50 protein-coding genes and 1 pseudogene (1 of these 51 running past the window's edge) are annotated in these 57,671 nt (G+C 43.4%); 18 read left to right on the top strand and 33 right to left on the bottom strand.

What is annotated here, in order from left to right; genetic code table 11:
• The 4 genes from V6C11_RS12090 to V6C11_RS12075 form a co-directional block, all read right to left on the bottom strand.
• A protein-coding gene (locus V6C11_RS12090; RefSeq protein WP_333531426.1) for a sensor domain-containing diguanylate cyclase crosses the window boundary here: on the bottom strand, window positions 1-141 show its 5' portion. Its footprint begins 1,332 nt before the window's first position; 141 of the gene's 1,473 nt are visible here — the first part of the coding sequence; it begins with the start codon at window positions 139-141; the stop codon falls past the left edge of the window.
• A 378-nt stretch (window positions 142-519) separates the two neighbouring features.
• A complete protein-coding gene (locus V6C11_RS12085) occupies window positions 520-1,791 on the bottom strand; it encodes a (Fe-S)-binding protein (protein ID WP_333531425.1) in 1,272 nt (423 codons plus the stop codon).
• A gap of 12 nt (window positions 1,792-1,803) precedes the next feature.
• Complete coding sequence (locus V6C11_RS12080; RefSeq protein ID WP_333531424.1) at window positions 1,804-3,183, bottom strand: FAD-binding oxidoreductase; 1,380 nt, start codon at window positions 3,181-3,183, stop codon at window positions 1,804-1,806.
• Window positions 3,184-3,351: 168 nt separating this feature from the next.
• The gene (locus V6C11_RS12075; RefSeq protein WP_333531423.1) at window positions 3,352-3,789 is read right to left on the bottom strand and encodes a YaiI/YqxD family protein; all 438 of its coding nucleotides are present in this window, start codon (window positions 3,787-3,789) and stop codon (window positions 3,352-3,354) included.
• Window positions 3,790-3,984: 195 nt separating this feature from the next.
• On the opposite strand from V6C11_RS12075, the gene V6C11_RS12070 reads away from it, so the two are divergent.
• Together V6C11_RS12070 and V6C11_RS12065 are read left to right on the top strand one after the other, a co-directional pair.
• The gene (locus V6C11_RS12070) at window positions 3,985-4,416 is read left to right on the top strand and encodes a universal stress protein (protein ID WP_333531422.1); all 432 of its coding nucleotides are present in this window, start codon (window positions 3,985-3,987) and stop codon (window positions 4,414-4,416) included.
• A 99-nt stretch (window positions 4,417-4,515) separates the two neighbouring features.
• Complete coding sequence (locus V6C11_RS12065) at window positions 4,516-5,865, top strand: nicotinate phosphoribosyltransferase (RefSeq protein WP_333531421.1); 1,350 nt, start codon at window positions 4,516-4,518, stop codon at window positions 5,863-5,865.
• Window positions 5,866-5,908: 43 nt separating this feature from the next.
• On the opposite strand, the gene glgP is transcribed toward V6C11_RS12065, so the two are convergent.
• From glgP to V6C11_RS12050, 3 genes and pseudogenes are all read right to left on the bottom strand, one after another.
• Window positions 5,909-8,461, bottom strand: a complete 2,553-nt coding sequence (gene glgP / locus V6C11_RS12060; protein ID WP_333531420.1) for an alpha-glucan family phosphorylase — start codon at window positions 8,459-8,461, stop codon at window positions 5,909-5,911.
• A 372-nt stretch (window positions 8,462-8,833) separates the two neighbouring features.
• Window positions 8,834-9,637: pseudogene (locus V6C11_RS18725) on the bottom strand (methyl-accepting chemotaxis protein); the annotation flags it as partial.
• 1,137 nt (window positions 9,638-10,774) lie between these two features.
• Window positions 10,775-11,740, bottom strand: a complete 966-nt coding sequence (locus V6C11_RS12050) for a PLP-dependent cysteine synthase family protein (protein WP_333531418.1) — start codon at window positions 11,738-11,740, stop codon at window positions 10,775-10,777.
• 173 nt (window positions 11,741-11,913) lie between these two features.
• Between V6C11_RS12050 and trpB the strand changes: the two genes are divergently transcribed.
• Window positions 11,914-13,089 carry a tryptophan synthase subunit beta gene (gene trpB, locus V6C11_RS12045; RefSeq protein WP_333531417.1) on the top strand — a complete coding sequence of 392 codons (1,176 nt, stop codon included), beginning with the start codon at window positions 11,914-11,916 and terminating at the stop codon, window positions 13,087-13,089.
• Between the two features lie 206 nt (window positions 13,090-13,295).
• Window positions 13,296-14,249 carry a TIGR01212 family radical SAM protein gene (locus V6C11_RS12040; protein WP_333531416.1) on the top strand — a complete coding sequence of 318 codons (954 nt, stop codon included), beginning with the start codon at window positions 13,296-13,298 and terminating at the stop codon, window positions 14,247-14,249.
• A gap of 150 nt (window positions 14,250-14,399) precedes the next feature.
• Here V6C11_RS12040 and V6C11_RS12035 read toward each other — a convergent pair whose 3' ends face one another.
• The 6 genes from V6C11_RS12035 to glpX form a co-directional block, all read right to left on the bottom strand.
• The gene (locus V6C11_RS12035) at window positions 14,400-15,251 is read right to left on the bottom strand and encodes an ABC transporter permease (protein ID WP_333531415.1); all 852 of its coding nucleotides are present in this window, start codon (window positions 15,249-15,251) and stop codon (window positions 14,400-14,402) included.
• A 1-nt stretch (window position 15,252) separates the two neighbouring features.
• Complete coding sequence (locus tag V6C11_RS12030; protein WP_333531414.1) at window positions 15,253-16,182, bottom strand: ABC transporter ATP-binding protein; 930 nt, start codon at window positions 16,180-16,182, stop codon at window positions 15,253-15,255.
• Window positions 16,179-18,533 carry a hypothetical protein gene (locus V6C11_RS12025; RefSeq protein ID WP_333531413.1) on the bottom strand — a complete coding sequence of 785 codons (2,355 nt, stop codon included), beginning with the start codon at window positions 18,531-18,533 and terminating at the stop codon, window positions 16,179-16,181. Before V6C11_RS12025 ends, V6C11_RS12030 begins: the two co-directional genes overlap by 4 nt.
• A gap of 21 nt (window positions 18,534-18,554) precedes the next feature.
• Window positions 18,555-19,982: a peptidase S9 gene (locus V6C11_RS12020; RefSeq protein ID WP_333531412.1), complete on the bottom strand. Its 1,428-nt coding sequence runs from the start codon at window positions 19,980-19,982 to the stop codon at window positions 18,555-18,557.
• Window positions 19,979-20,518: an RNA polymerase sigma factor gene (locus V6C11_RS12015; RefSeq protein WP_333531411.1), complete on the bottom strand. Its 540-nt coding sequence runs from the start codon at window positions 20,516-20,518 to the stop codon at window positions 19,979-19,981. Before V6C11_RS12015 ends, V6C11_RS12020 begins: the two co-directional genes overlap by 4 nt.
• Before the next feature lie 196 nt (window positions 20,519-20,714).
• A complete protein-coding gene (glpX, locus tag V6C11_RS12010; protein ID WP_333531410.1) occupies window positions 20,715-21,683 on the bottom strand; it encodes a class II fructose-bisphosphatase in 969 nt (322 codons plus the stop codon).
• A gap of 196 nt (window positions 21,684-21,879) precedes the next feature.
• Between glpX and V6C11_RS12005 the strand changes: the two genes are divergently transcribed.
• On the top strand, window positions 21,880-22,029 hold the full coding sequence (locus tag V6C11_RS12005) for a peptidase (RefSeq protein ID WP_333531409.1): 150 nt from the start codon (window positions 21,880-21,882) through the stop codon (window positions 22,027-22,029).
• 138 nt (window positions 22,030-22,167) lie between these two features.
• A complete protein-coding gene (locus V6C11_RS12000) occupies window positions 22,168-23,367 on the top strand; it encodes an MFS transporter (protein WP_333531408.1) in 1,200 nt (399 codons plus the stop codon).
• A gap of 78 nt (window positions 23,368-23,445) precedes the next feature.
• Here V6C11_RS12000 and V6C11_RS11995 read toward each other — a convergent pair whose 3' ends face one another.
• On the bottom strand, window positions 23,446-24,330 hold the full coding sequence (locus V6C11_RS11995; RefSeq protein WP_333531407.1) for an RluA family pseudouridine synthase: 885 nt from the start codon (window positions 24,328-24,330) through the stop codon (window positions 23,446-23,448).
• Between the two features lie 204 nt (window positions 24,331-24,534).
• Here V6C11_RS11995 and V6C11_RS11990 point away from each other — a divergent pair, with 204 nt between their 5' ends.
• The 3 genes from V6C11_RS11990 to V6C11_RS11980 all read left to right on the top strand — a co-directional run bounded on the left by V6C11_RS11990 (window position 24,535) and on the right by V6C11_RS11980 (window position 26,208).
• Window positions 24,535-25,074, top strand: a complete 540-nt coding sequence (locus V6C11_RS11990) for a YpiB family protein (protein ID WP_333531406.1) — start codon at window positions 24,535-24,537, stop codon at window positions 25,072-25,074.
• Between the two features lie 196 nt (window positions 25,075-25,270).
• Complete coding sequence (locus V6C11_RS11985; RefSeq protein WP_333531405.1) at window positions 25,271-25,549, top strand: autorepressor SdpR family transcription factor; 279 nt, start codon at window positions 25,271-25,273, stop codon at window positions 25,547-25,549.
• On the top strand, window positions 25,549-26,208 hold the full coding sequence (locus V6C11_RS11980; RefSeq protein ID WP_333531404.1) for an SdpI family protein: 660 nt from the start codon (window positions 25,549-25,551) through the stop codon (window positions 26,206-26,208). The genes V6C11_RS11985 and V6C11_RS11980 overlap by 1 nt, the downstream gene beginning before the upstream one ends.
• Before the next feature lie 26 nt (window positions 26,209-26,234).
• On the opposite strand, the gene V6C11_RS11975 is transcribed toward V6C11_RS11980, so the two are convergent.
• From V6C11_RS11975 to V6C11_RS11965, 3 genes are all read right to left on the bottom strand, one after another.
• Window positions 26,235-26,516 carry a Dabb family protein gene (locus V6C11_RS11975; RefSeq protein WP_333531403.1) on the bottom strand — a complete coding sequence of 94 codons (282 nt, stop codon included), beginning with the start codon at window positions 26,514-26,516 and terminating at the stop codon, window positions 26,235-26,237.
• A 90-nt stretch (window positions 26,517-26,606) separates the two neighbouring features.
• Complete coding sequence (locus V6C11_RS11970; protein ID WP_333531402.1) at window positions 26,607-27,296, bottom strand: response regulator; 690 nt, start codon at window positions 27,294-27,296, stop codon at window positions 26,607-26,609.
• Between the two features lie 15 nt (window positions 27,297-27,311).
• Window positions 27,312-28,895 (bottom strand): sensor histidine kinase, encoded by a 1,584-nt coding sequence (locus tag V6C11_RS11965; protein WP_333531401.1) that lies wholly within the window; start codon window positions 28,893-28,895, stop codon window positions 27,312-27,314.
• Between the two features lie 228 nt (window positions 28,896-29,123).
• Here V6C11_RS11965 and V6C11_RS11960 point away from each other — a divergent pair, with 228 nt between their 5' ends.
• The 6 genes from V6C11_RS11960 to V6C11_RS11935 all read left to right on the top strand — a co-directional run bounded on the left by V6C11_RS11960 (window position 29,124) and on the right by V6C11_RS11935 (window position 34,806).
• Window positions 29,124-29,858 (top strand): indolepyruvate ferredoxin oxidoreductase subunit alpha, encoded by a 735-nt coding sequence (locus V6C11_RS11960; RefSeq protein ID WP_333531400.1) that lies wholly within the window; start codon window positions 29,124-29,126, stop codon window positions 29,856-29,858.
• Window positions 29,859-29,876: 18 nt separating this feature from the next.
• Entirely contained in the window at window positions 29,877-30,509 is a 633-nt protein-coding gene (locus tag V6C11_RS11955) for a hypothetical protein (protein ID WP_333531399.1), read from the top strand.
• A gap of 115 nt (window positions 30,510-30,624) precedes the next feature.
• On the top strand, window positions 30,625-31,632 hold the full coding sequence (locus V6C11_RS11950; RefSeq protein WP_333531398.1) for a tripartite tricarboxylate transporter substrate binding protein: 1,008 nt from the start codon (window positions 30,625-30,627) through the stop codon (window positions 31,630-31,632).
• Window positions 31,633-31,686: 54 nt separating this feature from the next.
• Window positions 31,687-32,142 (top strand): tripartite tricarboxylate transporter TctB family protein, encoded by a 456-nt coding sequence (locus V6C11_RS11945; RefSeq protein WP_333531397.1) that lies wholly within the window; start codon window positions 31,687-31,689, stop codon window positions 32,140-32,142.
• 18 nt (window positions 32,143-32,160) lie between these two features.
• Window positions 32,161-33,666 (top strand): tripartite tricarboxylate transporter permease, encoded by a 1,506-nt coding sequence (locus tag V6C11_RS11940; protein ID WP_333531396.1) that lies wholly within the window; start codon window positions 32,161-32,163, stop codon window positions 33,664-33,666.
• 90 nt (window positions 33,667-33,756) lie between these two features.
• Window positions 33,757-34,806, top strand: coding sequence for an AbrB family transcriptional regulator (locus tag V6C11_RS11935; RefSeq protein WP_333531395.1), 1,050 nt, complete (start codon window positions 33,757-33,759; stop codon window positions 34,804-34,806).
• Between the two features lie 102 nt (window positions 34,807-34,908).
• Here V6C11_RS11935 and hslO read toward each other — a convergent pair whose 3' ends face one another.
• From hslO to V6C11_RS11910, 5 genes are all read right to left on the bottom strand, one after another.
• Window positions 34,909-35,802, bottom strand: coding sequence for an Hsp33 family molecular chaperone HslO (gene hslO / locus V6C11_RS11930; protein WP_333531394.1), 894 nt, complete (start codon window positions 35,800-35,802; stop codon window positions 34,909-34,911).
• A gap of 109 nt (window positions 35,803-35,911) precedes the next feature.
• Window positions 35,912-36,376, bottom strand: coding sequence for a CBO0543 family protein (locus V6C11_RS11925; RefSeq protein ID WP_333531393.1), 465 nt, complete (start codon window positions 36,374-36,376; stop codon window positions 35,912-35,914).
• 288 nt (window positions 36,377-36,664) lie between these two features.
• Window positions 36,665-37,060 (bottom strand): NifB/NifX family molybdenum-iron cluster-binding protein, encoded by a 396-nt coding sequence (locus V6C11_RS11920; protein WP_333531392.1) that lies wholly within the window; start codon window positions 37,058-37,060, stop codon window positions 36,665-36,667.
• Window positions 37,061-37,082: 22 nt separating this feature from the next.
• The gene (locus tag V6C11_RS11915; protein WP_333531391.1) at window positions 37,083-37,484 is read right to left on the bottom strand and encodes a DUF134 domain-containing protein; all 402 of its coding nucleotides are present in this window, start codon (window positions 37,482-37,484) and stop codon (window positions 37,083-37,085) included.
• Between the two features lie 171 nt (window positions 37,485-37,655).
• Window positions 37,656-37,844 carry a PspC domain-containing protein gene (locus V6C11_RS11910; protein ID WP_333531390.1) on the bottom strand — a complete coding sequence of 63 codons (189 nt, stop codon included), beginning with the start codon at window positions 37,842-37,844 and terminating at the stop codon, window positions 37,656-37,658.
• 117 nt (window positions 37,845-37,961) lie between these two features.
• Here V6C11_RS11910 and V6C11_RS11905 point away from each other — a divergent pair, with 117 nt between their 5' ends.
• Window positions 37,962-38,219 (top strand): DUF1294 domain-containing protein, encoded by a 258-nt coding sequence (locus V6C11_RS11905; RefSeq protein ID WP_333531389.1) that lies wholly within the window; start codon window positions 37,962-37,964, stop codon window positions 38,217-38,219.
• Between the two features lie 128 nt (window positions 38,220-38,347).
• On the opposite strand, the gene V6C11_RS11900 is transcribed toward V6C11_RS11905, so the two are convergent.
• Window positions 38,348-38,890: a cell wall hydrolase gene (locus V6C11_RS11900; protein WP_333531388.1), complete on the bottom strand. Its 543-nt coding sequence runs from the start codon at window positions 38,888-38,890 to the stop codon at window positions 38,348-38,350.
• 237 nt (window positions 38,891-39,127) lie between these two features.
• Here V6C11_RS11900 and V6C11_RS11895 point away from each other — a divergent pair, with 237 nt between their 5' ends.
• Entirely contained in the window at window positions 39,128-39,376 is a 249-nt protein-coding gene (locus V6C11_RS11895; protein WP_333531387.1) for a hypothetical protein, read from the top strand.
• 50 nt (window positions 39,377-39,426) lie between these two features.
• Here V6C11_RS11895 and V6C11_RS11890 read toward each other — a convergent pair whose 3' ends face one another.
• The 9 genes from V6C11_RS11890 to V6C11_RS11850 all read right to left on the bottom strand — a co-directional run bounded on the left by V6C11_RS11890 (window position 39,427) and on the right by V6C11_RS11850 (window position 55,975).
• Complete coding sequence (locus tag V6C11_RS11890; protein ID WP_333531386.1) at window positions 39,427-40,539, bottom strand: 4Fe-4S dicluster domain-containing protein; 1,113 nt, start codon at window positions 40,537-40,539, stop codon at window positions 39,427-39,429.
• A gap of 18 nt (window positions 40,540-40,557) precedes the next feature.
• Entirely contained in the window at window positions 40,558-41,010 is a 453-nt protein-coding gene (locus V6C11_RS11885) for a hydrogenase iron-sulfur subunit (RefSeq protein WP_333531385.1), read from the bottom strand.
• A 21-nt stretch (window positions 41,011-41,031) separates the two neighbouring features.
• A complete protein-coding gene (locus tag V6C11_RS11880) occupies window positions 41,032-44,055 on the bottom strand; it encodes an FAD-dependent oxidoreductase (protein ID WP_333531384.1) in 3,024 nt (1,007 codons plus the stop codon).
• 15 nt (window positions 44,056-44,070) lie between these two features.
• The gene (locus tag V6C11_RS11875; RefSeq protein WP_333531383.1) at window positions 44,071-48,522 is read right to left on the bottom strand and encodes an FAD-dependent oxidoreductase; all 4,452 of its coding nucleotides are present in this window, start codon (window positions 48,520-48,522) and stop codon (window positions 44,071-44,073) included.
• Between the two features lie 23 nt (window positions 48,523-48,545).
• Window positions 48,546-49,394 (bottom strand): CoB--CoM heterodisulfide reductase iron-sulfur subunit B family protein, encoded by an 849-nt coding sequence (locus V6C11_RS11870; RefSeq protein WP_333531382.1) that lies wholly within the window; start codon window positions 49,392-49,394, stop codon window positions 48,546-48,548.
• A gap of 31 nt (window positions 49,395-49,425) precedes the next feature.
• Window positions 49,426-49,998: a 4Fe-4S dicluster domain-containing protein gene (locus tag V6C11_RS11865; RefSeq protein ID WP_333531381.1), complete on the bottom strand. Its 573-nt coding sequence runs from the start codon at window positions 49,996-49,998 to the stop codon at window positions 49,426-49,428.
• Between the two features lie 507 nt (window positions 49,999-50,505).
• Complete coding sequence (locus V6C11_RS11860; protein WP_333531380.1) at window positions 50,506-50,649, bottom strand: hypothetical protein; 144 nt, start codon at window positions 50,647-50,649, stop codon at window positions 50,506-50,508.
• A 345-nt stretch (window positions 50,650-50,994) separates the two neighbouring features.
• Window positions 50,995-55,449, bottom strand: coding sequence for an FAD-dependent oxidoreductase (locus V6C11_RS11855; protein WP_333531379.1), 4,455 nt, complete (start codon window positions 55,447-55,449; stop codon window positions 50,995-50,997).
• 367 nt (window positions 55,450-55,816) lie between these two features.
• Window positions 55,817-55,975, bottom strand: a complete 159-nt coding sequence (locus tag V6C11_RS11850) for a small, acid-soluble spore protein, alpha/beta type (protein WP_333531378.1) — start codon at window positions 55,973-55,975, stop codon at window positions 55,817-55,819.
• 103 nt (window positions 55,976-56,078) lie between these two features.
• Here V6C11_RS11850 and V6C11_RS11845 point away from each other — a divergent pair, with 103 nt between their 5' ends.
• The gene (locus V6C11_RS11845; protein ID WP_333531377.1) at window positions 56,079-56,837 is read left to right on the top strand and encodes a tRNA lysidine(34) synthetase; all 759 of its coding nucleotides are present in this window, start codon (window positions 56,079-56,081) and stop codon (window positions 56,835-56,837) included.
• Window positions 56,838-56,858: 21 nt separating this feature from the next.
• Here the strand turns inward: V6C11_RS11845 and V6C11_RS11840 are convergent, their stop codons facing one another.
• Entirely contained in the window at window positions 56,859-57,344 is a 486-nt protein-coding gene (locus V6C11_RS11840) for a cell division protein SepF (protein ID WP_333531376.1), read from the bottom strand.
• Window positions 57,345-57,671 lie beyond the last annotated feature (327 nt).

Genomic DNA, 57,671 nt, shown 5'->3' with positions numbered 1-57,671 from the left:
ACCCTTTTGTGTGGTGTAATTGTTGGTAGCCTGAAAAACAAATAATAGTAGTAAGCCCATGATTAGGGCAGTAATGGTAAAAAAGATGCGCTTCCTGACATTGGGGATGATTTCCACGGCCATCACCTCATTTAGTGACAATTTACCATGTCCCTCATGTTCGTTAATATTTAAGAAGCTTTATTACCTTGGACATTAGCAGAGGAAAATAATTGGGTCAACTGTTTGCATTATATTTATAGAAAATACCTCTTATATTATATAGTTTAAGTCATGCAAATCCAATTACATAAAGATAATTAATTTATGACACAAAAAAAAACCCATCGACAATGGATGGGTCTTGCTAACATTCATGCTTACTATCATTGTCACCATTAGGCAAACTTTATATATATAAATAATGACTCCCTCGATAACTTAATAAACAGTTATTTGTCACATAATAATATTGAAATTCTCTTCTTAATTGGGAAGTATTTATTTTCAAAAAAAGTTTAAACCAATTTTTAAGAATACCTACTGACCATTTTGATAAGCTTGCTGTATCACCTCAATAACATGCAGTACTTTATGAGGCATGTTTTCCTGGGCCAGACCATCTTCTATTTGCATCCGGCAGGAGCCACAACCAGTGACCACAACTGAGCTAGCCGTACCCTGAACATCGGCCAGTTTCTTCTTAAGAATTTCATAGGATACAGGATAGTTAGTTAAACTAAAGGAACCAGCTCCACCACAGCAGCGATTCGGCTCTCTCATGGCTTTATAGGTAACACCGGGCAGCTTGGTCAGCATTTCTAGGGGTTGGCGTGTCAGACCCATACCCCGGCCAATATGGCAGGGCTCATGGTAAGTGAAGGTCATATCAACCATCCCTAACTTCGTGAAATCAACCTTTAAGTCATCTACCAGGTACTCAGAAATATCACAAATTTTTTCGGCAACGGCCTTAGCCCTGGCAGCATAAACGGGATCGTCCGCTAACAACTCAACATATTTTTCTTCAAAGGTACCACCGCAGGTGCCACAGACAGTAATAATGGCCTCCACGTCCAATTTACTAAAAATATCAACATGGGATTTAGCCATGGCCTTACCTGTTTCAATATCACCATTAATGGCAGCCGGAGCACCACAGCAATGCTGCTCCTTAGGGATAATGACATCCACACCGTTACGATTTAGTACATCCACCACAGCTTTACCAACATTGGTATAAATATAATTGGTTACACAGCCAGTAAAAAATGCAACCTTTCTACGAGAGTTCGGTGCCTTATTTACTTCCGGCAATTCCGAACGCAGGGGACGACTGGCCAAGTTGGGAACAACCCGGCGCATTTCTAAACCAATGGGGAACCTGGGACTCATACCGGTGGCATTTTTACGAAAAGCCAAGCCCTGAAAGGAGCTACCCAAACGAAGACCCAAATTAAATAAGACCGGTTTTTTAATTACATCGAAAGCTGCCTTTTTAGCAAAGGGCAGCAGCTTCTGCCTAGCCAGTTCGGCCCTGGCAGCCGTGATAATTTTATGGGCCTTGACACCACAGGGACAGTTGGCAGTACAAGCTTGACATTGTAAACACAGATCAAACTTTTTGTAAAGTTCATGGCTAAATCGAGCCTGTCCCTTTAAAATCCTTGCCGCCAATTGGATTTTCCCTCTGGCTACCCCGGATTCTGAGAGGATTTCTTTATATACTGGACACACGGCCTGGCAGTTGCCGCATTTCATACATTTAATAATCTCTTCTTCCATTTCCTTGATGTTATCATAGATAGCCATTAACTGCCCCCCTTAGCCCATCATTTTTCCTGGGTTTAATAAATTTTCAGGATCCAGTGCCCTTTTAACTTTACGCATGATCTCAACGCCCTGCTCACCAAATTCTAAAGGCAGGTATTTGGCCTTAGCCATACCGATACCATGCTCACCGCTGATGGTCCCGCCCAGTTCGAGGGCTATCTTAAAGATTTCATCAACGGCCTGATGAACTCTCTGCATTTCCTCGGCATCACGCTCATCCGTTAAAATGGTTGGATGGAGGTTACCGTCCCCAGCATGACCAAAGGTTCCAATATGCAAATTGTATTTTTTAGCAATGTTTTGTAAGGCCACCAGCATCTCGGTTAATTTGCTCCGAGGTACCGTGGCATCTTCTAAAACAGTGGTTGGTTTCATCTGTGCCAGAGCAGGTAATGCTGCACGACGGGCTGCCCAGAGACCATCACGCTCTTTGTCATCCTTGGCTACTTTAATTTTACCCCTGTTCTTTTCCACCACCCTGACAACAGTAGCTGCTTCCCGCTCAACCACCTCGGGAATACCATCAACTTCTATCAACAGTAGGGCTTCACAATCAGTTGGCAGACCAACCTTGGCAAAATTCTCCACCGTGCGAATGGTAACCTGGTCCATAATTTCCATCGTAGCAGGAATTACCTTACTACGTACAATTTCCGTAACCGTATTCCCCGCATCCTCTAACTTATCAAAATGTGCCATCATCGATTTCCTTGCTTCAGGTGCCGGAATCAATTTTACGGTAATTTCTGTAATCACACCCAGGGTGCCCTCGGCGCCGGTAAAAAGCTTTACCATGTCATAGGCAGTTACATTCTTAACGGTTTTGCCGCCGAATTTAGCAACCGTTCCGTCAATCATAACAACTTCCAGACCCATAACATAGTTTTTTGTCACACCGTATTTCAAACCCCTTAAACCCCCGGAGCATTCAGAAACACTACCACCCATGGTCGCGGTGGCTACCGTACCTGGGTCCGGCGGATAGATTAGACCAAAGGGAGCCACCGCAGTGTTTAATTCATTAATGATCACACCAGGCTGCACGACTGCCACCAGGTTGTCTGCATCTACCTCGATTATTTTATTCATCTTTTGCATTCTTAAAATAATACCACCCTTAAGGGGTATGGTATCGCCGCAGAGGTTGGTTCCGGAACCCCTGGGATATACAGGCACCTTGTACTGGTTGGCAATTTTTAAAATCTCCACCACATCTTTCGTACAGGTGGGTGTAACTACAACATCGGGCATTTGACTGGGCATGTCTGCAGTGGCATCAAAGGAATAACATTGTAATTCTTCATGTTCTGTTGTTACATTTTCTTTACCAAGAGCCTTAAATAATGCTTCAATTGCTTGTTCCTTAGACATTCACTTATCGCCTCCGTATGTTTATTGGTAGACCATATGCCTATTCGATGGTAGGCTGGTCTGACCTATATAAATGAAAAGACCTAATTTTTCAACATAACAAATTATTTCGACAAAATTAGATACTTCCCTGCTTTGTGAGAATATTATTTATCGAATGGATGGTTTTCAAGACATCTCATCAATAAGTCTTACTAACTCCCTACGAAACTGCAAATCATCCAAAAGCTTTCGTTTCTGGGGCCCTTTCGTCCGTCCTCCGGTTCTACGATGTTTGGCCTTTATTTCTCGCTCTTCCAATAAAAAATCAATGGTAGCTGCTTGAAAAATCCTTCCTGTTGGTGATATGGCCCCAGCTCCCTTGGCTAAAACCATGGCGGCCAAGCCCCAATCCTGTGTCACTACAATATCACCGGATTTAGTGATATTCATAATTTCAATATCTGCTTCCTGGGATGAGTTGCCTACGGTAATATGATGTTCTGATCTTATATTATGGTTAAAATTGGCCACCGTCCATAGTTCCAAGCCATACTCTAAACAAGTATTTTGGGCAATGGACAACACTCCCTTGGGACAGGCGTCCGCATCAATGATTACCTTCATTGTTTTATTTATACTCCTTTATCCTAGGAATGAGATTTAAAAACACAGGTAATTTATTATATACTAAGTTATCCGCTGCAAAAAGCAAAAAATTGTTTAGCTCACATTATGGCATCTATTGGCACTATTTTCTGCAAAATAGTAACGGATATATTATAATAGTATGAAAACTTTAACTTACTAGGGGGATCATGCATGTATAACTATTTGTTAGCCGTTGATGGTTCAGCTAACGCTAAACGAGCCGCGGCATACCTGGCTAACCTTACACAGCTAATAGCTGATTTGGATATTACCGTCATCCACGCCGTTAATATACGCAGGGAAATCAATCGGTTTTCTAATAATTCAACAGATATTTCCTTAATCGAACAAGAAGCGATTGACCGCGGCTGGCAAATTATCAATGAACAGGTAGCGGAATTTAACAAACTTGGTTTTGAGGTTAAAAAACAATTGATTAATGGTGACCCAGCAGCTAAAATAACAGAATTCGCCAAACTTAATAATTTCAGTCATATTGTTTTGGGTTCCAGAGGCTTGACAAATTTGCAGGGCATCGTACTAGGAAGTGTCAGCCATCGGATTCTTAACTTATCCCACTGCCCTATTACCTTGGTAAAATAAACTTTACCCCATGCATTTCATGTTATGCAAATTTTCTTACATAACATGTGTTAAAATAACAAAGGTTAGAAAATCTTACAAACTAGGTGATGATGCAAAATGACCTTATTCAATAATAAGCGATTAGACAAAAAATTATTTGCCATCGACGTCGAGAGAATGCAGCTTGGTTGGTATTCGGATGCTTATTTTATCAATATTTTTAATATACTTGAAACCCTAGCCAAAGAAAATTATACCTTTCAAGGAATTAGTGATATTAAAGAAATCAATGAAAAGTTAGTCAATACGGGTGATTTAAAGGTTGAAATGCAATTTTTTACCCGTAGAAAACCCTTTAGTTTAATAGCAGGTGTAGATGAATCCTTGGCTATTCTTGAGGATTGTACTGGCTATTTTGATGAAAACAACCAGTTCATAAATACCTATGAACAATTGGAGGTTGAAGCAATCCAAGATGGTACCTTTGCCTTTTATGCTGGTGATCCACAAAATGTACAGCCTGTTTTAAAGGTAAGAGGACGTTACCGGGATATTGCAAAATTAGAGACTCCCATTTTAGGGGCTCTCACAGAAGCCTCCCGGGTGGCAACCAATGTTTACAATGTGCTGGAAGCTACCCAAGGCAAAGATGTATTATTCTTCCCTGCTAGGTTTACCCACTATAAACTTCAAGCTTTACATGGCTATGCCTATTCACTGGCTGTACAAGCCTACAATCATAAGCATAACAAAAATTCTTCCACCTTTGTTTCAACGGATGATCAAGGGGATTGGTGGGGCGGCAAAGGCGGGGGAACCGTCGCTCACTCAGCCATTGCCTGTTTTTTAGGTGATACTGCTGAAACAATGGCTCAGTTTTCCAGGATTATCCCAATAGAAGTACCGAGAATTGCCTTGGTGGATTTTCATAATGACTGTGTTGGCGATACTTTGCTGGTTATGGAAAAAATGTTTGAAAAATACTGGCAGTATTACTCCGAAGGAAACCTTGAAGAAGCCAAAAAATATAAACTATTTGCCGTAAGGTCCGATACCTCTGGCAGTATGAGGGATATTTCTGTCGAACCCTTAGGTGCTGAAGAACTTGACCTTGGTGTCAACCCCAGACTGGTATGGAATATGCGCAAGGCCATTGATCATGCTTACCTCCGGTGGAACATACCAGCCCCAGCCAGAGACCTGGCTATAACATGGTGTAAGGATGTTAAAATTGTCGTTACCGGCGGTTTTAATGTGGAAAAAATTAAGAAGTTTGAAAAGCTTCAGGTGCCGGTAGACATCTATGGGGTTGGTTCCTCTCTTTTAGAAAACTGCAGTTATCATGGCAGCGGCAATGATTTTACTGCTGATATTGTGCGGGTTTTCATAGGTGATCAGTGGTATCCAATGGCTAAAGTAGGAAGGACCCACTGTAATAATCCGAATCTGGAGCTAATCAAGGGTTAGTATGCTAAAAGCCCGCCGTTGTGACGGCGGGCTTTCATGCTTGTTAAAAATTCCTGGTCCAACTGGCCAAGGGAAGCTCAAAATTTGTTGCAAAGAGGGGATGCTCTGGTCGAATTCTTACAGAAAACCCACAACTGCCTTGGTCTAGCTTAAAACCACCTTGATAATGGTAATTCCCATCTGTACCTTGGGCTTGAACCCTAAGGGGTGTTGTTTTTACATTTACCAGAGAACGTCCATTTTCACAGCCATGGACTATTTCTACTACTACATCCTCTGGTTTTATTGGACCAAGGTAAGCATCAACCGCAAGATCAAGCTCATCTCCGACCTTAAGTTGCCGCGAAATACCTTCGGCATCAACGGATTTAACTGCTACATGATGCCAGTTTTCTTTTATATAGCGTTTAAAATCTTGAACTTCAACTGCGGTTTGAAAATTACCGATTGAGAATTTTTCACCCCTACGGATAGCCTCATTATAAAAACGTTCCGTATACTCTTTAACCATTCTTTCCGTACTAAATTGTGGTGCAATGGTTTTAATGCACTCTTTCATTACCTTAATCCAGCCTTTAGGACAATCGTCTTGATCGTTATAATTATAATAGGTCGGTATGATTTTTTCCTCTAATAAAGCATATAGGTGATAAGCATCATCACCATCTTGTTCTTCCTCCGTCCGGTAACCGGTTTGTTTACCAATGGCATAGCCATTTTTCCCATTGTAAGCCTCAGGCCACCAGCCGTCTAATACACTGCAATTAACAACTCCGTTTATCGCTGCTTTCATGCCGCTGGTACCGCTGGCTTCCATCGGCCAGCGAGGAGTATTTAACCACATATCTACTCCTTGGACCATGTGCCTTGCTACATTTATATCATAGTTTTCTATAAATACAATTTTCCCTTTAAATGGCTCTTGCTGTGACATCTGGTAAATTTCTTTGATCAATTCTTGTCCTGGTCTGTCAGCAGGATGTGCCTTGCCGGCAAAAATAATTTGTACGGGACGTTCCGGATCACTCAATAGCTTAGCAAGTTTTTCTTTATCCCTAAACAATAGTGTAGCCCTCTTATAAGTGGCAAAACGTCTGGCAAAACCAATGGTAAAGGCATTTGGATTTAAATAATCATCCACTTCACCAATGTTCTCGGCTGCTTCCTGGTTTCGATATTTCTGGCACCTTAGAATATCCCGCACAAACTGAATGGCCTTTTTCTTTAAGCCTATATGCAAATCCCAAAGTTTTTGATCCGGAATGTTATCAATGGCCCGCCATAGGCTCTGGTCACAAATGTTATAATGCCATGTTGGATCAAGGTAGGCATTAAACAAAGTTTTTAGCTCAGGGGAAAGCCAAGTGGCGGAATGAATACCATTGGTTATAGAAAAAATTGGCACCTCTTCTTCGGGTATGCTTTCATAAAGATAATGAAACATTTTTCTCGTCACGTCACCATGCAACTTACTGACACCATTGCAATAAGATGCAAAATTCATAGCTAAAATCGTCATGTTAAAATTATTGCGTTTAGCATCCCAACCAAGGGACATAAAACCGCTATGATCGATGCCCAACAGCCCATAATATTGGTTTAAATAGTGATTAACCATGTCAGAATCAAAAACATCATGGCCAGCAGGTACCGGGGTATGCGTGGTGAAGATGGTGCTGGCTCGTACAACCTCCTTTGCTGTGGCAAAGGGTACTCCTCTCTCCACCAGTTCACGCAATCTTTCTATACATAAGAAGGCGGCATGCCCCTCATTGATATGCCAGGCCGCCGGATGAATGCCCAGCTGTCTCAGGGCCTTAACCCCACCGATGCCCAGCAGCATTTCCTGTGCTATCCGGGTATTCTTATCTCCCCCGTAAAGTTGAGCTGTTAACTGTCGATCCTCATCATGGTTCATGGTTATGTCGGCATCCATCAGGTAAATTTTAATACGGCCTACATCAATCTGCCATATTTTAAGGTAGACAATTCTTCCAGGTAGCTGTACCGGAATAATAATTTCTTTTCCTTCTTTATCTAAGGCAGGTTTAGCTGGCATCTGATGGTAATTTTGATAGGGATAGTGGGCTTCTTGCCAGCCTTCCCGATTTATTTTTTGGGTAAAATACCCATGTTTGTACAACAGTCCTACACCAACCAGTGGCAAGCCAATATCACTGGCAGCTTTACAATGATCCCCGGCCAGAATTCCAAGGCCACCGGAATAGATTGGTAAAGACTCATGCAGGCCAAACTCTGCTGAAAAATAGGCCACTGGCTTATTTAGCAAATCAGAATACTTCTTCTTATACCAAGATTCTCCTTTCATGTATTCATCAAAATCAGCGATTACTCTGTCATATAAAGCTAGAAAATCTTGATCCTTTGAAATTTTTTCCAAATCTTCCTGTTTAACTTCCAACAAGAACTTCACTGGATTGTGGTTTAGGTCATGCCATTTTTCTTCATCAATCTTCCTGAAAAGCTCCAATACCTCAGCATGCCAACTAAACCATAAGTTATAGGATAACTCTCTTAACCTTACAATTCTATCGGGAATTGTAGGGTTAACTGTTATGGTACGAAAAAAGTACATATTCTCCCTCACCATCCTAATTTTACATCGCTTTATTATGAACTTGCAGCCCAATGTGACTACTTCTTAGATTTATACTTTCCGTTATGGCAAAAAAAATTCCCGGTTAGCAGCCGGGAATTTCTATATGCCTAACGGAGAGGCTTCAACTCATTGCCTCTCCGTTAACTTATACAAAGGGTTTTCCGTTTTCAATCAATTCGTTAAGTGTGTGCCTGACATCCACTAAATTTTAAATTGCCTAACCATGCCTTCAAGTTCTTCTGCCATCTTAGCTAGTTGTTGAGAAGCACCGGCTTGCTGCTGAATCGTAGAGCTTACTTGCTCAGATGCCCCTGCCAGTTGCTGCGTTCCTTCACTAACCTGCTTGGAACCAATAGCAATCTGATTGATTGCTTCTACACTCATATCGATTTGCTCAATAATTTTGTTTAAGGCCTCCCCTGCTTGATTAGCAATCATTACCCCTTCCTCAACTGCTGAAACATTCTCATCCATCTTTCGATTAGCCTTATTTATTTCTTCTTGAATTTTTTTGATCGTATTGGCAATTTGCATCGTAGAATTGGCGGATTGTTCCGCCAGCTTACGAACTTCTTCAGCCACTACAGCAAAACCTCGCCCCTGCTCACCTGCCCGAGCAGCCTCTATGGCAGCATTTAACGCCAGTAGATTGGTCTGTTCAGCTATTCCTGAAATAACCTCAATAACTTGTCCGATATGTTGAGATTGATCACCCAGTTCTTTAATGGTTATTACCAGATCCCTGGTATCCTTCTCAATGTGTCCGATTTTTGCTACAGCATTTTTTACTGCCTCATTCCCTTCCTGTGCCACCAGTCTGACTTGTTCTGACCCTTCAGCGGCACTGTCTGCACTGGCAGTACTTTGCTCCGATACGGCCGCCACATTTTGCGTCGTACCGGATATTTCTTCAATGGTAGCACTGGCTTCTTCACCGGCTGCGGTTAGTTGTTCACTGTGGGCGGCCAGGGTATGGGCGATATCCCGAATCTTAATCATAGCCTGGTGCCTGGCTTTGGCCATTTCATTAATTGCCCTGGTCAGGTCTCCGATCTCATCCGTACGGTTCGTTTCCGGCACCCGGTATGTAAGATCACCCTTAGCCATAACTTCTGAACCATCTGTAAGGCTTTTGATTGGTTTTGTAATCATCCGTATGATAAAAAAGCTTACTAAAATACCTGCTAGAAAAGCAATGATGGCAATGGTCCCAACCATGCTTGCTACTTTTATACTATTTTGCCCCACCTGTTCCGCAAGAGCAACCAGTTCCTTCTCTCTTCTATCTGCATAACTATTAGCCTTTTCTGATAATTGGTTTGCTATGGGTACTCCCTTGGTAACCGCCTGTTCGGTGCCTTCTTTAATTTTCCCCTGTTTAAATAAATCCGCCGTACTATCAATAATATCATTATAGGCTGTACTAAGTCCTTTTATTTCCTCCGCTGCCTGACGGTTAACTTCGCTTCTGGACATGTCAATCAGTTCTTGCTCAAGTTTAATATTTTCTTGACCGTAACGCTGACATTCATCCATAAACTTCATATCAGAGTAGGCAAAATATCCTCTTATGTTAGCCGATTGCATGGCCGTATTATACTGGATCTTTTTGGCAATCACCAATCTTTTTAAGACAATCGGTACTTCATCGAAATCACGACTAACAGCATTAAGCTGAACAACTGCTATGGCAGAAACAATAGCAGTTAGCAATAAGACAATCGCGAAACCTGCCCTAATCTTTGCCCCCAATCTCAACTTCATAAAAACTTCTCCCCCTTATTCGTCATTTAATTAATTAAGCTATATATGCTTTTACTAACTATTTTGTGACAAACATGTGTCACTATAGCAAAAAACACATGTAAAAATTATACAAAGTTTCCCCATTTTCTACAATATATTATGTCGAAATATTCGAAATATGGTAAAATTGTCCCACTGGATCAACTGAAGATACTGAAAAAGTTATTTAAAGCAGCTCTGAGCGAAGAGCGGATCATTACAGCTGCAACCGTTACTACAGGCGAAAAAAATGACAGAAAACAATTTGAAACACTCATTGAAGCAAAAAATAGTAAGTTGAAACAGACACGGGTATGATATAGCGTCACCCTCGGAGCGAATAAGTCATCTTAAAAGTACAAGCTAACAATAAAAAAGCTGATTCTTCCTTCCACTATGTGGAATGAGGATCAGCTTTTTTAATGCTCTATACAGTTATTCAGAAAACCGGAAGATTTTCAATGCCCTCGATCAACTCAGCAGGGGCTGAAGGAAAAAAATTATCTATTCACTTACCTGATACAAATCCGTACTTAGATACTTCATCCCACTGTCACAAAGGATCGTAACAATCCTGGCACCTGGGTCACACCAGCCTGCCAGCCTGATAGCTGCAGAAGTATTGCCTCCGGCAGTGTAGCCACAAAAAAGTCCTTCCTCGGTGGCTAAGCGCCTTGCTGCACGAATAGCCTCGCCATCGGTCACTGAAATATACCCATCACACACGTGGGCATTCCAAAGGGCTGGCACCTTCGCATAGCTGGAGCCTTGGAGTACGTGTTGAGGATTCGTTACAGGCTTGCCAGCCAGTACCGACGCAGAGGCAGGCTCCACAGCCCAACATTGAATTTTGGGGTCCTTATCCTTTAGGGCACTAGCTATGCCTGTAAATGTACCAGAGGTGCCTACTACGTCTAAGAAATAATCAATTTTACCACCCATCTGCTCCCATATTTCTTGGGCAGTGGTATCATAATGGGCTTGGCAATTGCTAGGATTATGAAACTGATTTGCCCAGAAAGCCCTTAGTTCTGACGTTAATTCCTCCGCTCTTTTTTCCACCAGGGCCAAATCCTCACCTGTTACCTTGCCTGGTTTGCCGCCTTCTACCTGGGGTACCAGTTCAACCCTCGCCCCCATGGCTTGTAATATCTGCCGGCGTTCAGGGCTATTGCCCTCTGACATAACGGCAATAAATTTATAGCCCTTGATAGCACAGACCATTGCCAGACCAATACCGGTATTGCCACTGGTTTCTTCAACGATAATACTGCCAGGTTGAATTTTCCCCTCTCTTTCGGCATCTTCAATCATCCTTAGGGCTATACGATCCTTCATACTGCCAGTGGGATTCATAAACTCTGCTTTAGCATATATCTTGCCGGGTAATTCCCCGGCAATTCGGGATAATTCTATCATAGGTGTATTGCCAATAGCTTCTAATACGGAAGAACAAGTTTTGGAAAACAAAGCCGTTTCAACCTCCATTTTTTATTGTATTATATTATCACTTTTGAGGAAGTGCAATAAACCTCTTTAAATGTTAAATAATTGTTGTATCGATCGAATATCCATGATACTATAAGAGCAGTTTTATTTTTAGCCTAGCTGAGGATAGTTTTTAAATTAGAGGAGGAGACGAGATGAGTAATTTAACAGGTCTTTATGGTGAATTTGGCGGAGCCTATGTCCCGGATTCACTTAAAAAGGTATTGGATGATCTGGAAGCGGCTTTCTTGCGCTATAAAGATGATCCTGATTTTATTTCTGAGCTTAATTATTATAATCAGCAATATGTTGGACGGTCGAATCCCCTTTATTTTGCAGAAAGATTAACGAAAAAATTGGGTGGAGCTAAAATCTATCTCAAAAGAGAAGATCTTAACCATACTGGCTCACACAAGATTAACAATGTACTCGGTCAAGTTTTACTAGCCAAAAGAATGGGTGTAAAAAGAGTTATTGCAGAAACTGGAGCCGGCCAGCACGGCGTGGCCACAGCTACGGCCTGCGCCATGTTTGATATGGAATGTGTCGTTTATATGGGCGAAGAGGATACCAAACGTCAAGCCCTCAATGTTTTTCGCATGGAATTGCTTGGTGCTAAGGTCGTTAAAGTAACCACTGGCACGAAAACCCTTAAAGATGCAGTGGATGTGGCTTTACAGGATCTAGTGGCAAATTCGGATAATACCTATTATATGTTGGGTTCCGCCGTAGGCCCGCATCCTTACCCTCTGATAGTAAGACACTTTCAGTCAATCATCGGTATTGAAGCCAAAGCCCAAATACTAAAAAGTGAAGGGCGTTTACCAGACTATCTTATGGCCTGCGTAGGTGGCGGCAGCAATGCCATCGGTTTATTCTATCCCTTCGTGGAGGATAAAGAAGTTCATATGGTTGGCGTTGAGCCCGGCGGTAAAGGTTTGGCCACAGGCCAACATGCCGCACCATTATGTGCAGGTAAACCAGGGATTTTACATGGCTTTAAATGCTACGTCATGCAGGATGAAAATGGGGAACCTTTAATGACCCATTCAATATCTGCGGGATTAGATTACCCTGGTGTAGGACCCGAACACAGTTATTTAAAAGCCTCCGGCAGGGCTGAATATGTGGCCATTAGTGACGATGAGGCCCTGGCTGCCTTTCAGGTATTATCAAAAGCCGAAGGGATTATACCGGCCCTGGAAAGTGCCCACGCAGTGGCCCAGGCAATCAAAATGGCTCCTACCCTCAAACAAGACCAAATTATTATCGTTAACATCTCCGGTCGTGGTGATAAGGATGTTGAGCAGGTTTTTCATATGTTAAAATAGGCTGAGCAAAGGAGGACGGTTTTCTGTCTGTGACAGAAAACCGTCCTCCTTTGTCTTTAAAAAGTTGTTGTTGCCGAAGTTACCGTGATATACTAACTGACAGAGACAAGGTTTGGGGGTCAGGCTTGACTTATTGACTTATTTTTGGCAATGGGTCACGCCTGACCCTATTACTAAAGGCTACTCTATTATTCGAGGTAAATAAAATGATCGAAAAATCCACTCGCTATCGTCAATATTCAGACCACTTGGTTAAAAAATTTGGCCAAAAGGTATACAAATTACCCGTTAATCTGCCTGGTTCTTGCCCAAACCGTGATGGCATTGTGGGTCGCGGTGGTTGTATCTTCTGTGATGAGGAGGGTGCAGGCTTTGAATGTCTGCCCAACACCCTGAGTATTACACAGCAAATCCAGGAAAACAAAGACTTTTTCATTCGCCGTTTTAATGCTAAAAAGTTTATTGTATATTTTCAGGCCTTCACCAACACCTATCTGCCCCTGCCACAGTTTAAGGAAAACATACTGGCAGCGGCGGCTGAAGAAGATATCGTAGGCATATCCATTTCCACTCGCCCTGATTGTATTAATGACTCTTATTTGGATTTTTTACAAGAAATTAAACTTCAGCGGGGATTAGACATAAATATTGAATTGGGCCTGCAAACCGTGAATTATCACACCCTTACTAAGGTCAACAGGGGCCATACCCTGGCAGAATTTATTGATGCGGTACAGCGAATAAAGCAGAGAAACTTTGAAATCTGTGTACATATCATTCTCAACCTGCCCTGGGATAATCCTTTGGACGTCATTGAAAATGCCAAAATTCTTACTGCCCTTGGCATCCATTATGTAAAACTACACTCACTCTATGTGGTAAAGGGAACGGCTCTGGCCAGCATATATGAAAGAGGGGAATTTAAAATCATCCCCCTGGAGGAATATATCACCCGGGTTGTGACCTTTCTGGAGTATTTAGACCCAGAGGTAGTGATTCAACGTCTGGTAGGTAAAGGACCACAGGATAATCAGCTTTTTTCCAACTGGAGCACCAGTTGGTGGAAGATTAAACAAGCCATCGAACATACCCTGGCGGAAAAGGATACCTGGCAGGGCAAGAAATGTGATTATTTGAATGGCAAGGCACTGAAGTTCTAGCCGCTGGACCATGGGACGTGCGTTAGCTATTTGCTTAGCCTCCGTTCTACTAATGCCAGGTTAAGATTCGTATGGGCGGCAAAAATATCAAGATATCTTATAAATGGGACAGCCACTGGAAGGTTCTAAAACACTTCCAGTGGCTGTTTTTTATTTGCGAAATAGTTTTCGATACTGGTTGATGGGATTTAACTTCCAGCCACTCCACAGGATTAAAACGAGACCCAAAACGAGGTAGGTCAGGGCAAAGGTTCCCCAGTAGGGCAGCCACATTTCTCGTCCAGGACCGATGGTAGCACCTTCGCCTAATATTCTTAGCATGACGATCACAGGGTTGGTATCTTGCAGCAGCATAACAACCAAAGGGGTCTGCTCCAGTTGAATCATGGCCATTCGGGCTTGTTGTTGATACAGTTCCTGGATAAAGGCTGCTAAAAAACCTGTTCCTGCCACCAGGAAAAAGACAATACCATAGGTGGTAATGGTGCTTATGCCGGTTCTTTTAAAATAGGTTGAGCAAGCCACGCCAATGGCCGCAAACAAAAACATAGCCACCAAAAAGAAACTAAGCACACCCATGATCTGTATCGGTGCTAAGCCACCGAACATAAACACGAGGCTGTAGAGAGGCAAGGTTGATATTAACAGCAGTGCCGTAAAGGAACAGGCTGATATTAACTTGCTGACAACAATACCTAGGGGGCTTAATTCCGTTGTTAAAAGTACGTTTAAGGTCTGCCGTTCCCTTTCCCCGCTGATGACCCCGGCAGTTAAACCAGGGACCACAAAGGCCAAAAGACCAAGTTGAGCCATGCTGATGATTGTAAAAATTTCTTTACTGCTGCCTGGCTGGAAATAGGGGTTGTTTCTCCATTGTAAATAAATAATGCTCAAGGAAAAACCACCTAGTACCAATAGGTAAAGTACAACCACCAGTGGTGATCGATAGGTGCGGAAGCGTTGACGCAGTTCTTTTAATAGCACCGGGTTTAATTCTCTCATTTTATTCACCCTCCCCGGTCATGGCCATAAAGGCATCTTCTAGGTTTCCCTTTACCTCGGCATATTCATAGACATGCCAGCCCTGTTCCATGATTTCTCTCAAAAGCTGTCCTTGGGCAGCCTTATTACCCTGAAAGGTAACTCTAGCCCAACCAGCTTCACCATCAACACTAACTACCTCAGGCCTGCTGATCATAAACTCTAGCAATTCATTGAGTCTATCAGCCACGTCCACCTTTAGTATTTTTGCCCCCTGGCGGGCGGCGGTAACCTCTTCCACCGGACCGTAGGTCACCAGTTTACCCTGTTCCAGTATAGCAATACTGTCACACATCTCTGCCAACTCAGGGAGAATATGGGAGCTGATGAGAATGGTTTTGTTCATTCGCTTTAAGTGGCGAATAATTTCTTTCATTTCCGCCCTAGCCCTTGGATCTAGGCCGGAAGCAGGTTCATCCAGGATTAATACCTCTGGATTATGCACCAGGCAGCGTGACAGGGCCAGTCTTTGTTTCATGCCCCGGGATAATGAATCAACATAGCTATGGGACTTTTCAGTAAGGTTAACCAGTTCCAACAGGTCACTGATTAACCTGGCCCGTTCCGATACGGGAATGCGGTAGGCTGCGGCATAAAATTCCAGGTACTCTGTTGTTTTTAGATTATCATACACGCCAAAGAAATCTGGCATATAACCAATTAATCGACGTACCTTGGCTTGCTCACTCATGACATCATGACCGTTTACAGCGGCAGAGCCCGCATCCGGTGCCAGCAGTGTGGCTAGGATAGACATCGCTGTGGTTTTTCCTGCACCGTTGGGTCCAATTAAGCCGCAGACCTGACTCCTTGGTATATTTAGGGAGAAGTCCCGCAGTGCATAATTATTGCCATAAGCTTTGGTGAGACCCTTTATTTCCACTGCATTCATCGAGACTCCCCTCCTTTTACCGAAATTGCAGGCAGCTCCACACGGTCCGGCTGCCCTAGGCCAGATATTTTTTCTACCTGCACACGTACTTGACCAGAAGCAGTATAATGGGCAACTTGATCCGCTGTTAGCCTCAGCCCCTGGGATGGTACATCGACCCATTGATTATTCTGTTGATCATATATTTTGGTAACTAAGTTTTTATTGGTTTGTTCCGGCCAGACTATTTCCAGCACCTGTAGTTTCTGCTCATTTAAAGGCCAAACTAAGTCGATTCCCAGGACAATTTTTCCTTCATAGAGGGTAAAGCCCAGTGGGGTTTCGTTATAGGCGCCTCTGCTCTCAATCATTTTAGGTCTATACATACCCGCCGGCAGTTGAATATTTCCTTCCTCGGAGATATTTAATTTTAATTGCTGGGTGACCAATGTCAGGTGATAATCCTTGGCATTTTCCTTCTCGGTTACAATTTTAAACATCCCCAGAGATTCCTCACTCCAACCGTAAAACACGGGTTGATTATTGCTTCCGGCCGTTGAGAAGCCTGGAATGGCATCTACCATCTGTCTTTCCCTGATAAAATTATCTTCTTGGCCTGGTTTGCTAGGAGCCACCAGCAAATCTCTAAATTCATTGGGCCCCAAGCTATTGGGCCATTTGCTCAAAGATTGTTTTACTGTAACGAAACCACCGGCTGGAATGCTTTCCAAGGTTAGGGAGCGTCCTCCTAAGATAATTCTGCAATCCCTTAGATCCAGCCCGGTCTTATTTTCAATCTTCCCTGTAATATAGCCATTCTCTAAGGTTAGGTTGCCTTCAATGCTTCCCATGTCTTTTTTAAAGGCAGTGGCCTTAGCTTGACGCATGGACCAATATTCTACACCCGGAAAGGTGATTACCGGGGCCGCCTGCATATGGTAGCCAATGGAAGGTGACTTTTGGGAATTACCATAGAAATTGGTAGGCAGTATGACAGCTTCCTTGTTTCCTTCTACTTTCAAATCCCCCCCAAAGGGACTAACAAAGGATGCTGTGGCATTTATTTCTGCCCTTTGGTTATCTAATATTTCAACCAGTGACAAAGTTTGACTAATGGGGGCATTGATTCTCTGGGCTGGCGACATGAAATATACCACACTGGTTGTGACCAGGGCACAGATGGGTATGATCCACCACATCCAGTCCCGTCGATCACGGCGTTTCAAAATAAGATAAAGTACTGGTCCGATGATAATAACATATACTCCCCAGGCCAAGGCCACTTGGGGTACAGGCGGGGTTTTAATCTGGGGCAGATAGGTTGAAGCATGAACCAACATATCATTACCCATGTTTCTTTTTTCCCGTGCCATCTGCACCTTTACATCTACCCGATTCGAACCATCCGCCATATTAAAAATCAAAGGCCACACCCGGGCGGATTCCGAGGTTAGATTTTCCAGGGGAATGGCACTGTAGATAATACGGCCTTTCCCAAGGTCCCTGGACGCAACCAGGATGGTGTCCTTTACCTGGGCCAGAACTTCACCATTCATTAGCTTGCCGGTGGTTACGGTCATGTTTCCATTGACAACCTGTAAGCCACCTAGGTCAGAAGTTACTACTGCTTGTTTTTCAGCCCTGACAGGGGATATATCAGCCAATATTTCTCCGGCATACGTACCTGCTCCGTCAGAAATCAGCAGTATGCCACCCAGGGATACCCAATCCTTCAAGGTTGTTAATTGTTTTTCCGTCAGTTCCTTAACTGCAACATCGTCCACAATGATGATGTCTGCTTGCAGGAGTTCCATGGCATCATTGGGTAAATATGCCGGCTTCATATACTTGATGGCAGTTTGCCCGCCAAAGGTTTGATCCAACCAAGTAGCTAAACCGCCCCGCAAAGGTTTTTCCCCCAGGGTTAAGGCTAGAAAACCACCGTTAACTACCGTACCTTGGATAGGTGTAGCAGCCACAACCTTTTCATCAACCAGAAGGACAGCCACTGCTCCCCTATTCATAAATTCACTGGGAATCATCAGTGTGGTCTTTACCAAGCCCTTGGCGGGAATATCAATTGTCTTATGATACCTTAGTGACAAATCCCTCGCTCCCGGGGAATTTTTATCTGGCTCAATGACCAGCAAACCTTGGCATCCTTGACCTTGGTTGGCAACACTGATCGTAATACCTGTGGCAAAGCCATTTTTATAGATACCGCTTAAGCCAGGCTGTGCGGCCAAACGAAAGGGCCCCACTTCACTGGCCAAGGCTAAATTGGGCAGAAGCAGAAAAGTCAAAAGATTAACTATCACAAAGAGATAGGAGATCTTGTGGATTGTCCCTCGCCCCTTAGGTAGGTTCTTCATACCTTCGTTCCTCTCTTTCTCCTACTTTTTCTCAACATTAAGTTTTAGCAGAGCAACTGTATCGCCATCTCGGCGGGCGAAGAGCAACCATTGGTCCTCTGGCCCAAAAACCTGGCCCTCACATTTAAAGATTTCATTTAAAACCAGAGTCTTTGGTTCAAAGGAACCGCTCATTTCCTGCTGGCGCAACCAGTTAATTTCAATACCAGAAATTCGATTTTCCGGTGCCACCAATAAATGACTGTTGGTCAACCAACCTTCTCCTGCTGTTAATTTCTTAAGCATATGGGAGCCATCTTTACCCAAATAGGTTGAGCGCATCTCAGCCATTTGCTGACGAACTTTATATTGGGGTTCCCCATTAGGCTGGAAAGTTAGCACCCTTTCCTGAATGGCTTCTGTGCAAAAGGCCAGATAACCAGATTTACCCCAAACTGGGTTTTCCCCGGGACCCAGGATTTCTGCATCTCCACTTGCCACATTTACCAGCCAAAGATCATATATCTTAGCCCTGCCGGGACGTTGGACAACTAAAAATTTGCCATTTGGTGACCAGGTAGGTGCATCCCCATTGGTAATCTTTTTCTCTTGACCATCGCTGGACCGAACCCAAATCTCAGTTGGTTCCCCAAGCTTATTGACAACATAGGCTAAGTTTTGGCCATCCGGGGAATAGACCAGGTTTGAGTAATGAATATCCTTTTGCTGATCATCGGCCTTTGTTTCATTTAATGCTATACTGTCCTGGGACGCCATTGTTCTTTGGCCCAGGGTTTGAGGTTCCGAATTAGCCCTATTTATTTTGCCTGAGGCTGTTAACTCCTCCGCTGCAATCTGTTTGATTTCTTCACTGCCCTGATGACTCAGGACAAAGGATACCTGATTTCCATTGGGTGACCAGGCAGGTGATCGGAAGGTTGCTCCTGCCGGAGGCTCCAGAGAGGCCAGTTGGGTCCCAGTATTAGAAAGAAGAACCAAACCGCCGCCCCTTACCACGACTATTTTAGAGCCATCGGGACTAATGGCAGGTTGCAGTGGGACATCTTCCGTCCAAAAACGGGTGAGTTCCTGGGGAGTCCCGACCACTGCCAGATGATCCTGTCCCTTAGCAAATTGACCATACCCTAGGAAAAAAACAACCATTATAACTGCTAATGCGCCTACTATTACCGGTAACCTGGGACGCCAACGATACATCAAATGGTTTTTAGCTTTGCTGACTTCTGGCAGCGAGTTGCCCGCCGGGCCCTGGTTCATTAGTTCCCTTTGTCTTTCCAGGAGTTTTTTCCGAAGTTCAACCTGTAGCCGACGGTTAACCGGCACAGCTTGCCTTACTTGTCTCATATGGATTAACAATTGAGATATTTCGTTTGCGTCTTCTTTCGCCTTTAAAAAGTTATCAATGGGAAGAACTTTATTTTCCAGGTTATCATATCTTTCCTCTGTCATCTGGCATTCCCCCCTTCACAGACATACCTTTGCCTTAACTGTTTGAGAGCCCTGTGATGCAGCATCCTAACGGCTGATTCGGATTTCCCAAGGACTTCGGCTATTTGTGCAAATCTGAGTTCCGCAGCATAACGCAATGCCACAACATCACGATAATCAGGGGCCAACTCAATCAGTAGTTTACGAAGCCGGATAATTTCTTCCCCCTGCAGTACCGCCTGTTCAGGCCCATCATCTGACCCCACAGCGGATTCTAGAAAACCATCGTTGGTTACATATTCTCGTCGACCTCGTATGTAATCCACATAAACATTGTGGGCAATACGAAATAACCATGCAGAAAAAGGTCCTTCAGCCCGGTACTTGCTAAAATTTTCTAACGCCTTCATAAAAACCGTAGTTGTTAAATCATCCGCATCCCAAGTAGTATCAACTCGGTATCGTAGATATCTGTTTACTTGTTCAAAATAACGATCATACAGCTCTTCAAAAGGTAAGTCGCCATCTGGATGGCGATTTTGCGTTGCCGGAGTCATGCTTCTACCTCATTTCAAACCACATTTTGAGTACTCACTTTTAAAGACGTCATCCCTGCGCATTATGTAACGAAAAATAATAAACAAAAAGTCCGCCTCATCTATTGGGGCGGACTTTTTAGCTTTTAGTTTTTGGTCTTTAGCCTTTAGCTTATAACGTTTACCTTTGACAACTGGCTAATGGCTGACAATTAAACTACTCCATTACCAAATGAGGCTTATTGGGAATACAATGTAGGGCTTTAACCCAACGAACTGTCTTGGTGTGGGCCCTCATGACGAGGGAGTGGGTCTCTGCACGGTCATTGCCGACAAAGCGAACCCCACGCAGCAGTTCCCCATCGGTAACACCAGTGGCAGCAAAGATTGCATCTTCACCCCGTACCATGTCATCCATTAAAAGAATCTGTTTGGGGTTCTTTAGGCCCATTTTTACACAACGGTCATACTCTTCCTGATTATCAGGTACCAAACGTCCTTGCATTTCACCACCCAAGGCTTTAATGGCAGCGGCTGAGATAACCCCTTCTGGTGCACCACCGGTGCCGATATAAATATCAATACCTGTATCTTCAAAGCAGGTGGCTATGGCTGCTCCTACGTCACCGTCACTAAATAATCTTACCCTGGCACCCGTACGGCGAACAGCTTCGATGATTTGGGCATGTCTTTCTCTTTCCAGAATCATAACCGTACAATCTTGAATCCTCTTCCGATTAGCCCGGGCCACAATTTCCAAGGTCCTGGGTATTGGATCATCAATATGAATCAGACCCGCGGCCTTAGGGCCTACGGCAATCTTTTCCATATACATATCTGGTGCATGAAGCAGGTTTCCTCTGTCTGAAATTGCCACAACCGCCAAAGCATTGTTTAATCCCTTGGCCACAATATTGGTTCCCTCAAGGGGATCAACTGCCACATCCACTTCCGGACCATGCCCGCTGCCAACCTTTTCGCCAATATACAGCATGGGTGCTTCGTCCAGTTCACCTTCGCCTATTACAACGGTACCTTCTATATTAACTGAGTCAAACATTGCCCGCATGGCACTGGTGGCCGCCTGATCTGCCTCATTCTTTTTACCCCTCCCCATCCAACGGGCAGAGGCCAAAGCTGCCACTTCTGTTACCCTCACAATTTCCAGAGCAAGTTCTCTATCCAAACCAAAGACCTCCTTAAAAATAAACACTTACCTGCTACTATTATAGCACTCTGATTAGCTGTTGGATGACTTTTTTTCTCCTTGACACAATTACCCATATTTTTTAAACTTAATATACAAAATTAATATAAACTTAATAGGAATTTAATTTTTGTATGGTACAATAAATCAAGAAAAGAAAGGAGGAATTAATTCTATGTCTGAAAAGGAAAAAGCAATAAAGGCCTTGACCCAGATGATTGAGCAAAACGAAGCTCGATTTCAAAAACAAATTGAATTAAGGGATTGGTTTACTCGGTTAAACCAGGATTTGTACAAAGCAATCCAAACCTTACAACAGGCTTAAGAGGCCTTTTTTTATTGCCTTTTTAGACATAGATGTTTAGAATAAAAGAGTGGTCATCAGCCGTCAGCCTAAAGATGGCTGTAGTAAAGGGCCACTTCATTTTGGCCATGAGCCGTCTATTAAAGTGAGGTTTAAATTATGGACAAACACGAGGCCCGTCGGAAACGGGACTTTTTTCTTTTTATTTTGGCTGGTGCTTTTCTTGGTCTTTATTCGGGGCTGTATGACCCATCATTTAATAACTATTTAAATGATGTTTTTCATATTGGTGAAGTAGCCAGGGGGGGACTGGAGTTTCCCAGGGAATTACCTGGTTTCCTTGTTGTTTTTACTACAGGACTTCTAATCTTTCTCCCAGATGTGCGCATCGCCCTGGTAGCCAACCTTATTTTGGCAGCGGGGTTATTGGGCCTTGGGTTTGTTTCACCCAGTTTTAGCTGGGCCGTGCTCTGGATGATCATTTGGAGTGTTGGGGCCCACCTGTACATGCCGGTGGAATCAAGTATTGGTGTGTCCCTGGCCAAACCAGGTGAAGAGGGAAAAGCCCTAGGGAAGTTGGGAGCCATTAAAACCGCTGCATCCCTAATTGGGTTTTTAGTGGTTTATCTGGGTATACGTTATTTTGCCCTTAGTTATACTGCCATCTTTGCACTGGCTGGCTTCAGTGTAATTGCTGCCTCTGTTTGCCTGCTTCTGATGGAGCCTCGCAAAAGCAGCATCAAAAGGGAGAAACTGGTTTTTAAGAGAAAATATTTTTTGTTTTACTTTTTAAACATCCTTTATGGAGCCAGGAAGCAAGTCTTTTTAACCTTTGCTCCCTGGGTACTAATCAAAATATTTCAGCAACCGGTAACAACCTTTGCTATGCTTGGCCTTGTTGGTACCGTGGCGGGCATTCCTTTTAGGGCACTTCTGGGAAAGGCCATCGACACCTTTGGTGAAAGGTTTATAATTGCTTCAGAATCCGTTCTATTGATCGTGTTGTGTATTGGTTATGGGTTTGCTGTACATCTTGGGTTGGGTCATTATGCTATCTGGTTAGTATTCTTTTGTTATATAGGTGACCAACTTCTCATGGCCTGCAACATGGCCCGGGCCACCTATCTAAACAAAATCGTTGACACCCCCGCGGACTTAACACCCACTTTGTCCATGGGGTTATCCATAGACCACTTGGTTTCCATGACCATCCCTTTTTTTGGCGGTATACTGTGGATGAAGTTCGGCTACGAGTATGTTTTCCTTGCTGCAGCGGCCATTGCATTATTAAATCTTGTAACGGCCTTTCGGATTTCCACCGTTAAAGAATCTCCAACGAAGGCTTCCTTAAACAACTAACTACCGATCGCCTACTTGACTACAGTCGGCCTTAGGTCTTGGGCCATGACCCAAGGCCCTTTAGGTAAAGACTGACTGCTATTTCATTCCTAATAGCAGCTTAAAATCCGTTGGTATCGGACAAGTGATTTTAGTTGGATTTCCTTTTACAGGATGGATAAATGCCAGGTATGCGCAATGCAAGGCCTGGCGTTTTATTTTTGTGGTATCCCCGCCATAAAGGTAATCTCCCAGCAAGGGGTAACCTAAATGGGCTAGGTGTATCCTTACCTGGTGTGTTCGTCCGGTCTCCAGTTCTACCCAAACTAGACTTTCTTTATTGAGATAGCGAAGAACCCTGTAATGGCTAACGGCGTACTTTCCGCCGGGGGAAACAATTCTTTTTATAAAACTGCCCTCAGCCAGATCAATCGGTGCATCAATAACCCCTTGCCTGGGATCTACTTCCCCAGCCACTAAAGCCAGGTAACGACGAACAAATTTTCCTTGCTTCATCTGAAGTTGCAATTGTTGCGAAACATAGGAATTCTTGGCTACGAGAACAATCCCGGATGTGTCCCGATCCAAACGATGAACCGGTCTAAACAGGTCTGTGATACCCTGTTGCTGCCAGTGGTAGATCACTCCATTGGCTAGGGTTCCCATGGGTTCCGTGGTTAAGGGATGGACCAGCATACCGGGTGGTTTGTTGAGCGCTAACAAATGAGTATCTTCAAAAAGAATATCTAATTCAATTTTCTCCGGTAGTACTTTCGTTTCTTTTTGTCTCAAGCGCAGCTCTAGTAGCTGACCCGGCTTTACCGCAACATTGGTCTTTACGGGTAGGTTGTCTAATAAAATATCACCATTGCTCTTGGCAGAACGCAGCAGGGTACGGGAAATCCCCATTGATTGCCTTAATACCCTTTCTACGGTCCAACCCGCCATAAAATCCGGTATAACGAAAGGAATCGCTTTATCCATAATACCCTCCCTACTAAGGTTATATTGTTAAAATTGCCAAAATGCAAATAGTGTTATATTTAAGATTACATAAATATGATGTACAAAGAGCAACCCCTTGGGCATAAAAAACACATTTTTCCTCCGCCACAATAGCAGGATTTATTGGCCCCAAAGTCAAATATTTATTTTTTAAGTCAGAAAATTTAATAAGGGGGGACCGCCATGCTAGCCAATAATCTGGCCGAAAAAAGGGAATTGATCGTCTGGTTTCTGCGTACCAATCGGTTAAAAAAGCCTGAAGCAGCCCGAATTCTTGAATTTGTCAAGGATAATAAGAGTCTCCTGTCTAGAATTGAGTTTTCTAATAGGCTATCCAACAAAAAAGATGTTCTGCTAGTTTCTGCGGTATATACCAATACCTTCCCCTTGGACTTCCGTCTTAATAATATCACCTATGGTTCCGTTGATGAGGTTATTTATCAGTTAAAAAATAATCCTCCCGCCAGGCTTTTTATGTGGTTATCCTTTGCAACTCCACCTAACTGTAACCTTTGCTTCCAAAGTCATAAGAAGCAAGTTAAAGCATTACCCAGCCCCGCTTCCATTGCCCATAAAATGTTGGTTGAGGCAGTAAGAAATGTCAATCGAAAGGAAGCGAAAAGAAAAACGCTGTTATTAAAAATTGACCAATCCTTGGATCAAAAAAACGTACAGGAATTTAAACGTTTAACCGAGGAATTGCAGCGGTTAACGAGCGAATGAACTATTTACAAGGGGTGTCGCAACGAGGAGCGACACTCCTTTATTTTTTGTTCTGTTATTTCGACTGCAGGGGGCATATTCCTCGGCAACGGGTGCTGTATTCATTTTCCAAGGAATTTATTGTTGACTCTAACTCATACTAAAGTTAGTATTATAGGTAATTAGATAACTTTCTAAATATCTAAAGGTGGTTTATATGGCTGGTATTAATCGCACTTTTCAAGCTTTATCAGACCCTACCAGAAGGGAAATATTAAAAATGCTGCGCAAAAATGATCTCACTGCCGGGGAGATAGCAGAGCAGTTTAATATCTCAAAGCCCAGCATTTCTCATCATTTAAACATTCTAAAAAACGCCGATCTGGTATTGGATGAACGTAGGGGTCAGTTCATTTACTATTCTTTAAACACCTCGGTCTTAGAGGATGTCATGGGCTGGTTTGCAGATTTTATTAAAAAAGAGGGTGAAAGGTAATGGAAACAAAACGCAGCGTTAACTTTAGCTGGCTTACCATCATTATTCTGTTGGCCTATTGGGCGGTGTGTGCCTCTTTCTACCCAGCCTTACCGGAACAAGTGCCAACCCATTGGAACATTCGCGGGGAGGTGGATGGTTATTCCCATAAATCCGTGGCTGCGTTAATTATGCCGCTGCTTCCATTGGGTATCTACTTATTCATGACTTTTCTGCCAAAAATCGATCCTAAAAAACAAAACTATCGTAAATTTGCACCTAGCTATGAGAAAATGCGATTGGCTACGGTTGGTGTCATAATGGTGGTATCTGCTCTACCGATTTTATCCGCACTGGGCTATCATCTTAATGTTGAGTTTATCATCAAAGGGGCAGTTTCATTATTGATCATCGTGATGGGTAATTATATGGGTAAAATAAAATATAACTATTTGGTCGGCTTTCGCCTCCCCTGGACCTTAGCAAATGAAGATGTTTGGAATCAGACACACCGCTTCGGTGGCAAGCTTATGGTAATCGGTGGTTGTGTATCTCTTCTTTCCGTTTTCTTGTCAGGAACCCTGGGTTTTGTCATATTTATGCTTGGTATCTTCTTGCCCATGGTCCTTACAATGGTCTATTCTTATCTAGCCTTTGCAAAATTTAGAAAGGAGCAGTAACCTCCAAGAGGTTACTGCTCCTTTTATTAGGATTCAAAATCAACTGCAACTGCCGATTCCCTAACTGTTTGTATGTATTTGCCTACTTCCACGTGGTCAGGATGTACCTGATAGGCATTTAAATCATCTAAGCTATCAAATTTTGCCACCAAAGCTAGATCATAGGATCTTTCGGATCGAATTACATCAATACCTACTTCCAGGTGACGTAACTCGGAAATTTTGCCTTTTAAGGCCAATAATTTTTCCTTAGCAACCTGGGCATTGGCAGGATCTTTAAATTTGAAACATACCACATGTGTGATCATGCATGAACACTCCTTTGTTAATTAGACATGAACTAATCATACTATTATTTTCTGCTAAAAAAGGCTCCCCTATCCTTAATTACTCTTTACTCACAACGAAACGTAGTACTTTTTACTAGGCCTACCCACCGTGCCGTAGTCTAAATCCACCGAAACTTTATTGGACTCGGCTAAAAATTCCAGGTAACGCCAAACGGTTATTTTTGACATAGACAGACTATCAGCTATTTCTTGGCAAGTCAATGGCTTTTTTTCCTTCAGCAAAAAATTGACAATATGGTTAAGGGTCAGCAAATGCACCCCTTTGGGCAAGTTCTTTTCCTGTTTTTCAGAAACACCTGGGTTATTGTTAAATAAATCAAGCTCTGCCTGACTGAGCTCATCTTTTTTATCCATGATCGTCCTTAACTTGAGGAAATTCTTTAAAGCTATCTCCAAACGTTCAAGGTTAAATGGCTTAATAATATAGTCAATTGCACCATACCTGAGCGTTTTATAAATGGTTTCCGTGTCCTTTGCCGCCGTTATGAGTATTACGTCACAGGGGATTTCCTTTTGTCTTAAGAACTGTAAAAGACTAAGCCCGTTTCCCTTGGTTAGATAGACATCCAGTAAAACTAAATCAGGTTTTGTTTCTCCAATTTTTGCTAGCCCTTCTTGCTCGTTTGAGGCTAAGCCAACAACTTTAAAGGGTTTCACCTTTTCCACCATTCTTTTGTTTATATCCGCTACCATCGGATCATCTTCTACAATAAATACTTTGATGGGTTTTTGAGACATTGTTTTTCCCCCAATTTAGTTAACTACATTTGGTATAACCACAGTAAAAATGGTTCCTTTTTCACTGCTTTGAAAATCCACTGTTCCTTGAGCCAGGTTAACTCTATGATATACGTTATTTAGTCCAAACCCGTTCCCAGTTTCTTTCGTAGTGAATCCCTGTTCAAAAATCCTGTCTGCAATGCTTTTATCAATTCCCAATCCTGCATCTTCAACCCTAATGGTTATACTTTCCTTATCCTGAAAGATAAGGACTTCTGCACACCTTCTATTTACTGATAAATTTGCAACTGCCTGAAAAGCGTTTTCAATTAAATTGCCCAATACCACGGCAAAGGAGTTTTCACCAAAATGCTGGGGGAGAAAGTGCAGCACACTTCCCTCATTTACCACCATGTCTATATTCATTTCATGGGCTTCACTGGTCTTACCAAGTAAAATTCCTGCAGCGGCAGGGTTATGAATACTATTTAGGATAAAACTGATTTTCGATTGTTCCTGATTAGTCAAGTTGAGTATATACCGCTGGGCCTCCTCGTAAAATTCCAACTGTATTAATCCCGATACCACATGCATGTTATTCATAAACTCATGGGTCTTTGCCCTTAATGTATTGACAATTTTCTTTACACCAGTTAATTCCTCGGCTAATTGATTTAGCTCTGTAAGATCACGGAAGGTTGCTATGGCGCCGATTACTTTATTCTTAAATATCAACGGAATACGGTTGGTTAAAACTACCGTTTTGTCAAACATCATCGCTTGGTCGTATTCAGCAGTTCTATTTTTCATAATTAAAGGTAATCTTGAATCTGGTATCAACTCATATATGGAATTACCGCTTACTTCTGTGTCAATATTCAATAGTCGCTTGGCTTCATGATTTATTACGGTTACTTTTTCATTCCTGTCGATAGCTATAATACCTTCTTTAACGGACTGCAGCATTGTCTCTCTTTCCATTAATAAGGATGCTATGACCCGGGGTTCCAGGCCAAACATTGAGCGTTTTATACTTTCGGATAAAGCATATGATAATATCACCATCAGCAAAAAAACAATTGGTATCACGATATAAAATATACTAAAGACTTTTTCCATAGTCGTTTGGATGTCCGGCTGATAAAAGGCCACTCCCACTGCTCCTATTTGGTGATCATTAAAATCATACACCGGGACAAAGGCTCTAATTGAAGGTCCCGATACCCCCTCTGCCTGGGATGTATAAACCTTCCCTGCCAATACCTCTGCCTCATCATTACCAGTTATATGTTTCCCCAAAAGTCTTGGATCTGAGTGTGATAAGCGCAGGCCATTCATATTCAAATAAACAATCGAGGAGGCTTTCGTAGTGCTCCGGTAGATGTCAGCAATGGGCTGTAATTTATAATATTCCCTTTCTAAATATGCTTCCCTCGCTTGAAAATTAGCCGCAGCCAATTGAGCAATGTCCATAGCCTGGGCTGCAATTTGTTCTTCGACTGTTTTATGAAGCGATAAATAAAAAATAGACACGGCCACAAGCAGGGTAATAACTCCACCTATTAAAGTGAAAATAAATATTTTTATCTTTAAGGACATTTTTCTCCAAAATTTCACGAACAACTTCCTTTTTAAAGAAAAATTTTATGTAAATTAAGCATACCTAGTTTTTTTCAGCTAGACAAGCTTTTAATTTATGAAATTAATGAAAGAAATTATACTTTAATTAATCTTCTTAAAGAAAAAGAAATAATATAGGCAATTTTCTTTAAAATGGTGAATCCCTTTGTCATAAAAGATCAAGTAAACAACTTGTTCAATAAAACATTAGGGAGGGAGCAAAACATGACCGTAATTAACAAGGATTTATGCACAGGTTGTGGTATTTGCCAAAAATACTGTACGGTTGATGCCATTCACTTTGTGTCCGATGAGAAAAAATGCACTATTGATCAAAACAGGTGTACAGAATGTTATGTTTGTTTGCGCCAGAAAGTTTGTCCAAAGGGTGCAATTAGTCCCATTGAGTTGGATAACTTCTATCAGCAATTTCAACATGTAATCAGTGACCCGGTAGAAACACACGGGGTAACCGGTGTATCTGGACGTGGTACCGAGGAAGTTAAAACGAATGATGTCTCCGGCCGTGTCATCAAGGGTGAAGTTGGTGTTGCCATTGATATGGGAAGGCCTGGAATGGGGGTTTTCCTTAGAGACGCAGAAAAAGTAGCCATGGCTGTTGCCGCTGCCGGGGCTGAACTTGCACCTCAAGAGCATACTCCTTTAGCAGCTTTAATGCCAGATCTAAAGACCGGCAAATTAGAAGAAGAATGCCTGAATTATCATTTGTTATCAGTCATTGTTGAAGCCAAATGCAAAGAACAAGACTTAAAGCAAGTACTTCAAGCATTACAAAAGGTTGAAAAAGAAATAGATACTGTATTTTCCCTAGGACTAATTATACGAACTGATGAAGACGGACAGGCTCCCGCTCTTAATTGCCTGGAAGAACTCGGCATTCCTTACCCCTACCGGGGAAAAGTGAATGTAGGATTGGGTAAACCTTTATCTCTGGACTAATAAGGAGGAAATAAAAATATGACACACTCACTACACCGTTCTGGTCCCATCGAATCACAGAAAAACGACTTTTGCTGGTTTATGTATCAAACAAAAGGAAAAAACGATGTAAACATTAAACCCAAAGCTTTGGAATTTATCGCAGCCGCAGAAGCTGTCGGTTCCGAAAACTGGGGTGACGTCAAAACAGGTCCAAAAACCCAATACCCCATTGAAACAATTAAAGATCGTATTACGGATAAATCCCGTATTCGGGGTGTTTTCACCAAAAGAGATCAGGTCGTTGACTTCTTAAAACAGATTAAAGCAAAGGATTTAGGTATGTCGGTGGTTATCACGGGTGTTCTCTCAGAGGTATTACCAGCTTGCAAAGAATCCGGTGTAACACCACACTCAATCAACTATTCCCTGGGTGTCTGGGGTAAAAAGGATAATTTACCCGATGACACAACCTTGTCCATCACTACCATGTGCGGTCATCATATGATTCCTCCTAAATACGTTCAGCACATGATTGATCAAGTTAGAAAAGGGCGATTAACAGAGGAACAAGCAGCTACCAAGTTAGCAAACTTCTGTTATTGTGGGATATTTAACCAAGTACGCTGTGCCAATATTATTGAAGAAACAGCTAAAAAGGATAATGAGTAGCATTGTTTTAAATTAATTAAACAATTAGCTTGTGAATGTGAATATTTACATCTTTGGGATGAACCTAGGTAACTTTTGATAGGTAGTTCCCTCAATAAACTTGGAGGTGAAAGTTGTGAAAAGATTGAATAAGGTTTTTGCTCTTATGATTTCTGCTTCATTATTTGCTGCAACTTTAGTGGGCTGCTCTTCTGGCTCTAAGGAAACAGCTGGCAACGGCAGTGCTGGTTACCCGGAAAAAGCCATTGAGTTTGTTGTTCCCTTTAGTGCCGGTGGCGGTAGTGACATTATGAGTCGAACCATGGTAAAAATTATTAACGACAACGGCTGGGCCACTCAACCTATCAATGTCATTAACAAGCCCGGTGCAAGCGGTTCAGTAGGTTATAGCTATGTAGCTGAAAAGAAAGAAAACCCCTACTACATAGCTACAGTAAGTTCTAACTTCTATACTGCACCTCTTTTGGGCAACTCCCCAGTTTCCTACCAGCAGTTTGAACCTGTTTGCGGTCTGGCAATGGATACCTTGGCACTCTATGTTAAAGCAGACTCTGAGATTAAAGATGTAAAACAAATTGTTGAGATGTCCAAAGCTAACCCTGTCAGCCTTTCCATCGGTGGAACTGGCGGTACCTCTGATGATGCCCTGCTATATCACATGATGCAAAAACAAGGCGATATTAAGCTTAAATATGTGCCCTTTGATAGCGGCGGAGCTGCCATGACAGCATTGCTTGGCGGCCACGTAGATATGGTATGGTCAAACCCTGGTGAAGCCTTAAATCAGGTAGAAGCAGGAAAAGCCAAGGCCATTGCAGTTGCCAGTGCAGAAAGAATTCCTGGTCTTGAAAGTGTACCTACCTTAATAGAACAAGGAATGGATGCTGAACTATCTAACTTCAGAGGCATCGTAATGCCCAAGGGTTCGTCACCAGAAGCCATTAAGTACATGGAAGACTTGTTTAAAAAGGTACACGAAAGTGAAGCCTGGCAAAAGGATTATGTAGAAAAGAACTCTGTAACCCCTGTGTTTTTAAATCGCGAAGAATTTGGCAAGAAAATTATTGAAGTAAGTGACAACTACCTCGAGGTATTCAACGAAACAGGAGCAACTAAAAAATAAAAAAAGGGAGAGATTATCTCTCCCTTTTTAAATAAGCAAGGGCAGGTGAACACTATGCAAAAAATCGATCGTATTTCTGGTACTCTCTTGATAGCCTTTGCAGGCTATCTTACAAGTTCATCTATTCCGATGGGGTTATGGAAAGATGATGCTCCCGGGCCAGGCTTCCTTCCGTTATTGGTTGGCATCCTATTGGCAGTTTCAGCTTTAATTATGATCTTAGGTACCTTTAAAGATAAGGCTAGTGGGAAAAAAGGAGTTCTTAGTAAAGAGGGCTTTATCATACTTTCAAAAGTTACGGGGGCTACCATAATAACCTGTCTTTTAACCAACATCCTGGGTATGATTGTATCCATTGGTCTGCTGGCGGGTTTTCTACTGTTATTGTTTTCTGAACAGAGAAAACTTAAGACTACCATCGGGATGGTAATTACGCTACCGGTAGTTTTATATCTTATCTTTCAAGTGGGGTTGGATGTTGCATTTCCTGTTGGGATTTTCGGTTTTTGAAAAGGAGGGATATAATTTATGGAAGTCCTATCTAATTTGATTTATGGTTTTTCCGTGGCTATAACCCCAATAAATCTACTTTATTGTATAGTCGGTGTAGTTACAGGTACCATTATTGGGGCCCTTCCTGGACTAGGCCCTTCGGCTGGCTTAGCTGTTTTGTTACCTTTAACCTTTGGGGCTGATCCCGTGGCAGGAATTATTATGTTGGCAGGAATTTATTACGGTGCCATGTATGGTGGTTCCATTACTTCGATTTTGATCAATACGCCAGGTGACTCAGCGGCTGTTATGACAACAATGGATGGTTATCCGTTGGCCCAGCAAGGCCGGGCAGGAGCCGCTATGGGAATGGCTGCTTTCAGTTCCTTCATCGGTGGGTCGGCTAGTGTTATCGCTTTTATGTTCTTAGCCCCGGTTTTAGCGAAAGCTGCTTTAAGTTTTGGCCCCCCTGAATACTTTGCCTTGATGGTGTTAGGTTTAACTACACTGGCTGGCATGACGGGCAACTCTCCTGTTAAAGGTTTTATCAGTGCATTGTTGGGCTTGTTTTTTGCCATTGTTGGTTTAGATCTAGTGACCGGCTTACCCCGCTATACCTATGGTCAACTGGAGTTATTTAGTGGGATTGATTTCATTCCGGTTGCTATGGGTGTCTTTGGTATTGCTGAAATTTTGGTTACCGCAGAGAAAAAAGTAGACTTTCAGGCACTAAAAAGTGTTGATTTAAGCTGGCGCAAGTTGTTCCCCACCCTAAAGGATTGGGCTTTATCTAAATGGGCCATTATCAGGGGAACTGTGGTTGGTTTTCTCATTGGCATGCTTCCTGGTGCCGGGGCAACCATTGCCTCCTTTATTTCCTACGGCATGGCGAAAAAGTCATCCAAACATCCAGAAAAGTTTGGACAAGGTGCAATTGAGGGTGTTGCGGCACCCGAGACAGCAAATAATGCCGCTTCAGTGGGTGCCTTTGTACCTCTTCTAACCCTGGGTGTACCTGGTTCTGCCAGTACAGCCATTTTAATGGGTGCACTAATGATGTTTGATCTCAGACCAGGCCCTCTGCTTTTTGAACGGAACCCTGACTTTGTTTGGGGACTTATTGCTAGTATGTATGTAGGCAATTTGGTTCTTCTAGCCATGATTATGATCTTCATCCCCGTTTTTGTTCGCATACTACAGGTACCTAGGGCCTCTTTGAACGCTGTCGTTATGGCTTTTATTCTTGTAGGTGCCTATAGTTTAAATAACAGCATGTTTGATGTTTATCTTACCCTGGGTTTCGGTGTTCTCGGTTACTTTATGAAAAAACTTAACTATCCCGGGGCTCCCATGGTACTTGCCTTGGTTTTAGGTGCTTTGCTTGAAAATTCATTAAGACAATCCTTAATTCTTTCAGAGGGCAGCATAGGTATATTCTTCGCAAGACCAATTTCAGCTATTATAATGGTTATTGCTATAGGAGCCATTGTATTTCCAATGATTAAGAATTTAGTAAAACGAAATAAAGCAAGTGCAGCGTAGCAAAATAGAATTGTGATTATAATATTAAGAAAAAGGGGTTAACAAACCCCTTTTTCTTAATTAAGTATCTTTTAAAAAGAAGGTTTTTATATGGTATTTATGACAACTCTTCTTATTTCATTATTGGGTGGATTTTTATTTCAATTAATTAGTATACCCCTACCTTGGATGTTAGGACCTCTAATGGCAATCATAATCTGGAGGTTAATATTTGGACAAAAAGTTTGCTGGCCTGTTGGTCTTCGTAATGCAGGCCTTGTGATTCTTGGGTATATGATGGGTGCTTCTTTTACCATTAAAACCGCAGGGCAGATTTTGGAACAACTTCCCTTTATGATGTTTGCTACTTTGAGTACCGTACTTTTTAGCATTCTTATTGCCTATATCACATCCAATGGTACAGGTATTAGTTTATCCAGCAGTATATTAGGAAGTATCCCGGGTGGACTTTCGCAAATGGTCGTTCTAGGGGAAGAGGTTGACGGGGCGGATGTAACAACCATAACGTTTATGCAAACAATTCGTTTATTATCAGTGGTATTTCTAGTTCCATTCTTTGTAATGCATGGATTTAGTAATAATTCAAGCTTGACGACTCAAAGTCTAGAAATACAAAGCAATGGTTTTGTTGCCTATACGATGGAGTCTATTATTCTTTTCTTTGTAGTAACTATTTTTTCTGTTTGGATTACACTGCACTTAAAATTCCCAACCCCTTTTCTTCTAGGACCGATCCTAGGGGTATCCTTGCTTGTACTTAGCGGTCTGGAGGCACCAAAAATCCCCCCTGCCATCATTACACTTGCCCAGATTTGTATTGGGACATATATAGGATTAAACATCAAAGTTACTAGTTTTAAAAATTGGAAACGTATTTTGCCCTATACCTTTGGAGGGTGCTTAGCCCTTGTTGGCTTTTCCTTTTTGGTTGGCTTCATACTTACATTCGTTCATGACCAAAAAATGGTTAATGCCTTTCTGAGCACCGCCCCAGGCGGCATGGCAGAAATGGGAATTACCGCGCTCCTAGTAAACGCAGATCTTTCTTTAATAACTGCTTATCAAATGTTTCGGTTTTTCTTTATTATGTTCCTTGTCCCTCCACTAATAAAATGGTGGTTTAGTAGGAAATGTTCTTGAACATTACCCTAAAGGGGGAATGTCAATTAAATAGAACCAATGTATAAATGAAGTGTCGCTTGCCTACTAACAAGTAGTTTTGCGACACTCCCCTAACTCGAATTATCTATTATTAGCTTTTTTCTCGATTTTTTCTAGAATATGTTCCAGGTCTTTTTTTGTAAACTGATATTGTTCGGCACAAAAATGACAGTTAACTTCCGCTTGTCCCTGTTCCTCCAGCATAGCGGAAACTTCCTCTTTACCAATGCCGATTAGCAAATTCTCTAACCTTTCTCTGGAACATTGACAGGAAAAGCCCACTGGCATACTTTCTAAAATATTTACTTCAATCCCCTGGGTTGCCCGCTTGATAATATCTTCGGGTGTTTCCCCCTTGTTAATCAGGCTGCTAAGCTGCGGCAATTGGCTTAGATTTTTCTCCAGTGCTTCCAACACATCTTCACTGGCACCGGGCAATAATTGGAGCAAAAGTCCGCCGGCAGCTATAACTGTATTGTCGGTGTCCACTAATACCCCCAGGGATACGGCTGAAGGAGTTTGCTCCGAGGCAGTAAGGTAATGGGCGATATCCTCGGCAATTTCCCCGGATACGATTTCTACACTACCCGTAAAGGGTTCCTTAAGCCCCAAGTCCCTGGTTATATGAAGATACCCTTTGCCCACCGCAGCACCCACGGGTAACTTCCTTTCAGAAGTACTGGGCAGGTGTATTTGGGGTTCCTGAACATAGCCCCTTATCTGACCCTTGGCATTGGCGGTCACTAGAATAGCACCCAGTGGACCATCCCCAAGGACACGAATACTAAGAATATCTTCTCCCTTCATGTTAGCACCCAGTAACAATGCAGCCGTCATGGTTCTTCCCAGAGCTGCAGCTGCCACTGGCCAGCAATTGTGGCGGGTTCTTGCCTCTTCCACGGTGTTCGTGGTTCTAGCTGCAAATATGCGAAAACTGCCATCAGAAGCAACTCCCCTAACCAAATAGTCCTGCATAATTTTACCTCCGAATTTTTGTTAACAAAGCTATTCTATCAACGAGGTTGCTAAACTGTCAATTTTTTAGCCGTTAGTCTGTAGCATTATTTCTGCCAATAGCAAATGGCTAACGACTAAATGCCCCCCTGCGATAGGCAGGTGCTAAATGAAAGGTCTGGCCAAGCCAGGTTAAGGTTGTGAATGCACCTAGATCCACCATGAGACTGGCTAAATAGTGCCAATGTTTGTATTCTGCGGCATCGGTTTGTAGAATCAAGACTTCCATCGTTAAATATAAAAGTGACACTGCAAATATGTTTATAATCACTAGGTTTTTTTTCCTTGGTAAATATTGAAGAAAGAGAACTCCCATTGTAAATATTGGTCCAAATTTATAAAAGATGGAACAGCCTGCCCATGGTATGATAACGTCATAAAACTTATATAAGCCCAGTTGTTGTCCACCCCAATCCACCACCGATCCCAACGCCACAGCGAATATCCCCCCGAGCACGGTACTTTTCAAATATCGAACATCTACTAAAAAATAAAAAATTACCCAAGAAACAACGGCTGTGATAACCCACGGCATAAAATCCCACCCTTCATGTTTGTGAATCGGAACAGTCAAGGCCGTTCCGTCGCGGTATTGATCTTTGGTCATGGCCAACAATATCAATTTGCCTATTTGAAATAAAAATTATGTGCAAAGAAAAAATTTGCCTAGGGGTAATTAGAAAAGCTTGGCTCATGCCAGCCTATAGCGTGAGCCTTAGTTTTTCTAATACTATCATCCTTAAAATCTTATACTTTCTGAATAAATAAAAAAAGCACCCTTTGCGGGTGCAATAATCTTCTATCTATACTTCATTAGAACAAATTAATGAGAACAACCACCGCCGCCATGATGGTGATGATGATGGTGATGGTTGCCGCCTCCACCACAACCACAGCTTACAGGACGTGTTACCAGGGTTCCTGCTGCATAGGCCTCTGCGACACTCTCTAAGGGACCAGAAGCACCGTTAACAACCTTTAATCCCAGTTGTTCCAATGCAGTGATCATATGGCCACCAATCCCGCCACAAATAATCACTTCAATTTTTTCATTTTTTAACATATTGGCAATTCCACCATGGTTATGTTGCAGCCCTTCATTTGATAAAATGCGACTTTCCTTAACCTTACCGTTTTCTAATTCAATAATGGCAAATTCCTGAGTGGTTCCAAAGTGTTCGTTTACTTGGCCATTTCTAGCAGGCATTGCAATTTTCATACTTATTCCACCTTTCTCTGGGTCATTCTAAACTATGCCAGTCCCTTGAATTACAACTGGGACACTTCGTGTGGCGTTTGCAAAAGGTTCCTTCCCACTTTAAGCCACATTCTTTACAACTCAGTCTGGATAGGGTAACCTGATAGTTCCCCCCCTCAACTCGAATGGCCAGACCATTTATCAGGGCTTCAGCAATTATTTTTCTGGCAGCAGTAATAATCCTATGAAAGGTTGGTCTTGAAACTGCCATTTTTTCTGCACAGATTTCTTGTTCCAAGCCTTCAAGATCACATAGGCGAACTGCTTCCAACTCCTCCACCGTTAATATCACTTCGGAGAGCTGAGTCATAGGAATACCTTGGGGTTTAAAATATGTAACCACAGGCAGCCTTTCGACTTGTCTGCACTTGGGAGGCCTTGCCATTCAAATCACCCTTTATTGACATCTGTTCATAACCATTTTATACTCATTATAAACTTGTGTCAAACATTTTCCCATAAATAACGGTTAGAAAAGCCTGGTTCGCTTGCCTGGGACCTATACCCTAACGTGTAAAAACGGATAGAAATGCAACAAGAATTGGTATTTAATCGCCTAATATTCAGAAGGTATGATAAACGCCAGGATTAGATAAATTATTATTCCCGGAAAGGCCACTGATAAAACGGAACCTATTACATAGACAACCCTTATCACCGTGGGGTCAGCATCAAAATACTCTGCAATTCCTCCACAAACACCAGCTATCATTTTTTGCGAGCGAGATCGATACAGACGTTTCATGGTTTTTCACCCTTTCAGGCCTATATTATACTTTATTAAAATTTATTAGACAAAATTAGCAGTATTCCTTTATACTGTAATTAATAGTCAATTAATGAAAAGTGAGGAGGATTCTCTATGGAAGTTTTAATTTACTATCTTATAGCAATTAACGTCCTTACATTCATTATGTTTAACCTCGACAAATGGTTTGCCAGCACCGGCGGATGGCGAATTTCCGAAAGAACACTCTTTATAGCCTGCCTTGCCGGAGGTGCCCTGGGTGGTTATCTGGGCATGCAGTTTGCCCGTCATAAAACCAGAAAGACTGCCTTTTTCCTAGGTATACCAATCATAGGAATCGTCCAACTGGTTTTAGTCATTTGGATCGTATAAATTAGAAAAGCTTGGCCCGCGCCACCGATCGCGCGAGCCTCATTTCTTCTTGATACTATCATCCTTAAAATCTTATATTATCGGATAGTATAAAATTGGCTTTCGCATTACTGCGAAAGCTTTTGTTTTTAATTGGCAAAAACATGGTCACCAATTTGCTTGGTAACTGGTCGGGACCAGATCCAGGTGCTTTTTGCAGTGGCAGGGTTCCAGAAATACAAAGCTCCATTGGTGGGATCCTGACCTGCCAGTGCCGCCTGGGCAGCCTTTAGTGACTCATCACTATAGGGTTTTTTATAATGGTTATTAGCCACCGATTCAAAGGCCTGTTCCTGATAAATAACCCCTGTCAGGGTACCTGGAAAATCAGCACTTTGCACACGGTTAAGCATCACCGCACCAACTGCAATTTTTCCCTCAAAGGGTTCAGCCTTGGCTTCTGCTTCGATAATGCTGGCCATTAAAGCAAGTTCATCCCTGTCCACCTTACCACGGGACACGGGTTGTTCCTTTGGTCTGTTATTTTGAGGTGTAAGATTCGATCTTTTTGCTCCAGAATAGCTTATTTGGTTACTTTTGCTTTTGGTTAAAGCTATTTGATATATTGGCAAAACCATTAATGTCATGAGAGAAAATACTAGAAATCCGATCAACACTTTTTTATTTTTCAATGCTAAACACTCCTTTCAATAAATCAAAAAAGCATTATTGTCTGGAGCTCACCTCAAATTTGAGACAACAGAACCGCCCCCGCCCTCGTGTCTTTGCTCGTAGGGCAGTCCCCATTGTCGCATAATTTTTTGCAATAATAAACACTCAAATGATGGTTGGTTTGTCAATGTTACCCTTTTGTATATTCAATATTAAATTAGGATAAGTTAATTAAAACAAAATAAAGAGGTGTTTTTATGGCTGAAGTTTCCCTACATTTAGATCGCGTGGATGGGACAAATGCTTTGGAGAAGATCGAACAGGCTATGCAGGAGGTAGGTTTCGGTGAAGAACTAAACATTACCATGGATGCCAATGATGCCCATCATTCAGATGAAGTTTCCGACTTTTTGGCAAAAAAGGATTTTGATTTCCAACCAATCGGCAGTCACGACGGTAAGATATACACGATTACAGCCAGAAGAAAAAACCCACCAAATAATTAATATTTTTCAGAAAAAAGGCAAGGGAGTGCGCTTTGGCACTCCCTTTTTGCTTAGTGTTTACCGGTATTTAGTTCTTCCAACTCATGTTCCTTATAAACAGTTAAGGGAATCGGTTCCTCCAGGGAACGGCCTGGTTCATATTCAAAACGATCCTGGTTAGCCTGGGATAGGGCCTGGAACATTAAGCCCACAGGGATATTCATGGGGCAGGAATTTTCACATTGGCCACAGCCAACGCAGGACAGGCCCATGTGGTTCACCCTGGTTAGATGGAATAGTGTGGTATCGGTTGGTAATTCTATGCTGCCTTTTCGGTTGGCATACTGCATATATTTGTCACCATTGTGATCAAATATGGGGCCAGCGGACACACATTCACGGCAGAAACAGATGGGGCAGGCCTGGCGGCAGTTTTGGCATTTAATGCAGGTGGCCAAGACTTCTGCCAGCTTTTCCATACTGGCCACAGAGTCCTTAAACTCTGTCACAGCCTTGTTTTTGGCCTGGGCCTTTTCTGTACTGATATTTTCGATCAATTTGGAGCGGGTGTCTGGTACAGAAGCAGTTTCTAAGCCATCGATACCGGCTAAATCCACTTCGTCCTTGGCGGCCACCAGTAAACCACCGGCCATACCTAACCAACCCAGCATGATATCTGCATTGGTAACTTCGGGATAGGCACACAGGGTGCAGGCCCGTCTCAGTTCCATACCAGTGGGATTTTTGCCATCGGCAGCCTGACTTACCCATTTTTCAGGATCTACTTTATTTTGTTTAACCATCTCTGCATAATCACTGGCAGGAAATGTACCAACACAATCCACACCAATAATTAAAAGATTGTCTAACTTTGCTTGTTGTAGTTTTACTAATTCAATAAGGGCCCTTACTTCACAGGAACGAAGTACCACTGCCACCTTTTCCGGCAAGCTACGGGAGAGATTGGCCACCAGTCTGGCAGCATTAAGACCGTTTACCGGCGCAAAGGGATTCACTGCCCCAAACATATTGGGGTCCTTGATCAAGGTAGGAACTACGTTGGTTTTTGCTGTAACTTCTTGTGGAACCAAAACGGCTCCAACCTGCCCCGAAGTAATTAATGCCTTTAAGAATTCCCTGGCGGCACTCAGGGTGTCCCCAGATTTTATCGTGTAAGTTTTCATGTTCTTACGCCTCCCACCTTAGATTTCCCAGTTCTTGCGCAGCGGGTTAGGTCCTAACTCTTTCAGCTTTTGTGTCATTTCAGAAATGACTTCACCAAAATAAGCTCCCTGAGAAGCACTGATGAAACGTAACCATAACCGCTCTTCCGGTACACCTAATTGTTGGAGTACGTTTCTAGCAACGGCCACCTTACGACGAGCCTTGTAATTGCCACTACCATAGTGGCAGTCACCCTCGTGTCAGCCACCTACCAGAACAGCGTCACCGCCGTCCAGGATGGGTTTAATCATATACAGGGGGTCCACCGAACCGCTGCACATAACCCGGATAATCCGCACGTTGGGGGGATATTGCACACGGTTAGTACCAGCCAAATCCGCACCGGTGTAGGAGCACCAGTTACAGAGTATGGCTATGATCTTAGGTTCATATTCACTGTTGCCGGAAACTTTTTCTTCTGGAACACTCATTCCATAACCCTCCTTTTCAGCTTAACTGTTACTGGCATCCAACATGGCCAGAATTTGAGCCTTTTCAAAACCCTTTTGCTGGCAAGCACCGCTGGGGCAGGCAGCAACACAGGCACCACAACCCTGGCAAAGTACATCCAACACTTCCGCTACTCTGGTATTTTCATTCATAACCCGGGCACCATAGGCACAGGCTTCTACGCAGAGACCGCAGCCCTTACACCACTTGGGATTAACCTGGGCCACGTTACCTAGGGACTCTAATTTATCCTTGGATAGCATGGTTACTGCACGAACCGCAGCGGCATTGGCCTGGGCAATGGATTCTTCAATTAATTTGGGTGAATGGGCCAAACCGGCCAGATATAAACCATCCGCAGCAAAGTCCACCGGACGCAGTTTCATATGGGCCTCCAGGAAGTAGCCGTCTGCGTTTAGTGAAACCTTAAAGGTTTGACTAAGGGCATCTGTTCCTTTGGCGGGAGTAATCCCAGTACTTAATACCAGCAGGTCTGCATCCAATTGTAAATACTGATTTAAGATCGGGTCCTTAACCTTGACGATGACCTTATCGCCAGCACTGTCTACCTGGGGTTTTTCGTCCAAGGTATATCTGACAAAAATGACACCCTTTCTTCTGGCTTCAGCATAGTAGGTTTCATAAAAACCATAGGTCCGAATGTCCCTGTAGATAACAAACACATTCGCCTCGGGATCTAACTCTTTAATTTTCAGGGCATTTTTTACAGCATTATAGCAGCAAATACGACTGCAGTAAGGACGTTCGCTGTCCCGTGACCCCACACACTGAATCATGACAACATTTTTGGCATCGCCAAGGCCGGCGCCAGCCAGTTTTTGCTCTAACTCACTTTGGGTCATTACGGCACTGTGCTGTCCATATAGATACTCTGTGGTAGTGGCTGCCTCAGCACCTGTGGCAATGATCACCACACCATGCTCAATCTTTTTATCTCCTGCAGGAGTAGTTAAGGTTGTTTTGTAATTACCCAGATAACCGGCTACTTCTTTCACAGAGGAGTTTAGATTGAGGTCAATATTTGGATGCTGATTCACATCATTTATTAGTTGATCAACCAACTGAGCAGGGCTATTACCCTTCATCGTGTATTTTATTTCCAGTGCATTGCCGCCAAGCTTTTCAGCCCGTTCCACTAGGATTACTTTAAAACCTTGTCCGGCCAGGTTTAGGGCATTGGCCATACCTGCGATACCGCCGCCAATTACCAGTGCCTGCCGGTTAATATCCATAAAGGAGGTATATACCGGTTTCAATAGCTTAACCTTCGCAATGGCCATGCTTACCAAGTCTTTGGCTTTCTCCGTGGCAGCATCCGGGAAGTCCCTGTGTACCCAGGAGGAATGCTCCCGGATATTGGCTTGCTCAAAAAGATGGGGGTTTAGCCCAGCCTCCTTTAAGCTGCTCATAAAAAGCGGTGCGTGGGTTCTGGGTGTGCAGGAAGCCACCACCACCCGGTTTAGTTTATGCTCATTGATACGTTCTTTAATTTTTTCGATACTATCCTGGGAGCAGCTAAAGAGGAATTCCTCCGAGTGTACAACACCAGGTATGGATCTGGAAAATTCCGCCACCTCCGGCACCCGTACCACACTGCCGATATTGATACCGCAGTTGCAGACAAAGACACCTACTCTGGGTTCTTCCTGGGTAACATCCCTTTCCTGCGGATATTCTTTAACCTTGCTCAGGGTACCCCGTACCGTACTGAGGAACCGTGCGGCATTAGCAGCGGCAGCACTGGCATCAATAACCGTTTCAGGAATATCCTTGGGGGCACAGAAGGCACCGCCGGCAAAAACCCCTTCCTTCGTGGTCTGACCTGGCACAAATTCAGAAGTTTTGCAGAAACCAAATTCATTCAGCTCAATCCCGGTGGCCTTGGCCAGGGCTGCATTGCCCGCCGAGGGCTTTAAGCCCACTGAAAGAACGAACATATCAAATTCTTCTTCGCTAAATGACCCATCGGCGTTACGGTAGCGAACAATAATATTTTTTGTTTGAGGATCTTCCTTCACAGAAGATACCATGGCTTTTTCGTATTTAACCCCGTGTTGGATTTTGGCCCGATCATAATACTTTTCAAAATCTTTACCATAGGCCCGAATATCCATGTAGAATATTTTGGTCTCCAGCCCCGGTTCGTGTTCCTGGGCAATGATGGCATGTTTCGTGGCATACATGCAGCATACCGCCGAACAATAGGGATTTCCTTTGGCACTATCCCTGGACCCGGCACACTGGATAAAGGCAATTTTCTTTGGTTCAACATGATCCGAGGGGCGCACCAGATGTCCCATGGTGGGGCCGCTGGCAGACAGCAGACGTTCAAACTGCAGGCTGGTTACCACGTTTTGATAACGTCCCCAGCCAAATTCCTCCCTCAAATTACCGTCCATGGGATCAAAACCAGGACTTAAGACAACCGCTCCCACTTCTAATTCCAAGGTGGTATCTGGCATGCTGTGATCAATGGCCTCGGCGGGACAAGCCTTGAGGCACTTACCGCAGGCCTTAGGATTTTTCAATCTGAGGCACTTACCTTTGTCAATGGCATAGGCATTGGGAGTCGCTTGGGCATATAACTTGTAAGCAGCCTTCCTTTTGCCTAGGCCCCCGTCAAAGTCATCATCCACCTTAACCGGGCACGCTTCGGCACAGGCCCCACAACCGATACATTTTTCCAAACTAATGTATCTGGCTTGCTGGACAACTGTGGCCTTGAAATTACCAGGTTCCCCTGCCAAATCAACCAGCTCGGCCCCGGTAATAATTTCAATATTCAGGTGGCGACCCACGTCAACCAGTTTAGGGGACATGGTACACATGGCGCAGTCATTGGTGGGAAAGGTTTTGTCCAGTCTGGCCATGGTACCACCGATGGCGGGTTTCTTTTCCACCAAATAGACCCGGTAGCCGGATTCGGCCAGGTCCAGGGCGGACTGCATCCCGGAGATGCCGCCGCCCACAACCAAAACCGCTCCAATTTGTTTTTTATCCGTCATAGGTTTTCCAACCTCCTATCCCAGAGCCGCATCCATCATGGCCAGCAACTGTTCTTTCTCAAAACCTTTCTGTTGGGTAGCACCACTGGGGCATGCTGCCACACAAGCACCACAACCCTGGCAAAGAACTTCCCGAACATAGGCTACTCCCCTGCGTTCGTCAAATACCCTGGCACCATAGGCACAGGCACTTACGCAGATGCCACAACCCTTACAAAGTTCCAGGTCAACCTCTGCGGTATTGCCCAGAGACTCCAGTCTTCCTTTGGAAAGCAGAGTAACAGCACGAACCGAAGATGCATTGGCCTGGGCAATGGTTTCCGTAATATTCTTAGGTCCATGGGCCAGTCCGCAAAGATATAGTCCATCCGCTGCAAAGTCCACCGGACGAAGTTTCATATGGGCTTCCAGGTAGAAACCATCGGCATTGAGGGGCACCTTAAAGAGTTGACTTAATGCCTCCGTATCCAACCTTGGCTGAATGCCGTTGCTCAGGGCTAGTATATCTGCATCGATCTTTATCGGTTGCTTTAAAACGTGGTCTGTAATTGTTACCGTGACCCGATCTCCATTGGCCTCCACAACTGGTTTATCATCCAGGCTATAACGGATAAAGATAACACCCTTCCGTCTGGCCTCGGTGTAATATTCCTCTTTGAAACCATAGGTACGTATATCACGGTAGAGGACAATTACATTGGCGGCGGGATTCAGCTCCTTTACCTTGAGGGCATTTTTAATGGCATGGGTACAACAAACTCTGCTGCAATAGGGTCTTTCCGGAATACGGGAACCCACACAGTTAATCATGACAATGTTTTTGGCATTACCCAGTCCCTGATCAACAATCTTTTGCTCTAACTGAGTCTGGGTAAGTACTGCGGCATGGCTGCCGTAGAGGTACTCAGTGGGTGAAGTTTCATCTGCCCCGGTGGCAATTACTACCGCACCATGTTCTACTTCAACCTTAAAGCCATCTTCCTTGTGCAAGGTGGTTCTGTAATTACCCAAGTAACCCGTTACCTCCTGCACCTGAGCCCTGAGGGCAATTTCCACCAATGGATGAGCCTCAATATCGGACTTGAGCTTCTCAACAAATGCGGGAATATCTTCTCCCCTCAGACTGTATCGTAACTCTGTGGCCCTACCGCCCAATTGGTCGGTTTTTTCCACCAGAGTAACTGCATAGCCTTGTTCTGCCAGGGACAGGGCATTGGTCATACCGGCCACACCGCCGCCTACCACCAGCACTCTCTGGTTAACATCAATAAAGGAGGTTTGAACCGGCTTCAGCAGCCTTACTTTGGCTACCGCCATTCCCACCAGATCCTTGGCCTTATCCGTAGCATCTTCCGGTTGTTCCCTATGTACCCAGGAAGACTGCTCACGGATGTTGGCATGTTCGTAGAGGTAGGGGTTCAGCCCGGCTTCCTTCAAACTACTCTGGAACAGAGGTGCGTGGGTTCTGGGTGTACAGGAAGCTACCACAACACGGTTGAGATTGTGTTCCTGAATACGGTTTTTAATTTTTATAATGTTATCCTGTGAACAACTAAACAGGAATTCTTCGGTATGAACTACTCCCGGCAGGGAACTGGCAAATGCCGCAACTTCCGGTACTCTGACAATACTGCCAATGTTAATACCACAGTTACAAACAAAGACACCTACCCGAGGTAATTGATTGTTAACATCCTTTTCCGGTGGAAACTTCTGAACCTCGGTCATGGTACCGCGGGCCGGGGCCAACAGTCGGGAAACCATGGCCGCTGCAGCACTGGCATCAACGGCTGTTTCTGGTATATCCTTTGGTTCACTAAAGGCACCGCTGACATAAATGCCCTCCCGGGAGCTACAACCCGGTGCAAATGTATCCGTACGGCAGAAACCATATTTGTCTAACTCAATTCCACAGGCCTGACCTAAATCCTTGGCACCTTCCGGTGCAGAAAGGCCGATGGATAAAACCACCATGTCATAGTTTTCTGTGAATACCTTGCCGTCCTCGTCAGCATAACGAATCATTACGTCGTCACTGCCATCTAAGGCTGGATCTATACCGTAGATCCGAGAGCGGATAAATTCTACACCCTGTTCTTCCTTGGCCCGGTTGAGATATCTCTCAAAGTCCTTACCAGGTGTCCGCATATCCATATAAAACAGCTTAGCTGAGAGCGGTTCATGACTATGCTCCTTGGCGATAACCGCTTGTTTAATGGCATACATACAGCATACCGAGGAACAATAGCCTTTACCGATTCTTTCATTACGGGACCCGACACATTGAATCCAGGCTATCCTGGTGGGTTCCTTATGATCAGATGGACGTACCATGTGCCCTGCATAGGGTCCACTGGCAGAGAGGATACGCTCAAACTGAATACTGGTTACTACGTTGGGCAGCCTGCCATAACCATACAGTTGTAAATCCTCTGGATCGTAGGGTTTAAAGCCGGGGTTCATCACCATGGCACCCACTTCGATTTCAAACTCCCGATCTTGCATATCATGATCAATGGCCTTGGGTAAGCAAGCATCCACACACTGCATACATTCGGAACAGATCGCACAATTTAAGCAGCGGGCTGCTTCTTCCTGTGCCTGTTCCGGCGTAAAGCCTAAACACACTTCTTCCGTGTTGGCGGCCCTTCTTTCAGCCGGAGCATGGGCCTGTTTTACTTTAGGCTGTTGCGGATAGGACGCTGCCTTACGAGGAATCGGTGAAATTTTCTCTTCCGGCACCTTAAATTGACGTCCTGCCTTCAGGTCTTCACCTTGTAAATAGCGATGGATGCTTTCTGCAGCTTGTTTACCTGCACCCACTGCATCAATCAGTAAGGCGGGTCCTGTAAATACGTCACCCCCGGTAAAAATACCCGGTACGTTGGTGGCCAGGGTATCTGGGTCTGCCACAATCCGATCGCCCCATTGATTCGTCAGGGGCTTGTCACCCGCAAAGGATAGATCTGCGGTTTGACCAATGGCTGAAATCACGGTGTCAACATCCTGCCATGCCGTTACCTTATCACCATAGACAGGCACCCACTTACCCTTTTCATCCTTTTCCATCCTGACAACTTCAATGGTTTCAACAACACCAATTTTACCTTTGTTATCTTTAATTTCTTTGATGAGGGTTCTGAAGTGGAACTTTACTCCTTCTTCCATCGCTTCTTCCACTTCCTCAGGGGCCGCAGGCATTTCACCCCTGGTACGACGATACAGCACATGTACTTCAGCCCCTGCGCGACGGGCACTGCGGGCAGCGTCCATGGCTACGTTGCCGCCGCCGACCACCAGAACTTTCTTACCTACTTCAACCTTTTCCCCTAAACCAATGTTCCGCAGCATGTCTACAGCAGAAATAACTCCCTCCAGATTCTCACCGGGGGTTCTCATGCTGGTGCCCTTTTGGCAGCCAACACCAAGGAAAATGGATTTGAACCCTTCTTTAAATAAACCATCAATGGTAATGTCTTTACCTAAGGCGGTATTGACTTTTATTTCCACACCCAGGTGCTTAATTAACTCAATTTCGTAGTCCACCCATTTTTTCGGCAAGCGATACTCGGGAATGCCAATCCGCATCATCCCACCGGTGACCGGCAGTGCTTCAAAGATTGTCACCGAATAACCCTTGAGGGCTAAGAAGTGGGCACAGGCCAAACCCGCAGGACCAGATCCGATAACCGCAACCTTTTCGTCCCTTACTGCTTCTTTCTCCGGCAAAGGTAATTCATTCATATCCATCTGATAGGCCATATCCGCAGCAAGCCTTTTTAGTGTAGCTATTTGAATCGGCTCATCTACCTTAGCCCTATTGCAGGCAGTTTGACAGGGATGCGCACAGATCCGGCCGCAAATTGCCGGGAAGGGCATTTCCTCGTAGATCATTTTCCAGGCATCGATAAACTTGCCTGATTTAATTAATTGAACATAGCCCTGGACATTGATGCCAGCGGGGCAGGTTGCTTTGCAAGGTGCAACTCCTCTTTTATCAATGGCAAAGGCATTTGGGGTGGCCTGGGCATACAGTTTGTAAGTGGCTTTACGGGTATCGATTTCCCCGTTAAATTCATTGGGTAATTCCACCGGACAAACCCCGGCACAATCACCACAACCTGTACATTTATCAATGTCAATATAACGGGCCCTTTGGTGTACTTTGACTTTAAAGTTACCAGGTTCCCCGGTAACTTCTTTTACCTTAGCACCGGTAATAATTTCAATGTTATTATGACGTCCGGTATCTACCAACTTGGGAGACATAATACACATAGCACAGTCGTTGGTGGGAAAGGTTTTATCCAACCTGGCCATCGTCCCACCGATGGCAGGCTTTTCATCCAACAAATAAACCTTAATACCTGACTCGGCCAGATCCAGGGCAGATTGCATACCGGATATCCCGCCGCCCACCACCATTGCCGCACCGGTTAATTTCTTATCGGTTTGGACGTTGCTCATTTACCTAACCTCCATCCCTTCAATTACTCAGCTTGAATGGAATTAACTATTTTGCTGGGATCAACCAAATGCTTATTCCACCAGTCACGGGCTTCCGGGCTGCCCAGGGCCAGACCCATTAGTTCGGTAAAGAAAAAGACCGGTATATCCTCACCCTGGGGGCGACGCATTTCTAGGTTTGTCTGGCAAAGGGGGCATGAATTGACCACTGCATCGGCCCCGGCTTCCCTGGCCTTGGCTAAAATCTTCCCGGATAGGTTGGTAACCATGGCTGATTTAGCTACTGAATGACCCGCGCCGCAGCAATCAACCTTATATGACCAACTAACGGGTGTAGCACCTAATGCTTTCATTAAATTATCTAGCTGCATGGGATTTTCCGTGCTGTCAATGCCAGTTATTTCGGCTGGCCGCACCGAAAGACAGCCATAATAACAAGCAACTTTCAGATTCTTTAGAGGTTTTTGAACCTTTTGGCTAATCGCTTTTAGTCCGTATTTTTCAACCAAGTAAGCCAACATATCGTAAACTCTAGGTTGCTGATCAAACTGAAAAGCTAAGGTTTTTTCCATCTCCTGACGAATGTCAGCATTATGTATCATGTGATACTCTGTTGTTTTAAGGCGATTGAAACAGGCTGAACAGGGTACTACACAATCCAAACCCATTTTTTGAATTTGTTTAATGGTTAGGGCCGGCAGACCAACTGAAAGTCTATGATTCGTGGCGTGGGCTGAAGTAGCACCACAACAGGTCCAATCGGGTATCTCTACCAATTCAATATCCAGGGCTTTACTAACAGCCCGTACAGAACTATCAAATTCTTTAGCCGTGGCTTCTAAAGAACATCCAGGGTAATATGATAGTTTCAAAATTATCCCCTACTTTCCGTTAAACCGTTTCCTAATGTCCACTTCTTTTTTGCTTAGCCCATTCGAAAATCTTTCGGACCTCTGATTTACTGGAAACACTGTGTGGGAATAAGGCTAGCTTTCCTTTAAGGAACATCTTCAGACCTACTCCTACATCATCCATTAAATGGCCGCTTTTAAGTTTGTACTTCATTAACATGGTTGCTTCATGTACCCTACCAAGGGATTTAGCAGAATCCAGGAAGCACTGGTGGAATAAATAAATATCTTTCTCAGCCGGGGTTATCCCTTCTTCTATGGCCATTTCCCTTAGGGTATCCATAATAGCAGCTATCCGAATTCCGTTGGGGCAGCGAGCACCACAGGTCTCACAGCCTACACATACCCAGATGGCCTTGCTCTTCAGTAATTCATCCTTTAATCCAAACTGAATCATGCGGATTACCTGATTGGTATCCATCTCCCCATATTCAGCGATGGGACAACCAGAGGCACATTTTTGGCACTGGAAACAAGCCTTAATATCTTCACCACTGCGTCGACTTATTTCATTTGTGAAATTTAGGTCTAGTGCTTTCGAACCATTTTCTGTTATAATATACACAGGTCCACCTCCCTTGGCATTACGATTTTACTTTAGTTTAGTTTATCACAGGCTATAGTTAGAATAAACTTCTGCAATAATGGACTAAGACCCGTATGCGACAAACAATTGGGTTCTTGTTCTTTTTTTGTCCGTTTCCGCTAATATTCATATTATTTCACGCCATTACTTTAGTTAGCTTAATTGCAAGGACTTGTTTTTTAGATAATTCCTTGATTTATAAGGGTTTTTGTTCCATGCAGACGTCTTATTTTTTTCTATTATACTACATTTTATTGGAAAAAGGTTACATTTTCGCTGAAACTATTTTCGCTGGCATAATTGCCAATTGCGAAAAAGTATTACTTTCAAAATCTAGCAAGATTATATAGAGATGTCCTCCGAAATAGCTGTTAGCTTTTAGCCATTAGCCTTTAGCAACCCGGCAAAAATAAAAGCTAAGAGCTAAAATAATAAAGGGATTAGGTAAAAACCTAATCCCTTTAGACTCAAGTTGGGTCGCGCGATTTAATGATAATGATTAAGGATGTAGCCGAGTAATGGAAGAATGAATCCCAGACCCGCAACGACCAACCAAAAACCTGGATTAAAGCTTTCTTGATTAGCCGATGCTGCTGAAATGAGGTACTGTTCATATTCTCTACCTATCATAAAGCACCCCTCCCCGCTTTTGTATCCTGTATACATAGTTTATTTTAAAGAAACCCATTCGTAAAGTACCATTTTTCACAAACCCGGACGGTGCTACCTTATATTTGTATTTTATCTTAGTCAATCTTTCGTTTTATTATTATTGCTCCTTCAACGCAAAAAAGAAGTGTCGCTTGCCTTTTTCCCGATCATCGGAATTTTTAATTTAACCGCTAAATCTTCAATCGTGACAATGGTTTTCGTCCACAATAAAATAACCCAGAGTGGTCTTAAAACTCTGGGTTACATAAATGCAATATTAGCAAATCAGCTTAAGGGAAGCATTTGGTACATATGGATGGCAGTCTAAATATCCAATGCTGCATCTAACATGGCTAGCATTTGTTGTTTTTCAAAGCCCTTTTGTTTGGTAGCACCACTGGGACATGCTGCAGCACAGGCACCACAGCCTTGACAAAGAACCTCCCGGACAATTACTACTCTTCTTCGTTCGTCAAGTATCCTAGCACCGTAGGGACAAGCACTAACACAAAGACCGCACCCTTTACACAACTCAAGATCAACATCGGCGGTGATACCTAGAGACTCTAGTTTTCCCTTGGAGAGGAGCGTCACCGCACGTATGGAAGCGGCATTAGCCTGGGCTATGGTTTCATTGATATTCTTCGGTCCGTGGGCTATGCCGCATAGATATAGGCCATCTGCAGAAAAATCAACGGGTCTCAGTTTCATATGGGCTTCAAGAAAATAACCGTCGCTATTCAAAGGCACCTTAAATAACTGACTCAAATGCTCTGTATCGGACCGGGGCTGCATACCGTTTGACAAAGCCAAGATATCAGCCTCGATTTGAATTTTTTGGTTAAGTATATGATCCGTTGCGGTTACTAGTACCCGATCCCCTTTGGCAGTAACCTCCGGTTTATTGTCTACATTATACCGAATAAAAATAACGCCCAGCCGCCTTACCTTGGTGTAATATTCTTCTTTAAAACCATAGGTTCGTATATCCCTATAAAGAATAATTACATTGGTATGAGGATTTTGTTCTTTTATCTTCAAGGCATTTTTAATGGATTGGGTACAACAAACCCTACTGCAATAAGGCCTGGTAGTTTCTCTGGAACCCACACAGTTGATCATAACCACTGTGTTCGCTTGGCCAAGACCATTATCGGCTAATCTTTGTTCTAATTGTGTTTGGGTCATCACTGCCTGACTATGCCCGTAAAGGTACTCATTGGGTTCCACAGGGGCTGCACCGGTAGCCACAACCACCGCACCATGCTTTACTTCAATCATAGAACCATCATTGTTCAATAGGATCGTTTGATAGTTACCCAGGTAGCCCGATACCTTATCTACTTGAGCATTGAGAACAACTTCCACCAATGGGTTCGCTTCTACATGGGCTATCAGTTTGGTTATAGTATCGGGAATGTTTTCTCCCGTTAGGCTATAGCGTAATTCAAGGGCATGACCTCCCAGCGTTTGACTTTTTTCCACCAGCGTAACTGGATAGCCCTGCTCAGCTAAAGCCAACGCATTGGTCATCCCGGCCACACCACCGCCCACCACCAAGATTCTCTGATCTACATCGATAAAAGTTGGTTGTACTGGTTTTAGCAGTCTAACCTTAGCCACAGCCATTCTTACCAAATCCTTGGCCTTTTCAGTGGCATCCTCTGGTCGATCCCGATGGACCCAAGAGGATTGTTCCCGGATATTGGCATGTTCATAAAGATAGGGATTCAGGCCAACCTCTTTCATACTGCTCTGAAACAGAGGAGCGTGGGTTCGAGGCGTACAGGAGGCCACCACAACCCGATTGAGGTTATGCTCCAGGATTCGTTCCTTAATCTTGATGATGTTATCTGCGGAACATGTAAAGAGGAACTCCTCTGTATGGGTCACACCGGGTAGCCCGTTGGCATATTCCACAACCTCTGAAACCTTAACAACAGCACCAATATTAATACCGCAATTACAAACAAATACACCTACTCTGGGTAGTTGATTGGCTACATTTTTTTCCGGGGGAAACTCTTGGATTGTGGTTAAGGTTCCCCGCACCGGGGCTAACAGGCGGGATGCAAGGGCTGCAGCCGCACTGGCATCCACCACTGTTTCGGGAATGTCCTTCGGTTCGCTAAAGGCTCCGCTAACAAAAATACCTTCTCTGGAAGTGCAGCCTGGGCTTAACTCCTTGCTGCGGCAGAAACCATATTGGTCCAATTCAACATGGGCCGCTGCCCCAAGTTCCTTGGCTCCGGCAGGGGGTGATATACCAACGGAAAGAACAACTAAATCAAAGGTTTCATAATGAATAAGGCCATTTTCATCGGCATAGCGAATCATTAAATCGCCATTATTTTCGGGAGAGGGATCTATTTGATAGACCCGAGAGCGGACAAACCGAATGTCATGTTCTTCCTTGGCACGGTTTTGGTAACGTTCAAAATCCTTACCCGGGGTCCTCATATCCATATAAAACAAGGTTGTTGCAATGGGTGTCGAACTGTGTTCCTTGGCAATCATGGCCTGCTTAATACCATACATACAGCATACAGAAGAACAATAACCCTTGCCTGTTCTTTCATTGCGGGAACCTACACACTGAATCCAGGCAATTTTAGTGGGTTCTTTATGGTCGGATGGTCGAATCATATGACCGGCAAAGGGGCCACTGGCCGACAAAATTCTTTCAAATTGAATACTGGTAACTACATTGGGGTATTTGCCATAACCATATAGACTTAGATCCGTGGGGTCATAGGGCTTAAAGCCCGGATTTAGAATAAGTGCCCCAACTGAAAACTCTAATTCTTGGTCTTGCATCTCATGGTTAATTGCCTTGGGCAAGCAAGCTTCCACACACTGCATACATTCTGAACAAACTGCACAGTTCAAACAACGTTCAGCTTCAGCCTTAGCCTGTGTCTCATCATAACCCAATGCTACTTCCGCAAAATTATCTTTTCTGATATTCGGATCCGTGTATCTTTGGGCCACTGCTGTTTCAATTTGAATTTCATTTTTTTGCTGGCGCAAAGGGGTTATTTCTTCTTCCGGGATCTTAAAGGTCCGCCCCAGCTTTAAATCCTCCTCACCCTGCAGGTAGCGATGGATACTTTCCGCTGCTCTTTTACCTGCCCCCACTGCATCAATTAATAACCTGGGACCAGTAAAGGCATCACCGCCGGCAAATATTCCTGGTACATGGGTGGCCAGAGTTTCAGGGTCAGCCATGAGGCGGTTACCCTTTTCGTTAGCCAGAGGTTTGTCTGCGGCAAAGGATAAATCAACCGTTTGACCAATGGCAACCATAACACCGGCAAAGTCATCCCATTGGGTGAATACTTCGCCGCACTGGGGAGCAAAACGTCCTGCAGCATCAAAGAGGCTGATCACGTTAGCCGTTACTAAACCCTTGACGCTTCCATTATCCCCTTGGATTTCCCTGACACTCTGGGCATAATGAAAATAAATTCCTTCCTCGATGGCTTCTTGTATTTCTTCAGCATCAGCCGGCAACTCTCCCTCGGCTTCTAAACTAAACACATGCACTTCCGCACCCAAACGTCGGGCTACCCGAGCAGCATCCATAGCCACGTTACCGCCACCAATAACGGCAAGTTTTCGGCCTAGGGTGACGGTCTCACCCAAACCAACTTTTCGCAGCATCTCTACGGCCGTGCTCACACCGTCCAAATCACTGCCAGAAACATTTAGATTCAGGCCCTTCTGAGCACCTACCCCTAAAAAGATAGCCCCATAACCTTGTTGAAAAAGCTCATCAATGAAAATGTCTTTTCCCAAGGCCGTGTTAAGCTTAATTTCCACACCCATTCTTTGTATCAGGTCTACCTCTAAATCAACCCACTTTTTGGGCAGCCGATATTCCGGAATCCCCACACGCATCATGCCGCCGGTAACAGGCAACGCCTCGAAAACGGTAACTTGATAGCCCTGGCGGGCTAGGAAATGGGCACAGGATAAACCAGCAGGACCAGCACCGATGACTGCTACCTTTTGATGAAGCTCAGCAGCTTGTTCCGGCAAAGGCAGCTCTGCCATATTCGAGTAGGCCATATCCGCAGCATAACGCTTTAAATTTTTAATTTGAACGGCATCGTCGATCTTTGATCGATTACAGGCACTTTGACAGGGATGAGCACAAATTCTGCCTAGGACTGCGGGAAAGGGCATATCTTTATAAATCATGCGCCAGGCATCCACAGGCTTACCGGACTTTACTAATTGCACATAACCTTGAACATTTACACCTGCGGGACAGGCAGCCTTACAAGGCGCAGTTCCCTTCTTTTCAATGGCAAAGGCATTGGGAGTAGCCTGAGCATAAAGTTTGTATGTGGCCTTTCGAGTATCTATATTACCATTAAACTGGTTTGGTAGTTCAACCGGGCAGACTTTAGCACAATCACCACATCCGGTACATTTTGTCGTATCGATATAGCGGGCCTTTTGGTGTACCTTAACCTTAAAATTACCCGCTTTGCCGTCAACCTTGGTAATCTTCGCACCAGTGATAATTTGAATGTTCTTATGTCGTCCCGTATCAACTAATTTAGGAGACATGATGCACATTGCGCAATCGTTGGTGGGAAAGGTTTTATCCAGGCGAGCCATGGTACCACCAATAGCAGGTTTTTCCTCTAACAAATAGACCTTAAACCCAGATTCAGCAAGATCAAGGGCAGATTGCATCCCTGATATGCCGCCACCTACTACCATTACCGAACCAATCATTTCATTTATTAAACCATCCTGTTTACTCATTAGCTAACTAACCTCCTTCCAACAATCCACGGATCAAGTAAATTGCTTTGGTTGTGGAAATTGTCTCATGCAACACCTCCGTTTCGTGAATGTTTTTCGATTATTCTATTATCTAATTTCAGTTTATCATAACGATAGCGTAATTCAAATACCATTAGTAAGTTTTATATTATTATTTTTTGTATATTTTTACTATTATTTTTAAAAGATCATACACACATGTTATTATTAGCGAAAAAACAAAGAACATTAGAAGTAATTTACTTGTATCATATGGCACAAGCATGAGTAATTTGATAATTTGGGGTCAAATTTGACCCCAAAAACAAAAAACTGGTTCACGAATCGTGAACCAGTCCGAGGGAAGTTACAACATGTTTTGTTCGGCCCTCTGTATCGCCAGCTTAACAAAGTTACCACACTCTCTTGAGGTAAGGTTACCATAGTCATTGCCTTGGATACGGCTCGCTGCACCCATTTCCTGGGCCAGCTCATACTTCAGGGCATCACTCATATATTTAGCCATGTCTTACCCCCCTTCTTGCTAATTTGGCCTAAACACAGTTATACTATACAAGTGTAAAAATCTTATTTTTTTAAAATTAATACTAGAAAAGGTGAAAGGTCTGATGAGTAAAAACTTACAAAAGGCAATGTTGGTTCAGGTCACCCGGGCAATCACCCACTTTAACTTAATTGAGTCAGGCGATAAGGTGGTTGTAGGCGTCTCTGGGGGAAAAGACAGTCACTCCCTTTTATATGCCCTTAGTCTTTATCAACGTAGATATTTAAAAAAGGTTCCCTTTGAACTTCATGCTGTTCATTTGGATATGGGGTTGGGGACAGATTTACAGCCAATGAAAGAGTTTTGCAATGGTTTAAACATCCCCCTAACAATTAAGCATACTGATATAGGCACAATATTATTTGATATTCGGAAAGAAACGAACCCTTGCTCCCTATGTGCCAATCTACGCAGAGGTGCCCTTCATAACGCAACCAAAGATCTGGGCTTTAACAAGGTGGCTTTAGCCCATCACCTTGATGATGTGATTGAAACCTATTTTATGAGTCTGCTTTTTAATGGAAACATAAAAACCTTTTCTCCCAAGACATATCTTGATCGTACGGATCTTACTGTAATTAGACCCTTTGTGTACATCACAGAAAATCAGATAAAAGAATTGTTATTAATGGAGAGTATTCCTGTTATTCATAACCCCTGCCCTGCCAATAAGCATACCAAACGGGAAGAGGTTAAAAATCTTATAAACAGTCTTTCCCAACAATACCCGGATATTCGTCAAAAATTTTTAACCTCTCTGCATAACTTTGATCCTAAAAATTTGTGGCCGGTAAAAGAAAACAATAAGGGCCGGTGGGGTTGATACCCTTCCGGCCCTTTGTTATTAAGCAGATTCAGATTTATTAAACCACCGGGGTGTAACTTTTTCCTCCAATGGTTCCACATTCTCCGTGAAGGTTCTCAAATCACCAGCCCCAACAATGTCTACTCCACTAGGCACAAAGAGGAAAATTTCACCATTTACTTTCTTTGCAGATCCATTTAAAGCAGAGCATACCCCACTGGTATAATCCAAAATACGCTGTGCCTCCTCAGGGTGAACTTGCGAAAGGTTTATAATTACGGGTTGGCCATTTTTCAAATGATCTGCCACAACTTGTACCTCTGTAAATTTGCGGGGTTGTGTGGAGATAATTTGTGTATTTCGTGACGAAGCAACCGCTGTTAATTCTGTGCGAGTACTTTTATTAGCACTTTGAATGGTAGGTTTCATTTCTTTAGTTGAAGACAGTTCAGGTGCCTTTTCGCTATCTTCTACTTCTTCAAATCCAATAAAATTTAGAAACTTGTCTAAAAATGACTTAGACACCCCAAACTCTCCTTTCGGTATCAACATACTTTATAACCGGAAATTACACAGATAGACTTTATTTTTATTATGCGGAAAAATTTTCTATTTTTCTATAGGACTATGGCCCTATTTCCCTATGAAGTTTTTCCTTTTTTGTGGGTAAACTAGATTCAAAGGAGGTATTTAAAATGGGTGACTATCAGGTAACACTTTTTGTATCGGGTCTTTGACAGTTGAATAAAGAAAAATTGCCCAAAAGCCTTGATATAGGCTTATTTTTTTGTCTTTTTCTCTTTTGTTTGTATCGCACCTTATCGCACTGTGTTATAATATAAGAAAAGGAGG

Origin of the sequence: Desulfotomaculum sp. 1211_IL3151 (genome assembly GCF_036763075.1) — a bacterium.
Classification (GTDB): domain Bacteria; phylum Bacillota; class Desulfotomaculia; order Desulfotomaculales; family Desulfotomaculaceae; genus Desulfotomaculum.
The sequence above is the reverse complement of the archived record's forward strand: the minus strand, read 5'-3'. Positions and strand labels throughout refer to the sequence as shown.

What these genes read in the sequence shown, in the direction of transcription:
- V6C11_RS12085 (WP_333531425.1), bottom strand. Translation starts at nt 1,791, where the DNA reads ATGGCTATCTATGATAACATCAAGGAAATGGAAGAAGAGATTATTAAA.
- V6C11_RS12080 (WP_333531424.1), bottom strand. Translation starts at nt 3,183, where the DNA reads ATGTCTAAGGAACAAGCAATTGAAGCATTATTTAAGGCTCTTGGTAAA.
- V6C11_RS12075 (WP_333531423.1), bottom strand. Translation starts at nt 3,789, where the DNA reads ATGAAGGTAATCATTGATGCGGACGCCTGTCCCAAGGGAGTGTTGTCC.
- V6C11_RS12070 (WP_333531422.1), top strand. Translation starts at nt 3,985, where the DNA reads ATGTATAACTATTTGTTAGCCGTTGATGGTTCAGCTAACGCTAAACGA.
- V6C11_RS12065 (WP_333531421.1), top strand. Translation starts at nt 4,516, where the DNA reads ATGACCTTATTCAATAATAAGCGATTAGACAAAAAATTATTTGCCATC.
- glgP (WP_333531420.1), bottom strand. Translation starts at nt 8,461, where the DNA reads ATGTACTTTTTTCGTACCATAACAGTTAACCCTACAATTCCCGATAGA.
- trpB (WP_333531417.1), top strand. Translation starts at nt 11,914, where the DNA reads ATGAGTAATTTAACAGGTCTTTATGGTGAATTTGGCGGAGCCTATGTC.
- V6C11_RS12040 (WP_333531416.1), top strand. Translation starts at nt 13,296, where the DNA reads ATGATCGAAAAATCCACTCGCTATCGTCAATATTCAGACCACTTGGTT.
- V6C11_RS12035 (WP_333531415.1), bottom strand. Translation starts at nt 15,251, where the DNA reads ATGAGAGAATTAAACCCGGTGCTATTAAAAGAACTGCGTCAACGCTTC.
- V6C11_RS12030 (WP_333531414.1), bottom strand. Translation starts at nt 16,182, where the DNA reads ATGAATGCAGTGGAAATAAAGGGTCTCACCAAAGCTTATGGCAATAAT.
- V6C11_RS12025 (WP_333531413.1), bottom strand. Translation starts at nt 18,533, where the DNA reads ATGAAGAACCTACCTAAGGGGCGAGGGACAATCCACAAGATCTCCTAT.
- V6C11_RS12020 (WP_333531412.1), bottom strand. Translation starts at nt 19,982, where the DNA reads ATGACAGAGGAAAGATATGATAACCTGGAAAATAAAGTTCTTCCCATT.
- V6C11_RS12015 (WP_333531411.1), bottom strand. Translation starts at nt 20,518, where the DNA reads ATGACTCCGGCAACGCAAAATCGCCATCCAGATGGCGACTTACCTTTT.
- V6C11_RS12005 (WP_333531409.1), top strand. Translation starts at nt 21,880, where the DNA reads ATGTCTGAAAAGGAAAAAGCAATAAAGGCCTTGACCCAGATGATTGAG.
- V6C11_RS12000 (WP_333531408.1), top strand. Translation starts at nt 22,168, where the DNA reads ATGGACAAACACGAGGCCCGTCGGAAACGGGACTTTTTTCTTTTTATT.
- V6C11_RS11995 (WP_333531407.1), bottom strand. Translation starts at nt 24,330, where the DNA reads ATGGATAAAGCGATTCCTTTCGTTATACCGGATTTTATGGCGGGTTGG.
- V6C11_RS11990 (WP_333531406.1), top strand. Translation starts at nt 24,535, where the DNA reads ATGCTAGCCAATAATCTGGCCGAAAAAAGGGAATTGATCGTCTGGTTT.
- V6C11_RS11985 (WP_333531405.1), top strand. Translation starts at nt 25,271, where the DNA reads ATGGCTGGTATTAATCGCACTTTTCAAGCTTTATCAGACCCTACCAGA.
- V6C11_RS11980 (WP_333531404.1), top strand. Translation starts at nt 25,549, where the DNA reads ATGGAAACAAAACGCAGCGTTAACTTTAGCTGGCTTACCATCATTATT.
- V6C11_RS11975 (WP_333531403.1), bottom strand. Translation starts at nt 26,516, where the DNA reads ATGATCACACATGTGGTATGTTTCAAATTTAAAGATCCTGCCAATGCC.
- V6C11_RS11970 (WP_333531402.1), bottom strand. Translation starts at nt 27,296, where the DNA reads ATGTCTCAAAAACCCATCAAAGTATTTATTGTAGAAGATGATCCGATG.
- V6C11_RS11960 (WP_333531400.1), top strand. Translation starts at nt 29,124, where the DNA reads ATGACCGTAATTAACAAGGATTTATGCACAGGTTGTGGTATTTGCCAA.
- V6C11_RS11955 (WP_333531399.1), top strand. Translation starts at nt 29,877, where the DNA reads ATGACACACTCACTACACCGTTCTGGTCCCATCGAATCACAGAAAAAC.
- V6C11_RS11945 (WP_333531397.1), top strand. Translation starts at nt 31,687, where the DNA reads ATGCAAAAAATCGATCGTATTTCTGGTACTCTCTTGATAGCCTTTGCA.
- V6C11_RS11940 (WP_333531396.1), top strand. Translation starts at nt 32,161, where the DNA reads ATGGAAGTCCTATCTAATTTGATTTATGGTTTTTCCGTGGCTATAACC.
- V6C11_RS11935 (WP_333531395.1), top strand. Translation starts at nt 33,757, where the DNA reads ATGGTATTTATGACAACTCTTCTTATTTCATTATTGGGTGGATTTTTA.
- hslO (WP_333531394.1), bottom strand. Translation starts at nt 35,802, where the DNA reads ATGCAGGACTATTTGGTTAGGGGAGTTGCTTCTGATGGCAGTTTTCGC.
- V6C11_RS11925 (WP_333531393.1), bottom strand. Translation starts at nt 36,376, where the DNA reads ATGCCGTGGGTTATCACAGCCGTTGTTTCTTGGGTAATTTTTTATTTT.
- V6C11_RS11920 (WP_333531392.1), bottom strand. Translation starts at nt 37,060, where the DNA reads ATGAAAATTGCAATGCCTGCTAGAAATGGCCAAGTAAACGAACACTTT.
- V6C11_RS11915 (WP_333531391.1), bottom strand. Translation starts at nt 37,484, where the DNA reads ATGGCAAGGCCTCCCAAGTGCAGACAAGTCGAAAGGCTGCCTGTGGTT.
- V6C11_RS11910 (WP_333531390.1), bottom strand. Translation starts at nt 37,844, where the DNA reads ATGAAACGTCTGTATCGATCTCGCTCGCAAAAAATGATAGCTGGTGTT.
- V6C11_RS11905 (WP_333531389.1), top strand. Translation starts at nt 37,962, where the DNA reads ATGGAAGTTTTAATTTACTATCTTATAGCAATTAACGTCCTTACATTC.
- V6C11_RS11895 (WP_333531387.1), top strand. Translation starts at nt 39,128, where the DNA reads ATGGCTGAAGTTTCCCTACATTTAGATCGCGTGGATGGGACAAATGCT.
- V6C11_RS11890 (WP_333531386.1), bottom strand. Translation starts at nt 40,539, where the DNA reads ATGAAAACTTACACGATAAAATCTGGGGACACCCTGAGTGCCGCCAGG.
- V6C11_RS11880 (WP_333531384.1), bottom strand. Translation starts at nt 44,055, where the DNA reads ATGACGGATAAAAAACAAATTGGAGCGGTTTTGGTTGTGGGCGGCGGC.
- V6C11_RS11875 (WP_333531383.1), bottom strand. Translation starts at nt 48,522, where the DNA reads ATGAGCAACGTCCAAACCGATAAGAAATTAACCGGTGCGGCAATGGTG.
- V6C11_RS11860 (WP_333531380.1), bottom strand. Translation starts at nt 50,649, where the DNA reads ATGATAGGTAGAGAATATGAACAGTACCTCATTTCAGCAGCATCGGCT.
- V6C11_RS11855 (WP_333531379.1), bottom strand. Translation starts at nt 55,449, where the DNA reads ATGAGTAAACAGGATGGTTTAATAAATGAAATGATTGGTTCGGTAATG.
- V6C11_RS11850 (WP_333531378.1), bottom strand. Translation starts at nt 55,975, where the DNA reads ATGGCTAAATATATGAGTGATGCCCTGAAGTATGAGCTGGCCCAGGAA.
- V6C11_RS11845 (WP_333531377.1), top strand. Translation starts at nt 56,079, where the DNA reads ATGAGTAAAAACTTACAAAAGGCAATGTTGGTTCAGGTCACCCGGGCA.